Origin of the sequence: Streptomyces sp. enrichment culture, from assembly GCF_964272895.1 — a bacterium.
Lineage (GTDB): Bacteria > Actinomycetota > Actinomycetes > Streptomycetales > Streptomycetaceae > Streptomyces.
The window spans coordinates 2,947,357-3,005,027 of record NZ_OZ186832.1; the positions used below are offsets into that span (position 1 = coordinate 2,947,357).

The following is a 57,671-nucleotide window of genomic DNA, read 5'->3' on the forward strand; positions in this document are numbered from 1 at the left end:
AGTTCCACAGGGAGATCTTCGCGCCGCCGTAGCGGTCGGCGAGCCGGCCGCCGATGGGGCGGATCAGGGAGCCGAGCAGCGGGCCGATGAAGGTGACGTAGGCGGCCTGGAGCGGCGTACGGCCGAACTGCGTCTGGAGCACCAGCCCGAAGGCGAAGCTGTAGCCGATGAAGGAGCCGAAGGTGCCGATGTAGAGGAAGGCCATGATCCAGGTGTGGCCCTCGCGCACCGCGTCCTTCGCCGCGCCGGTGTCGTTCTTCATGGTCGCGAGGTTGTCCATGTACATCGCGGCGAGCACGGCGGCGATCACGATCAGCGGGATGTAGATCCCGAGCAGCACCCGCGGGCCGCCGCTCGCGCCGATCACGGCGAGGCCGATCAGCTGCATCACCGGCACGCCGATGTTGCCGCCGCCCGCGTTCAGGCCGAGCGCCCACCCCTTCTTCCTGAGCGGGAAGAAGGCGTTGATGTTGGTCATGGAGGAGGCGAAGTTGCCGCCGCCGACGCCGGTGAGCAGCGCGCAGATCAGGAACGTCGAGTACGAGGTCCCCGGCTCCATGACGATGAACGCGGCCACCGCCGGGACGAGCAGCAGGCTCGCCGAGACGATCGTCCAGTTCCGGCCGCCGAAGATCGCGACGGCGAAGGTGTAGGGGACACGGACGATCGCGCCGACGAGGGTCGCCATGGAGACGAGCAGGAACTTGTCGGCCGGTGTGAGCCCGTACTCCGGGCCCATGAACAGCACCATCACCGACCACAGCGTCCAGATCGAGAACCCGATGTGCTCGGACAGCACCGAGAACAGCAGGTTCCGCCGGGCGACCTTCTCGCCCGTCTCCTTCCAGAAGACCTCGTCCTCCGGGTCCCACCGCTCTATCCAGCGGCCGCCCCTGGCTGTGGCAGGGGGAGAGGGGGTGGTACCGGATGCTGACATGTACGCCTCCACGGGCTCCGGGGCTCAGATATCGCTGGGAGTGGCTGATCACGAAGGTAGGAAGCGCGCGTTTCCGGGCTGTGGCTGTGGGTGACCGGAAAGGAACTTTGCTCTCACCCGGCGCGGTGGGCGGATGAGAGGTCGCGGGTGGTGCGTCCCCGGACGGTCAGTGCGGGGGTGGCAGCCGGCAGGGGTTCCGCCGGGGGTGGGGGGCCTGGTGAGACGAGGGCCGGGCCGTGTGGGGGCCCTGCCGGGCGTACGGTCCGGTGGGCACGTAGGGGCCCTGCCGGGCGTACGGCCCGGACCTGATGCGCGCTTCGAGCGGTTCCACGGCCTCGGGCCCGAGCGGCGGCGGTGCGGCACCGTGCCGGCCGCCCTGCCGTACGTCCGCGTACACGTACCCGAACCGCCCGGCGACGTGGGCGAACCGGGCGGGCCTCTTCACGGCTGCCATGGCACTGCCGGCGGTGACCGGCTCTCCGCTCCCCGTCTCCCGCAGCGTCTTGCGGACGTGCCGCTTGTTCATCCACCCGCTCCTCGTCGGCCTCGCTGTTCACAGCAGCAATCCGGGAAGCCTTCGGCAGGGCACCCGACCCTGGAACCGGCCCCTCGGCCACCTCCCGGCCGGGGGACAGACAGAGTCTCGGGGACGCCTCTCGAAAGGGGCTGGAACGCACAGCGAGAACGACGAGGCCCGGCCACCGGGGCCGGGCCTCGTGCCAGCGGGTCAACGGGTCAACGGGTCAACGGGTCAACGGGTCAACGGGTCAACGGGTCAACGGGTCAACGGGTCAGACTGCCGCCCGGCGGCGCCGCCCGCGCCCGCCCGGACCCGCGCCCTCGGGAGCGGAGGTGCCGGGACCGGAGCCCCGAGAACCCCCGGACGACCGGGACTCCGCCTGCCGGGAGGCCCCGTTCGGCCACAGTCGCGGCCTGCGCTGGGCCGCCAGGTCCTCGATCCAGCCGACGGCGAGGATCGCGAGGCCGATGAGCGGCCAGACCAGGCAGAACATCCAGAGCATGTACGTGGCGTCCATCGCCGCGACCGCGCGTTCGCTCTCCATGAACGGAAGCTCGTAGATCGGGTCGAGGATCGGGACCGTGGCCATGATCAGCATGTTGTGCCACAGATAGATCGTCACCGCCCGGTTGTTGGAGAGGGTGACGAGCTTGTCCCACTTGGCGAGGCGGCCGGGGAGCTGCTGCCAGGACGGGGAGTACTGCAGGAGGATCACCACGAAACCGAAGGACCAGGTCGCCTGGGCCAGCGGGATGTCGTTGAGGTCCCAGCCGTCGGGGCCGAGGTGGCCGGAGGCCCACCACAGGCCGAAGGCCATCAGCAGACCGGAGACGGAGACGGCGATGTAGCGCGGGATCTGCTTGAGCAGGCCCTCCTGATGGGCGAAGCCCAGCACCCAGCAACCGCCGTAGACCGCGAAGTCGGTGACCGCGTTGCCGGTCTCGCCGGGGATCTTCACCAGACCGGTGCCCACGACCGCCGTCAGCGCCAGCGGCGCGAACAGCGTCGCCCACGGCAGCCGCCGGAACGCCCACAGCAGCAGCGGCGAGGCCACCACGAACCACAGGTAGGCGCGCAGGTACCACAGCGGCCCCGCGGCCTGCACCGCCCAGGTGTCCTCCAGCAGGCCCGACTGGGAGCCGATGTGCCAGGGGAACGGCGGCGCCCCGATCGGGACGATGTAGTTGACCAGCTCCAGGAGCGCCCAGGTGGGGCTGTCCTCGGTGTTCTTCGTCGGGTTCCAGCCGTTCGCGAACATGAGCACCAGCACCACCGCGCTGAACGCCCACAGCGGCGGCAGCAGCCGGCGCACCCGCCCCTTGATCACACCCCACGCGGGACGGCTCAGCGAACGTGCCATCAGCGAACCGGCCAGCGCGAACATCACGCCCATGGACGGGAACAGGACCGTCAGCCACGCCCAGCCGAACAGGTGGTACACGACCACCCGGACCAGGGCTATGGAGCGCAGCAGATCCAGATAGCGGTCACGGCCCGGCGCCCGCTTCGGCGCGGCGGCCGGCTCCGGTGCGGCAGGCTCCGGCGCGACGGGCTCCGGCACGGGGTCGCTGACCCGCTGCTGCGGGACGCCGTACGCGTCGTACGTCCCCGACGCGCCACCGCTCGCCCCGTACGTCCCCGACGCCCCGCCGTTCGCCCCGTACATCGCCTCATACGCGGACCCGTAGGACGGCGTGGGCTCCACGCCGCCCGTCGTCTGTCCCTGTGTCATCCCACCGGCCTCCGATCGTCACCAACGGCCGCGCGCTGGCGCGGTACCGGGCCGCCGGGTGCCTCCACGACACCCGTTCGGCGCAGTTTCTGCCAGCGCAGCCGGCCGCCGGTCAGGGCGGTGATCCAGGACTGGAGCAGTACGACGTACATGAGCTGGCGATAGAGAATCTGCTGGAGCGGGAGCGAGATCAGATGGGTCATCCGCTCCCGGTCCAGCCGGAAGGCGTAGGCCGCGCAGACGGCCTGGATCGCCAGGACGCCCAGCCACGCCAGGATCGTCTTCTGCGTCGGCCCGAAGACCAGGCCGTACAGCAGGAAGACGTCGATCAGCGGTGCCAGCAGCGGCGCCAGCACCATGAACAGCGACACCAGGGGCAGGCCCACCCGGCCGAAGCGGCCCGAGGGACCCCGCTCCACCAGCGCCTTGCGGTGCTTCCAGATGGCCTGCATGGTGCCGTAGGACCAGCGGTAGCGCTGGGACCACAGCTGCTGGACCGTCTCGGGGGCCTCGGTCCAGGCGCGGGCGTTCTCGGCGTAGACGACCCGCCAGCCGTCGCGGTGCAGCGCCATGGTGATGTCGGTGTCCTCGGCCAGCGTGTCGTCGCTCATGCCGCCGACCCGCTCCAGGGCGGAGCGGCGGAACGCGCCGACCGCGCCGGGGATGGTGGGCATGCAGCGCAGCACGTCGTACATGCGGCGGTCGAGGTTGAAGCCCATCACGTACTCGATGTGCTGCCAGGCGCCGATCAGCGAGTCCCGGTTGCCCACCTTCGCGTTGCCCGCGACCGCGCCGACGCGCGGGTCGCCGAAGGGCTGGACGAGTTCGCGGACCGTGGCCGGTTCGAAGACGGTGTCGCCGTCCATCATGACGACGATGTCGTACCGGGCGTTGGCCAGACCGCGGTTGAGCGCGGCGGGCTTGCCCGCGTTGAGCTGCCGGATCACCCGGACGTTCGGCAGCCCAAGTCCCTCCACGATCCGGGCGGTGCCGTCGGAGGAGCCGTCGTCGACGACGAGGACCTCGATGGGGTGCTCACTGGCCATCAGCGAACGGACGGTGTTCTCGATGCACTTGGCCTCGTTGTACGCCGGGACCAGCACCGACACCGGTTCGGTGACCGGCGGCCCCCAGCGGAAGCCGCGGCGGCGCACCCGGCGGGCGTGGATGCCGGAGAGCAGCAGCATCAGCAGGAACCGGCCGATGACCAGGGTGCCGATGACGGCGAGGCCGGCCATGAGCCCGGTGGTGATCTTCTCGGAAGCCTGGACGAGGAAGATCCACGCCTTGCCCTTCCACAGGTCCAGGCCGGTGACCTGTGAGTGGGCGCTGGGCGCGCCGAGGGCCTCGGTGAGGTTCTGGAACTTGTAGCCCTCGCTCTTGAGCTGCGGCAGGAACGTGTCCAGGGCGGCCACCGTCTGGCTGCGGTCGCCACCGGAGTCGTGCATCAGGACGATCGCGCCGGCGCCGTTCTTCGGGGTGGCGCGCCGGATGATCTCGTCGACGCCGGGCTTGCGCCAGTCCTCGCTGTCGGTGTTGTTGACGACGGTGATGTAGCCGCGCCGGCCGATGTACTCGGTCACCGGCCAGGACTTGTTGTCCATGGCGGCGGAGAAGGAGGAGTACGGCGGCCGGAACAGGGAGGTGCGGATGCCGGCGGCGCCGCTGATGGCGAGCTGGTTCTGCGACAGCTCCCAGTCGATGCGCTTCTTCGACTGGTACGACAGGTCGGGGTGGTTGAAGGTGTGCAGGCCGACCTCGTGGCCCTCGTCCACCATCCGCTCGACCAGGTCGGGATGGCGCGAGGTCATGGTGCCGGTGACGAAGAAGACGGCGTGCGCGTCGTGCTTCTTCAGCACGTCCAGGACCTTGGGCGTCCACTCCGGGTCGGGGCCGTCGTCGAAGGTGAGGACCAGCCGGTGGTCCGGGACGCCCAGGGTGACGGCCCGGCCGCCGCGGGTGTCGATGACCGGGCCGCCCTTCAGGACCCGCTCGGGCACCTGGTCGGAGGGGGCCGGGGGGCGGACGCGGTGGTCGGCCAGGATCTCGCTGTGCACATAGCCGCGCAGCATCAGCATCGCCATCAGGGCGACGAGGACGAGCGCGGGAAGCAGCAGGCGCATGGGCACACGGGGGCGCCGGGAGCCGCCTTGGGCCTTGGGCGGGGGCCCGTGGCGGCGTTTGCGGGATGCCATCAGAGGACGTACTCCGGGGACGGGGAGGGTTGAGCGGAGGAGGGCGCGGCGAGCGTGGACGGCTCGTCGCCGCCCGGCTCCCCGGCCACGGGGTCGGAGGCGTTCGGGCCGCTCGCGGACGTGCCGCTGCCTCCGCCGGCCCCGGTGCCTCCACCGGTGTCGGACGGCGGGTCGACCGGTGGCGGTTCCTCGCTCGACGTCGAGGGCTCGGGCTCCGGCTCGGTGGCCGGGTCCGTCGGCTCGGGGGCGGGCGGCGTCGGGTCGGGGGCGGGCGGCTGCGGGTCGCTCGTCCGGGTGGACGCCGGGTCGGGGGCCGCTCCGGCGTCGGTGTCGGCGCCGGGCTGCCGGGCGGCGGGCGCGGAGCCCTGGGTGCCGGGGGTGGCGCCGGGGGCCGCGGGCCCGGTGCCCTCGGGGGCGGTGGGGTCGGCGTCGGGTGCCGTGGAGGGGTCGGCGCCCGACGGCTCGCCCGCGTCGGTGGGCAGCGGCGGGGTGTCGACCTGGCCGGCGGGCTTGTCGCCCTTCTGGCCCGGTACGGGCAGCCAGGGGGCGTCGGAGCTGCCGGAGAAGAGGGTGGCGACGATGACGACCGCGTACACCGCGCAGGCGAGGGCCACGGCCATGCCCAGCCGGCGCCATCGGCGGCTGCGGCGCCCCGTCTCGTCGACGAACACCGGCCCGTCGGAGCCGTCCTGCCCGACGGCACCGCCGTGCGCCGGGCGCAGCGTCACATCGCCGAGCTGCACCGCGTCCATCTGGACCGTGACCTCGTGCGGATCGTGCTGCTGCTCGGAGGCGGCGGCCGCGGGGCCCTGTCCGAACTCACCGGGCTCGCCGGTCTCGCCGGCCTCCGCCCAGGGGTCGCGGGGGGCGAGGGGGGCGGACGGGAGGAGGGCGGTCGCCTCGGCGTCGGCCTGCGTGGGCGGGAGGAAGGCGGTCGCGTCGGCGTCGGCCTGCGTGGGCGGGAGGACGGCCGTCGCGTCGGCGTCGGCGGCGCGGAAGGCTCGCAGCACGGTCGTCGTCTCGGCGTCCGTGGGATACGCGGGCGGCGCGGGGGCGGCGTACGCGGCCGGCGCGACGTCGTCGTGAGGTGCCGGGGCGGCGTGGCGCCCGCGGGGGCGCTGGGGGGCCGGCGGGGGCTGGGGCGCGGGATGGTCCGACGGCACGGGAGCACCGGGGGCACCGGGCCTGCCGGGCCCCGGACCGGGCGTACCGAAGCCTCCAGGCCGCCCGAAGCCCGCCCCCGCCCCGGATATGCCCGCGCCCCCCGCTTCCCGGCGCGGCAGCGGGCGGGAGGCGGAGGTCTCCGGCGACCGGCGCGGCCGTACGGCCGGGGGCAGGACGGCGGTCCGGTCGGCGTCGGCTCCGGTGTCCGCCCCGCTGCCGGCCACGGCGGCGCGCCAGCCCGCGAGGGCGGTGTCGGGCAGCACCTGGGTCTCGGCGGCGGAGGGGGCGGAGGGAACCGGGGAGCCCAGGCCCGCAGAGGGAACGGCCGACGTCCCGGACGCGGCCTCGGGCCACTCCGGTTGGGCGTCTTCTCGCCAGTTGTTCACGCGCGCACATCCCCCCACGGGACAGTTCTGGGTGCGCGTACGACGCCGAGCACCCGTCGGCCGGAATCGAGCCCCCACCCGATCCGAGCGCCCCCTTTACCACACCGTGCTCAGGCCAAGAATGTAGCGCACGTGGAGGTTCCCCGGTTCCCGTGTGTCACTCCGTAACCGACATGATCTTCGCGTCGTTGGCTGGAATCCATCCGTCCTCCGGTCGCCGGAGCCACCCTTCCTCGGCCGCGACCTGGGCAGCCGCCTCCCGCAGCGCGTCCAGCGCCGGATGCACCAGCCCTTTTCGCCACACCAGTGAGATGGGCGACAGTGGGATCGGGTCGACCAGGGGGCGCCGCACCGAACCGGGCATGGCCGGAAAATCCACCACAGCGAGGACAGGGGTCCGCGTTTTCGCCATGATCCGCCCGAACTCCTCATTGCCGACGGCCATCGGATGGGGTGACGCGACCTCGATCCCGCGTCCCTCGAACAGGCGACGGGCCAGGTCCGTCCACTCCGGTGTCCGCGGGTTCCCGGCGCCCGCGTACACCTGCTCGCCGGCCAGTTCGGCCAGCGGCACGCGCGCGCGTGCGGCGAGCCGGTGGTCCTCGGGGAGCAGCACCGCCATGGGCTCATAGCGCACCGGCTGGTGCTCCAGCGCGGCCCGCAGTGCCGGGGCGAGCCCGGCGTAGCGGCCGAAGGAGGCGTCCAGCCGCCCGGCGACCACCTCGACCGCGGCGCCGGTCAGCCCGCTCTCGTAGCGGGCCATGAGCTCCTGGCCGGGGGCGAGCTCGCGGGCCCGCTCCAGCACCCGGCGCGGAGTGCCGAGCCCGGTGGAGTTGCAGTCGACCAGCAGCGGGCGCGGCTGCCCGAACGCGGCCACGAGGTCGTCCTGGGCCTGCAGGACCCGCCGCGCGTGCGGCAGCAGCCGCTCACCGTCGGCGGTCAGCGTCACCTGCCGGGTGGTGCGCAGGAACAGCTCCGCGCCCAGCTCCCGTTCCAGCCGCCGTACGTCCCTGCTGAGCGCCTGCTGGGCCACAAACAGCCGGGCCGCGGCCCGTGTGAAGTGCAGCTCCTCGGCGACGGCGACGAAACCGCGCAGGAGGCGGGGGTCGAGGTGGGACGGAGGCATCCCGCGAACCTACAACACAGGTGCGTGAATGGGTACGGGAAAGGTGTTGGACCTCTTGATCCACCGCACGCGACGCTCGTCGGCATGCCGGACACCCGCCAGGACACCACCCAGCCACCGCTCGCCCCACCGCCCGCCCCCACCGGCGACACCCGCACCGCCGCCGGTCCCGACCCCCGCCCGGGCGCCACCCGCCCTCGCCTGCCCCGCCCTCGCGGTTCCCGCTCCCCCGCTGCCCGCCCCCGCGCTCCCCGCACCCCCGGCCCCTACCGCCGCCTCCTCGCCCGCCCCGGCGCCCGCGGGTTCACCCTCGGCAATCTCATCGCCCGCCTGCCCATGGGCATGTTCGGTGTGAGCGCGGTGATGATGATCGCCGACGCGCGCGGCAGCTACGCCCTCGCCGGGGCCGTGACCGCGACCGGTCTCGGGGCGACCGCGCTGGTCGCCCCGTGGACCGCGCGGCTCGTCGACCGGCACGGCCAGGCGCGGGTCGCCCTGCCCGCGACGCTGCTCGCGGTGCTGGGCGGGCTGGCCCTGGTGCTGTGCGTGCGGTACGGCGCCCCCGACTGGACCCTGTTCGCCGCGTACGCCGCCACCGCGACCTGCCCCAACATCGGCGGCCTGGCCCGCGCCCGCTGGAACCACCTGCTCAAGGGCGATCCGCAGGCCCTGCACACGGCCAACTCCTTCGAGCAGGCGGCCGACGAGCTGTGCTTCATGCTGGGCCCGGTGCTCGCCGCGTTCCTGTGCGGGGCGCTCTTCCCGGAGGCGGGCACGCTCGTGGGCGGGGCGCTGCTGCTGACCGGCATGGTGGTGTTCACCGCGCAGCGCTCCACCGAGCCGCCGCCCTCGCCGTCGGCCGCGTCCGGCCCCTCCCCCCTGCGCTCCCCCGGACTGCCGCCGCTGCTGCTCGTCTGCCTCGCCATGGGCATGGTCTTCGGCGCCATGGAGGTCGTCACGATCGCGTTCGCCGACGCGCAGGGGCACCGGTCGGCGGCGGGTGTGGTGCTCGGGCTCCAGGCGGCCGGTTCCTGCGCGGCGGGCCTGCTGTACGGGGCGCTCAAGCCGGCCGGACCGGCCCTGCGCCGCTACCCCTGGTCCATCGCCGCGATGACGGTCCTGATGACCCTGCCGCTGCTCGCCGCCCAGCTGACCGGTTCCCTGCCGGTGCTCGCCGGTGCCCTGCTGCTGGCCGGGATGGCGACCGCCCCGACGATGATCACGGGCATGTCCCTCATCCAGGAGCGCACCCCCGAGGGCCGCCTCAACGAGGGCATGACCCTGGCGGTCACCGGCCTCCTCGCCGGCATCGCCGCGGGCAGCGCCCTGGGCGGCTGGACGGCCGAGCACCTGTCGGTCGCGGCCGGTTACGGCATCCCGGTCACCGCGGCGGCGCTGTCCCTGGCCCTCGCCCTGACCGTCCGCCGCTGACCCCCTTCCCGTCCGCCGCTGACCCTGGCACCGCCAGCCCGACCTCCTCCTGTCCGCCGCGACCCCCGGCACCGGCAGCCCGACCCCCTCCCCACCCCCCACCGCCCCCGGCCCCGCCGCCCCACCGGCCCCGCCGCCGGCCCCCGGCCTCCGGCCTCCGCCGACCCCAACTCCCTTTACCCCCCGCCCCATTGACGCCCCACCACCCACCCCCTACCTTCCCTTGTCGAAGCGCTTCGACGGGTACGGGCGGGCGAGGCGGGCGGCGGCCCCAGGGCGAGGTGGACCGATGGTCAGGATCACCGATGTGGCGCGGCACGCCGGCGTCTCCCCCAGCACGGTCTCCTACGCCCTCAGCGGCAAGCGCCCGATCTCCGCGGAGACCCGGCGGCGCGTGGAGGCGGCCGTGAGGGAACTGGGCTACCGCCCGTACGCCGGCGCACGGCTGCCCGTCGACGGCGCCGCCAAGGTGCTGGCGCTGGTGATGCCGCTGCGGGCGGGCGTCCAGCTGCCGGTGGTGATGCGCTTCGCCGGGTCGGTGGTGACCGCCGCCCGCCGGTACGACCACGACGTCCTGCTGCTCACTCGGGAGGAGGGCGACGAGAGCCTGCGCCGGGCGGCGGAGCGGGGCCAGGTCGACGGCCTGATCGTGATGGACGTACAGCTCGACGACCCCCGGCTGCCGCTGCTGCGCTGTCTGGACCGGCCCTCGGTGCTCATCGGGTTCCCCGCCGAGCGGGCCGGACTGACCTGTGTCGACCTGGACTTCGGGGCCGCCGCGGAGATCTGCGTGGACCATCTGGCGCGGCTCGGCCACCGGTCCGTGGCGCTGGTCGGCTCGCCGCCGGAGGTCTACACGCGGGGCACGGCGTACGCGCAGCGCGTGCTGCGGGGGTTCACCGCGGCCGCCGCCGGGGCCGGGATGTCCTCGCGGGTCCATCCGTGCGAGGCGGCGCCGGTCGCCGCCCGCCGGATCGCCGAGCAGCTGCTGCGCGAGCGGCCGGTGCCGACCGCCGTCGTGGTGCACAACGAGGCCGTACTGGATCCGCTGCTCGACGCGTTCGAGGGGCTGGGGCTGCGGGTGCCCGAGGATCTGTCGGTCGCCGCCATCTGCCCGGACGAGCTGGCCGAGTCGGCGCGGGTGCCCGTCACCTGCGTGGAGCTGCCGTACGCCGAGATCGGCACCCGAGCGGTGGAGCTGCTGGTCAGACGGCTCGCCGGGACGCCCGTACCGCAGGCCACCGCGCTGCGGCCACGGCTGACGGTACGGGCGAGCTCCCGGCGGGCCCCCTAGCCGCGGTCAGCAGCGCGCCGGTTTGCGCCAGGTGCACTCCAGCGCGCCGTCGCGGTCGGTGCCGGAGCGGACGGTCGCGGGTGCCGTGGCCCGTTCGGCGGTGGAGCGGGCGAGGGTGACGACGATGGCGTCCTCCAGCGGCTTCACCGTGGAGGCGAGGTAGTTGTTCAGCACGATGCTGAACACCAGCTCCCGGCCGTCCGCGGCGGTGACGTACCCGGACAGGGCGGACGCGCCGGTCAGCGAGCCGGTCTTGGCGCGGGCGTTGCCCGCGGCGGGCGTGTTGCACATCCGGGTGCGCAGGGTGCCGCCGGTGAACCGGTCCGGGTCGCAGGCGACGGGCAGGGAGCGGTGCCAGTCGGCGTACCAGGGCTCGGCGCGCACCCCGAGCAGCAGCCGGGCGAGCTGGTCGGCGGGGAAGTTGTCCATCCGGGACAGGCCCGAGCCGTCGACCTGCCGCAGCCGGGCGGTGTCGACGCCGACGCCCTTGAGGTAGCCGCGGATCGCGGCGAGCCCCGCGGACCAGGTGCCCTGCCCGGAGACCTCGTACCCCATGGCCTTGGTGAGGGCCTCGGCGTGCATGTTGTTGGACAGCTTCATGAACGGGACGAGCAGGTCCTTCAGCGGCATCGAGGCGTGGCTCGCCAGCGGGCGTGCGGTGGCGGGCGTCCGACGGCCCGGCCGGGTCGGGCCGGTGACCTGGACGCCGTGGGCGGCGAGCGCGTCGCGGAAGACGGCGGCGGCGTAGCCGGTGGGCTCCCACACGGTCACCCACTCCTTCGCGCCGGAGCCGCCGACGGGCGTGGTGCCGGTGACGGTGATGGTGTTGCCGCCGTGCTCGCGCTCGACGGTGAGGTCGTCGGGACCGCCCGCGGCCACCGTGGTGGCCGTCACCTTCACCTCGACGTAGTCCGTCGGGGGCGTGACGGTGACGACGGGTGCGTCGCCCGCCCGCGCTGCGGGCCGGACGGTGACGGTCACCGTGCCGGTGTCGTAGTCGGTGTCCGGGGCGAGGCTGAGGGCGCTGATCTGGGCGGAGTAGTACGAGGATTCGTCGTCGGCGGCCCAGGAGCGCCCGAGGCGCTGGTCGTCGAAGCGGGTGTCGTCGGCGACGAGCCGCCCCTGGACGCGGGTGACACCGGAGGCGGCGACGTCGGCGGCGAGGCGGTCGTAGTCGCTCGCCAGCAGGGTCGGGTCGCCGGTGCCGCGCAGATACAGGTCGCCGACGAGGGTGGAGCCGATGCGCTTGCCGCTCTCCAGCACCTCGGTGGTGAACCGGTGTCCGGGGCCGAGGATCCCCATGGCGGCCGCGGAGGTGGCGAGTTTGGTGTTGGAGGCGGGCATGAGGCGGGTGGTGGGCAGATGGCTGTAGAGGACGTCACCACTGGCCGCGTCCGCGACCACCACGCTCGCGATGCCGCCCTGCATGCGCGGATCGCCGAGGACGGTGTCGATGGCCTCGGGCAGGCCGCTGCGGTCGGCGTCCGCGCCGGCCGGTGCGCCGGGCCCGAGGACGGCGGCGGCGAGCACCAGCGTCACGGGCCAAGTCCACAGTCGCTTGGGAAGGTTGATGCCGGGTCTGCTCATGCCTCAGGAGCATCCCGGATCGCCGGGGCGGGCGACAGACCGCCTCACCCGGCGCTGCGGTAGGTGTCGTCCTTGCGCCACGGGCCGACGCCGAGCCTGCCGGTGGTCCCGAGGTCCAGTTCCGGTGTCACCATGACGGGGCGGTCGCCGGGGCGGGGGCGGACGCGGACGTAGGGCACGTCGACCGGTTCGCCGAACTCGGTGGTGTTGCGCCAGGCGAGCGTGGTCAGCGCGGCCTCGCCCGGCTGGAGGACGACGGGTGCCGGGGGGCCTTCGCCGCCGATGCCGGTGCTGATCTGCTCGGTGCCGTGCAGGATCCGTATCCCGTCGACGGGCCGACGGCCGTTGTCGAGGAGTTCGAGCTCCGGGTAGCCGTCGAGTTCGTACGGCCGTTTCGAGCAGTTGACGAGGTGCAGACCGACCACGCGCAGCCCCATGGCGGCGTCGCCCTGGTCCGCGTACACATGGAGCCCGGAGGCGGGGCAGGGGCCGGACGCGGAGGGTGCCTCGCCGGTGGGGACGCTGCGCACCTTGAGGATCTTCACATCGGACACCTGGGCGGCCTCGCCGAGAGAGACGGTGCTCCTGACGGTGCGTCCCGCGCCGACCGACTCGACGACGTGCTCGACGTTGTCGCCCATGCCTCCCGCGCCGGCGGCGTAGCCGAGGACGACGGTGTAGGTGGCCTCCTCGCCGCTGCGGTTGGTCACCTCGATGTCGGCCGTCACCCCGGGATCGCAGCCGTTGTCGGCGGCCCAGCTGTACACACCGGTGACCTTCACCCCGTCCTCGGGCGAGTCGTCGGCGGGCAGGGGCAGGGCCGACGGTGTGCCGGAGGGCGTGCCCGCGGGTGTCGGCCGCCCGTCGGAGGGAGCGCTGCCGTACTGCGGGAACTGCGAGGGGCAGAGCGCCTCGGCGTGGACACCGCCCTCGGCGCCGCGGCCCCGCGGCGGGGCATCGCCCGACGGGGACTGCCCGGAACCGCACGCGGCGAGCAGCAGGACGCCGGTGAGGACGGCGGGAACGGCACGGAGGCTGGTAGGCATCGGTCCACCCCACCAGGCACAGAAACCGCATGCCGTGACGGAAGCCACACCTCCGGTCACAGGGGTGTCACAGAAGCCGCCGTGACCGTACGACAAAGGCCCCGTCGCTCGGGAGCGACGGGGCCTTGCCCACATGGGGTAAGTGGAGATGGCGGGAATCGAACCCGCGTCCAACGGTGCGGAACCAGGGCTTCTCCGTGTGCAGTCTGGTACGAGTTTCTCAGCCCTCCGGATCACCCAGACAAGTCCGGAACGGGCTCAGTCACTGTTTGATTTCCCTCTTCACCCCGTGACCGGGATCAAGGTTTAGTTCCCTAGCTGATGCCAGGATCCGGGTCGGGAACAGCCCCGGGCTGACACTTCGCAGGTCGCTACTTAGGCAGCGAGGGCGAAGGAATCGCGCTTGGTGTTGGCGATTATTTGTTTCGGCCTGTGGTTTACGAGATCATGGCCGCTTCCTCGACACGCTTCCCCTGCTTCGACATCCGCTGTCGAAACCGATCATCCCCATGTTGATTTTTCAAACCGTGTGCCGCCGTGGGGCACGGGTGCCATCGTACGGGAACAACGCGCACCGATGCCAGCGTATTCCCGTCGGCGGCCGGAGCCGGTCACCCGCCCCGCTGCCGGCGCTTGGCCGCCGCGATCGCCCGGTCCGCCTCCCGGCGGTCCTGCTGCTCGCGCAGCGTCTGGCGCTTGTCGTACTCCTTCTTGCCTCGGGCGAGAGCGATCTCGGCCTTGGCGCGGCCGTCCTTGAAGTACACGGCGAGCGGCACGATCGTGTGACCCGTCTCCCCGGCCTTGACCTCCAGCTTGTCGATCTCCTCGCGGTGCAGCAGCAGCTTGCGCTTGCGGCGCGCGGAGTGGTTGGTCCAGCTGCCCTGGCTGTACTCGGGGATGTGGGCGTTGAACAGCCACGCCTCGCCCCGGTCCACCTGGACGAAGCCGTCCACCAGCGAGGCGCGGCCCTGGCGCAGCGACTTGACCTCGGTGCCGGTCAGCACGAGCCCGGCCTCGTAGGTGTCGATGATCGCGTAGTCGTGCCGGGCCTTCTTGTTCTGGGCGACGATCTTGCGCTTGCCGCCCTTCTCGCCGTCCTTGGCCTTGGCGGCCGTCCCGCCCTTCTTCGGCTGGGACTCCTTGGGTACGTACATTCCCTTGCTCATAGTGCCGTCCATTTTCGCACTACACAGGGGTCCGGCGGGAAGCCGTTTTACTGCTTCCCCAGCCCGCTGAGCACCGTCTCGGCCTGTCTGAGGGCGCCCCGGTCGGCCTCCAGGTCCGGGGTGATGCCGCGGCCGTCGACACCGCGGCCCGCCGGAGTGCGGTAGTGGCCGACCGTCAGCTCGGCGACGGAGCCGTCCGGCAGCCGGCTCGGCATCTGCACCGAGCCCTTGCCGAAGGTGCGCTCGCCCACCACGACCGCCCGGCCCCGGTCCTGCAGCGCCCCGGTGACCAGTTCGGCCGCGCTCATGGTGCCGCCGTCGACCAGTGTGACCAGGGGTGTGCGGGTGTCGCCGCCCGGCTTCGCGTGCAGGGCGCGCTGCTCGCCGTCCACGTCGTAGGTGGCGACCAGGCCGCCGTCGAGGAAGGCGGAGGCGGCGGTGACGGCCTCGGTCACCAGTCCGCCCGAGTTGCCGCGCAGATCGAGGATGATCCCGGCGCCGGAGGGCACCCGCCGCACCGCGCCGCGCACCCGCTCGCCGGAGCCCCTGGTGAAGGCGGCCACCTTGATCACGGTCGCCCCGCCGGGCAGCCCCCGCACGGTCACCGGCTCGGTGGACAGGCTCGCCCGGCGCAGGGTGAGCGTCCACGCGCGCGTGCCGCGCTCCAGTCCGAGGCGGACGGTCGTACCGGCGGCCGCGTCGGTGGCGTCGCCGCGCAGCAAGGACACGACCTCGGTGACCGGGCGCCCGTCGACCCGCCGGCCGTCGACGCTGCGCAGCCGGTCGCCCGCCCGGATCCCGGCGTCGGCGGCCGGCGACCCGGAGCGCACCCGGGCGATCTCGATCCGCCCGTCCCGCTCCCGCCGGGCCCACAGCCCGACGCCGGTGTACCGGCCGTCGAGCGCCTCGGCGAACTCCTCGTACTCGCCCTCGGAGTACACGGCCGCCCAGCGGTCCCCGCTGCGGCTGACCGCCCGCTCGGCGGCCTCCGCCGGCGACTTGCCGTCCGCCATCGCCTCGGCCGCGGCCCGGGCCACGTCGTGCCGGCTCACGGACGTGGCGGCCGTACGGTTCGGTCCGGGCGCCTGTCCGCGCGGGGAGGAGCCGGGCAGCGCGCCGGTCGCGGCTCCCGCCGCCAGCACGGTGGCGAACACCAATGTCAGGGTGGCCCCGCGGCCGATGCGGCGGGGCTGACAGAACAGGTCACGACCTGACATGGCGGTGAGTCTAGGACAACGGCACGGGCCGTACGGTCGGTTGACCGTACGGCCCTCGGGGCGTGCGTCACACCTTCAGGTACTTGCGCAACGCGAAGAAAGCGGCAAGCGCGGGCATCACCAGGCTGGTGGCGAGGATGAGCGGCAGTTTGGCCACCACGGCGTCCCAGCCGATGAAGTCGATCAGCTTCAACTGGTCGGCCAGGGCGAGGCCGTGGTCGATGAGGAAGTACCGCGCGATCAGCAGGAAACCGCACGCGAGCGTGCCGCCGATGAGCCCGGCGACCGCCGCCTCCATGATGAACGGCGCCTGGATGTAGAAACCGGAGGCGCCGACCAGCCGCATGATGCCGGTCTCCCGGCGTCGGCTGAACGCCGAGACGCGCACGGTGTTGACGATCAGCATCAGCGCGACGACCAGCATCAGCGCCATCACCGCGCGGGCGGCCCAGTTCATGCCCTCCAGCAGCTTGAACAGGTTGTCCAGGGTCTCCCGCTGGTCCTGCACCGACTGCACGCCGTCCCGGCCGTTGAAGGCGGTCGCGATGACCTCGTACTTCTCCGGGTTCTTCAGCTTGATGCGGAACGACTCCTGCAGCTGGTCCGGCGTCAGCGAACCGGCCAGCGGGGTCTCGCCGAACTGCTCCTTGTAGTGCTTGTACGCCTCGTCCTGCGACTCGTACGCCACCGTGTCGACGACCGACATGTCCTCCAGGTCGGCCTTGATCTTCTGCTTCTGCTCCTCGGTGACCGCACCCTTCTCGCAGTTGGGGTCGTACTCGGCGTCACTCTTGTTGCAGAGGTAGATCGTGACGTTGACCTTGTCGTACCAGTAGCCCTTCATGGTGTTGACCTGGTCGCTCATCAGCAGCGAACCGCCGAACAGGGCCAGGGACAGGGCGACGGAGACGACGACGGCGAAGGTCATCGTGAGATTGCGACGGAGACCGACACCGATCTCCGACAGTACGAACTGGGCGCGCATGGCGTGTGGTTGAGCCTTTCCGTGGAGCCGGTCGTCGTCAGTGCTGGTAGCCGTAGACGCCGCGTGCCTGGTCGCGCACGAGGCGGCCCTTCTCCAGCTCGATGACGCGCTTGCGCATCTGGTCCACGATGTTCTGGTCGTGCGTCGCCATCACCACGGTGGTGCCGGTCCGGTTGATCCGGTCGAGCAGCTTCATGATGCCGACGGAGGTCTGCGGGTCGAGGTTGCCGGTGGGCTCGTCCGCGATCAGCAGCTTGGGCCGGTTCACGAACGCCCGGGCGATGGCCACGCGCTGCTGCTCACCGCCGGACAGCTCGCCCGGCATGCGGTCCTCCTTGCCGCCCAGGCCCACGAGTTCCAGCACCTGCGGCACCGACTTGCGGATCTCGCCGCGGGACTTGCCGATGACCTCCTGCGCGAAGGCGACGTTCTCCGCCACCGTCTTGTTCGGCAGCAGCCGGAAGTCCTGGAACACCGTCCCCAGCTGGCGGCGCATGTGCGGCACCTTCCAGTTGGACAGGCGCGCGAGGTCCTTGCCCAGTACGTGCACCTGCCCGTGGCTGGCCCGCTCCTCGCGCAGGATCAGCCGCAGGAACGTGGACTTGCCGGAGCCGGATGACCCCACGAGAAAGACGAACTCGCCCTTCTCCACTTCCAGGGACACGTCCCTGAGTGCGGGATGGCTCTGCTTGGGGTAGACCTTGGAGACGTTGTCGAATCGGATCACGGATGCACCACGGGTCGCCGGGGGTAGATGTGCGTGACCATACGCGAACCGGGAGCGCAAGCGCAGGCTCCGGCGAGGGTTGCGTACCGGATGTGCGTTTTTGTACCGACTCAGGAACCGCTCGAGCCGTTTCCCCGGGAACCTGGCACAGTAGAGAGAGGGGAACGTTCTCGCACCCGGGACCGTTGAACCCCCGGAGGGACCCGGCACAAGGAGGGCGAGCACATGACGTACGACCGGCTGGTGTGCGCGAACTGTGCCGCCCCCGTGGCGGAGGGCCGCTGCCCGGTGTGCCGGGCGAACAGGGAGCGGCTGCAGCAGGAGAACTTCTTCGCGGGCCTCAACCCGATGGCACTGGTCGCGCTGCTGGCCGTCCTGGTCGCCGCCGTGGCACTGCTCGTCTGACGCGGCGGCCGTGACAGCGCTCGTCCGAGACGCGCAAGCCGTGACCTGACCGTACGCGACCGAGACGCGGAAGGGCCCGGAGCCGACGCTCCGGGCCCTTTCGACTACCGTCGGTCACCGTCAGGCGACCGCACCGCCCCGTCCGCCGACGAGTCGCGGCAGGAAGCGGAAGCCGATGCCACCGGCGATCATCGTGGCGGCGCCGATCAGCAGGAACGCGGTCTGCGGGGCACCCGTCTCGGCGAGCTCCTCGCCGCCGCCCTGGGCGGTGGTGTCGGAGCCGGTGCCCGTACCCGTACCCGTGCCGGAGCCCGTGTCGTCCGAGCCCGTGTCGGTCAGGGACGAGGAGCCCTCGCCCTGGGCGGAGTCGCCGGAGCCGCCGTCCGGGTCGGTGTTGTCGCCGGAGCCACCGTTGCCCGAGTTGCCGTTGCCGGAGTTGCCATTGCCGTGGCCGTTGCCGTTGCCGTTGCCCGGGTTGTCGGTCGGGGCCGGGTCCTCGGAGGGCGGCTCCTCGGACGGCTCCGGCTCCTCCGGCGGCTCGCTCGGCTCGATGGTCGGCTCCGGCGGGAGCTCCGGCAGGCCCGTGGGCGGGGCGGGCGGGGTCGTCGGGTCGGTCGGCAGACCCGTGTTGCCCGGGTCGGGGTCCGGGTCCGGGGCGGGCGACTCGTCGGCACACAGGATGCCGAGGACGCAGTCGTCGGACTCGGCGGCGGATGCGGCTCCCGCGGCGGTCAGCGAGGCACCGGCGGCGATCACGGCGCCGGCCGCTATGCGCGCGACACGGATCCGCGTCTTGTTGGTCATCAGGTTGCTACCCCCAGTAGCTGATCGTCGATGAGGCGGCGCTCGGGGCCGTGATCAACGGAGGTAGTCGAGACTGAGCGAAGCCCCCGGTTCACATGCGCCCCAGAAATACGCATGCCACACTTCACCCTTCCCATTTTTCAAAGCAACGTCAAGGCCGTTGCGGGCGCGATGCCCGACTCCGGTGCGCAATGCCGGATATCACCCCTGTGAGCGTCCTGCGAAACCCGGACAAACGCCAACCGCCCCCGTCTCCGGGGGCGGTTGGCGGGCCGACCATCATGTCGACAAAGTAATTCCTCTACTTCTCCTGTTGCTTGCGCCAGCGAATACCGGCCTCCAGGAAGCCGTCGATCTCGCCGTTGAACACGGCCTCGGGGTTGCCGACCTCGTACTCGGTGCGCAGGTCCTTGACCATCTGGTACGGGTGCAGGACGTACGAACGCATCTGGTTGCCCCAGGAGTTGCCGCCGTCGCCCTTGAGCGCGTCCATCTTGGCCTGCTCCTCCTGGCGGCGGCGCTCAAGGAGCTTGGCCTGCAGGACGTTCATGGCGGTGGCCTTGTTCTGGATCTGCGACCGCTCGTTCTGGCAGGAGACCACGATGCCGGTCGGGATGTGCGTGATGCGCACCGCGGAGTCGGTGGTGTTCACGCCCTGGCCGCCGGGGCCGGAGGACCGGTAGACGTCGATGCGCAGCTCGGACTCGTCGATCTCGACATGGTCGGACTGCTCGACGACGGGGAGCACCTCGACGCCCGCGAAGGAGGTCTGGCGGCGGCCCTGGTTGTCGAAGGGCGAGATGCGCACCAGGCGGTGGGTGCCCTGCTCGACGGAGAGGGTGCCGTAGGCGTAGGGCGCCTGCACGGAGAAGGTGGTCGACTTGATGCCGGCCTCTTCCGCGTACGAGGTCTCGATCAGCTCGGTCTTGTAGCCGCGCTGCTCGGCCCAGCGCAGGTACATCCGCTGGAGCTTCTCGGCGAAGTCGGCGGCGTCGACGCCACCCGCCTCGGCGCGGATGTTCACCAGCGCCTCGCGGGAGTCGTACTCGCCCGACAGGAGGGTCCGCACCTCCATCTCGTCCAGCGCCTTCTTGACGGCGACGAGCTCGGACTCGGCCTCGGCACGGGTGTCCGGGTCGTCCTCCTCCTCGGCCATCTCGAACAGCACGGCGAGATCGTCGATCCGCGAGCGCAGGGCCTCGGCCTTCCTCACCTCCGCCTGGAGGTGGGACAGCTTGCTGGTGATCTTCTGCGCCTCGTCCGGGTTGTCCCACAGGGACGGCGCGGCCGCCTGCTCCTCGAGCACGGCGATGTCTGCCCTCAGCTTGTCGAGGTCCAGGACGGCCTCGATCGACTCCATGGTCGAGGAGAGGGACTTCAGCTCTTCGGATACATCGACGACTGCCACGCTCCCAGCGTAACGGCTCCGCCAGGCGGCGCGGTCCGGCGAGCGCCGTTCATGACCTCGGGCGGTCAGGGGGACGCCGGGGACGACGAGGAGCCGCGGTCGTCGGGGGTGCCCCCCTCCTCGTCACCGGAGGTGGCCGCCCACGTCCCCACCCCCACGGCCGTGACCAGCGTCAGCGCCACCGCGCCCAGGGTCAGCCGGCGCCGGCGCGCGGAGGCGCGGTTGCGGGCCGAGCCGGGGCGGGGCGCACCGGCGGCCCGAGGCGCCCGTGCCGTGCCGCGCGCACCCCCGGCCAGCTCGTCGGGCGCCGGCACCCTCATCGACGTATGCGTGTCGCGGTTGGAGTCGGGCCGGGCGCCGGGGACCAGGGAGACGGCGCCGCGGCGCTCCCGGGGCCGGTCGGCGGCCGGGTCGGAGGGCGCGCTGTCGGTCGCCGCCTCCTCCGCCTCGGTGTCGGGCTCGTCGACGTCCAGCGGGGGCATCCCGGCCAGCGTCGGCAGCTGCTCGCGCAGCCGGGCGGCCAGCTCGGAGGCGCGCAGCCGGGAGGCGGGCGCCTTGGCCAGGCACTGCACGATCAGCTGCCACAGCTCGTCCGGGATGCCCGGGAGCGGGACGACCGTCTCCGTCACATGGCGGCGCAGCACCGCACCGGGGTGGCCTCCGCCGAAGGGAGTGAAGCCGGCCAGCAGCTCGTAGAGGACGGTCGCGAGGGCGTAGATGTCGACCGCCGCGCGCGGGGGCAGCCCCTCGACGATCTCCGGAGCGAGGTAGTCCGGCGTGCCGATGATCTTCGTGGCCCGGCTGCGCTTGGGCGAGTCGATCAGCTTGGCGACACCGAAGTCGGTCAGCAGGGCCGGGTGCGCGCCACCGGGCCCGAGCGGGCCCTGCATGTCGAGGAGCACGTTCTCCGGCTTGACGTCCCGGTGCACGACCCCGGCCGCGTGGGCGGCCGCGAGCCCCTCGGCGACGTCCGCGACGATGGCGACGGCCGCCTCGGGGGCGAGCCGCCGCTCGCGGTCCAGCCGGGTCCGCAGATCGGTGCCGCGGACCAGGTCCATGACCAGCGCGAGGTCGTTGCCGTCGACGACGAGGTCGCGGACGGAGACGACATGCGGGTGCTCCAGGCCGAGCAGGGCCGTGCGCTCCTGCACGAAGCGCCCGACGAGCTCCTGGTCCGACGCGAGATCCTCGCGCAGCAGCTTGATGGCGACGGGCCCCTCGGGACCCTCGCCCAGCCACACCGTCCCGGCGCTGCCCCGCCCCAGGATCTGGTTCGCGGTGTACCGGCTGCCGATCTTCCGTGCCAAGACTGCTCCTACAGACGCGTGTTGTCGCTAAAACTACGCGTCCGAAGAGCCGACCTTCACCGCCGAGGCGGAAATCACCCGCTGGGTGTCGACAAATCCACGAAGTCGTGGAGCAGGGGCCGCCTCCGGGGAGCCGACATGACCGCCTCCGGGGAGCCGACATGGCCGCCCCTACTGGGGCGAATTGCCGCCCAGTTCCCCGATCCAGCCCGTCACCGTGCCGAACCAGTCGCTGAGCTGCTCCCAGTAGCCCTTCCCGGTGCCGATCCACTCCTGCAGCGGGCTCAGCTCCCAGATCAGCCAGCCCGCGACGAACAGGACGACGATCATGACGAGGCAGCCCTTCAGACAGCCCAGTCCGGGGATGCGCGTCCGGTTGGCGCTGCGCTGGCGCGGCTGCCGGGGCTCGCGCACCGGCCGCTGGGGCTGCTGAGGCTGCTGGGGCTGGGGCGCGGGAGGCTGCGGGGCGTACCGCTGCGGCGGCTGGGGCTGCTGCGGCTGCGGCGTCTGGTAGCGCTGCTGCTGCGGATGGCCGTACGCGGGCGGGGGACCCTGCTGCGGGTGCGGTTGGCGCGGGTGCGGCTGCTGCGGCTGCTGCGGCTGCTGCGGCCGGGCCACCTGGCGCTGGGGGCGGCGGCGCAGCGGGTCCTGGCTGGGGTCGAGGTACTGGACCTGCGTCTGCTCGTTGCGGTCGCGGGCCGCGCGCAGCTGGTTCTGCCAGGGGTGCGGCTCCTCGGGCCCGCCGGGCTGGTTCTGCGGCACCGGCGGCATGACCGCGGTCGGGTCGGCGGCACCGTGGTTGCCGCCGGTGTTCGGCAGGACGGCCGTGGGGTCGGCGGCGCCGGCCGGGCCGCCGGTGTGCGGCATCACGCTGGTGGCGGCGTTCGGGTCGTACGCGCCCTGTCCGCTGTGCGGCAGCACCTGGGTGGGGTCGGCGGCGCCCGGTACGCCCGGTACGGCGGTGGGGGCCGGGTCGGGGGCGAGCAGCGCGCCGACGTTCTCGGCGGCGGCGATCTGCGCGGAGTTCGCGTGCACCCCGACGCCCTCGGCGACGACCCGCAGACCGCGCGCGAGGTTCTCGGCGCTGGGGCGTTCGTCGGGGTTCTTGCGCAGGCAGCGCTCGATGACCGTCCACAGCGGCTCGGGGACGGTGGAGGGGCGGCGCGGCTCGGCGCTCAGGTGCTGGTGCAGGACCTCCAGGGCGGAGCTGCCGGAGAACGGCGGACGGCCGGTGACCAGCTCGTACAGGAGGATGCCGGCGCCGTAGATGTCGACGGCCGAGGTCTGCGGGCGGCCCTCCGCGGACTCCGGGGCCACGTACGCGGGCGTGCCGACGAACTCGTGGGTGCGGGTCAGGCCCGGGGAGTCGGCGAGGCGGGCGATGCCGAAGTCGGTCAGCATCGGGTGCATCTCGCCGCCGGTCTGCTTCAGCAGGACGTTGGCCGGCTTCAGGTCGCGGTGGACCACGCCGTCGGCGTGGCTGGCGGCGAGGGCGTCGGCGATCTGCGCGGTGAGCAGGGACGCGGCGACAGGGGTGAGGGGGCCGTTCTCGCGCAGGTAGCGGTGCAGGTCGGGGCCGTCGACGAGGTCCATGACCAGGGCCAGCAGCTCGCCCTCGACGACCAGGTCGCGGACCCGGACGATGTTGGGGTGGGTGAGCCGGAGCAGGACGGAGCGCTCGCGCAGGAAGCGCATCACGATGTCCGCGTCGCCGGCGAGCTCTTCCTTGAGCACCTTGATCGCGACGGTCTCGCCGGGCTGGCCGGGCACGGCGGCCTCGGCCCCGGCCGTCTCTCGCTGGCGGGCTCGCCAGACGGTCCCCGTGGCGCCGCGGCCGAGCGGCTCCTCGAGGAAGTACTTGCTGCCGACTGGCCGCACGTCACGCGCTCCCTGCTGCTTGCCTGAACAGTGTCCCGATGTTCCGACCCACTGTAGTGCCGGGCGGATCGAAGCAAAGGTTCGAAGGAAAGACGTCCCTCCCGTTCCTTTTGGTTGCCCGAGCCGGGCGTGACCGATCTCTACTGATCGTCGGCATGACCGGGATCAGGCACTTTTACGGGCAGAGCCGACCAATCAAGATCACTTCTTCCCGGGCGGCGGGCGGACTGTCGGTGGCAGGTGCGAGGATGCGTGCAGTACTGGCCGACGTGCTCGTGTGGTGGTGGGGGGAGTCCGCGCCGCGCGCGCAGAAGGGACCGCTGACGGCGATGCAGATCCGGCTGACCGTCGTAGACCCGCTGGGCCCCGCCGCGGACGGGCGCGGCCGGGCCGCGAGCCGGGACGTGCTGGTCACGGCCCCCGCGGGCACGGCCCTGGCGTCGGTGGCCTCGGCGCTCGCCACGGCGGTGACCGGGGACGCCGCCGAGCGGCCCGAGCGCGGCGGTGCCCCCGTGCTCTACGCCGGTGAGGAGCGCCTGGACGCGCAGCGCTGCACCCTGGGCGAGCCGCCGCTGGTGGACGGCGCCGTGCTGTCCGTGGGCGCCCCGGCCGGACCCGAACCGCATCCCGAGGTGGACGACGCCCCGGCCCAGCTGCACGTGGTGGCGGGCCCGGACGCGGGCGGCGTCCATCTGCTGCACGGCGGCCAGGTGCGCATCGGCCGCTCCGCCGACGCCGACGTGCCCCTCGACGACCCGGACGTGTCCCGGCTGCACTGCGCGGTCACGCTGGCCGCCGACGGCCGCGTCTCGGTCGCCGACCTCGGCTCCACCAACGGCACGGTGCTCGACGGCACCCCCGTGGACGGCCGCCCGGTGCGGTTCGCGCCGGGCGCGCTGCTGCGGATCGGCGAGTCCGCGCTGCGGCTGTCCGCCCCGGCCTGCGGCCCCATGCCCCGCCTCGCGACGGCACCCGACGGCGAGGGCCACATCCGGGTCACCCCCGGCGCCCCCGCCGCGGAGCACTCCGCGCCCCAGGAGCACACGCGCGCCCAGCCACCGGTGGTCCCCGGCCAGGCGGGGGCGCCCCTGATCGAACGCCGCCCGCTGTCCGACTCCGACACCCACGCGGGCCGCACCGGAGCGGGCCGCCCGGGCGATAGCGGTACGGGAGCGGGGGGCGGGGGCGAGACGGGCAGGGGCTCCTACGGCTCCCCGAGCTCCTCCGCCCCGACGGGTTCCGGCGGCTCCGCGAGCTCCCCCGGCTCGACGGGTTCCTACGGCTCCCCGAGCTCCCCCGGCTCGACGGGTTCCGGCGGCTCCACGAGCTCCCCCGGCTCCCCCGAGCCCGGCACCCGAGAGGCGCAGGACCCCGACGGCGGCGCCCGGCGCGGGGCCGGTGGCCGGCGGCGCGGGGGGCTGTCCGCGTGGGCGCGGCGCCTCGCCGGGGGGCGGGGCGAGCCCGAGACACGGCCCGAGGCCATGGCGTACGACGTCCCGGGCGCCGACGTCCCCGCGCGGCCCTCGGCGAGCGCGCCCGTCCCGCCCGACACCTGGCCCGACCCGGCCGCGCTGCTGCTGACCGCGCTGGGCCCCGGTCCCCGGCTGTGGGAGCGCGGTCCGGGGCACCCGGAGGCGCTCACCGTCCGGCTCGGCACCGCCGACCGCACCGCACCGGACGGCTCCGGCCTGCTGCCCGCCGTGCCGGTCACCGCCGATCTGCGGGAGGCGGGCTCGCTGGGCCTGGCCGGACCGCGCCCGCGCCTGGCCGGACTGGCCCGCGCGGTGCTGGCCCAGCTGTCCGCGCTGCACTCCCCCGACACCCTCGACATCGTGCTGATCAGCACCGACCGCGCCCGGCCCGTCGAGGAACGCACCGCCGAGTGGTCGTGGCTCGGCTGGCTGCCGCATCTGCGGCCCGGCCACGGCCAGGACTGCCGTCTGCTGCTCGCCTACGACCGCGAACAGGCCGCCGCCCGCGCCGAGGAACTTCTGCGCCGCCTGGAGGACCACCTCGCCGAGCGCCGCCGCACGCCCCGTCCGGCGCCCGGCACGTCCCGCGCCGCCATACCGGCCGGGGCGAGCGTGGGCACGGGCCCGGCCCGCGTCGCGGGCACGGACGCGCCCCAGGCCCCCGTGCCCGGCCCCTCCGGCACCCACCCGGTGCCGGGCAGCGGAGCCCCGAGTGCCGCGCCGGCCCCGCTCGGGACCGGCACCGGCGCCCCCACCCCCGCCGCGGACGCCCCCCTGAGGAACGGCACCGCCTCCGCGCACCCCACCCCCCGCCGCCCCTCCTGGGCCCGCGACGACGCCGGTTCGGACCGGGGGACCGGCTTTTCCGGCCCGTACACCGTGGTCGTGGTGGACGGCGACCCCGGCGGCGCCGGGCTGCGCGAGGCGGTGGCGCGGCTCGCGGCGGAGGGGCCGCGGGCCGGCATCCATGTGCTGTGCCTGGCGGAGACCCCGGCGGCCTCCCCGCTGTCGCCGGTGACGGAGACGTACGACGCGGCGTGCGCGGTGGCGCCGACGTTCCCCGAGTGCGGGGCCGTCGCCCTGCTCAGCGGTGACGTGGCCGGCGCCCTGCGGCTGCTGCGCGTGGCTCCCGCCGGCCCCCGCCGCGCCCCCGTGGGCCACGGCACCGTCGGCACGGTGGACGCCGTGTCCGCCGCGTGGGCCGAGCGGTTCGCGCGGGCCCTGGCGCCGCTGCGCACCGACGGCTCCGGCGAGCGGCACCCGCGGGTGTCCGCCCCGCTCCCGCAGGCCGCGCGGCTGCTGGACGAGCTCGGGCTGGCCCGGGCCACCCCGGCGTCGCTGATGGCCCGCTGGGCCGACGCCGCCGACGACACCTCGACGCCCGGCGGCCGCGCCTCGGCGGTGCTCGGCGCCGGTCCGCGCGGCCCGGTCGTGGTGGACCTGGTGGCCGACGGACCGCATCTGCTGGTGGAGGGCCCGCCGGGCAGCGGCCGCACCGAGCTGCTGCGCGCGGTGGTCGCGTCGCTGGCGGCGGCCGAGCGCCCCGACCGCCTGGGCATCGTCCTCATGGACGGCCGCGACAGCGTGGGCGTGGGCAGCGGCCACGGCGACGGGCTGCACGTGTGCACGGACGTCCCGCACGTCACCACGCATCTCCTGGCCAACGACCCGGTCCGGATGCGGGAGTTCGCGCAGTCCCTGAGCGCCGAGCTGAAGCGCCGCGCCGAGCTCCTCGGACGCGAGGACTTCGCCGCCTGGCACACCCGGCAGCAGCTCTCCGGCCGGCTGGTCGCCCAGCGCACCGCACCGGGCACGGCGGCCCCCCGCGCGCACACGCCGGGAGCCGCGGCCCCCCACGGACCCACCCCCGGCGCACCGGGCACCGGCGCCGCCGACCTCGACGCCCCGCCCAGCTCCACCCTGCGGCTGCGCCCCGGCGCGGCCCGCCGGCAGGCGGAGGCGGCCCCGCCGCTGCCCCGCCTGGTGGTGGTCGTGGACGACCTGGACGCCCTGGTCTCCCCGGCGCTGGGCTCCCCCGGCCGGCCCGCCGCCGGATCCGTGATGCGGGCGCTGGAGGCGGTGGCCCGCGAGGGCGGGCGGCTCGGCGTGCACCTGGTGGCCGCGTCCGCCCCGGACGGCCGTACGGCCGAGACGGAACCGGCCCGCCGGGCCGCCCTGCGGGTCACCCTGGACGCACCGGCGCCGGGACCGGACGAACCGGCGCCCGGCCGGGGCCGGCTGACCGGCGCCGACGGGCGGGCCACGGCGTTCCAGGGCGGGCGCGTCACGGGCCGTATCCCCCGGACGGCCACCCTGCGCCCCACCGTCGTCCCGCTGGACTGGCAGCGCATGGGCGATCCGCCGACCCGCCGCCCGGTCCGCGAGCTCGGCAACGGCCCCACCGACCTCGCCCTGCTCGCCAGCGCCCTGGAGCGGGCCGCCCGCGAGGTGGCGGCGGCCCAGCTGCCGTCCCTGCTCTGACGCCGGGGGCGCACAGCGAGTCACGACGCGGTCACGATCACCCGCTTGACACGCCATGCGCACTTGCCGACCTCCCGCGCCGGGCGTAGACCAGAGCCCACGGACAGCGTTCGAACGTTCGACGAGGAACGAAGAACGGGGCAGTGATGCGCAGCACGAGCAACACGATCCGGACACGCAGGACCGTCAGGGCCGCCACGGCCCTGCTCGCGGGGACGCTCGCGTTCTCGCTCACCTCCTGCGGTGACGACGGCGACGACAGCAGCACCGAGGGCGGCAGCCAGGCGACGCAGACCGCCTCCACGGTGACCCTTCCGAAACTGGACGGTGAGAGCCTGGAGGTCGCCGCCGTCTGGACCGGCCCTGAGCAGGCCAACTTCAAGAAGGTCCTGGAGGAGTTCGAGAAACGCACCGGCGCGAAGGTGACCTTCGTGCCCGCGCAGGACCCGATCATCAACTTCCTCGGCTCCAAGATCGCGGGCGGTGCGCCGCCGGACATCGCGATGCTCCCCCAGGTCGGCGCCATCAAGCAGGCCGTCGACAAGGGCTGGGCCAAACCGGTCGGGCCGAAGGTCCAGGAGCAGCTGACGAAGAACTTCTCGCAGGGCTGGCAGGACCTCGGCAAGGTCGGCGGCAAGCAGTACGGCGTCTACTACAAGGCCGCCAACAAGTCCCTCATCTGGTACAACGCGCCGGTCTTCGAGAACGCGGGCGCCAAGGAGCCCAAGACCTGGGACGAGCTGCTGACGACCGCGCAGACGGTCTACGACTCCGGTGTGACCCCGTTCTCCATCGGCGGCGCCGACGGCTGGACGCTCACCGACTGGTTCGAGAACGTCTATCTCTCGCAGGCGGGCCCGGAGAAGTACGACCAGCTCGCGCGGCACGAGATCAAGTGGACGGACCCGTCCGTGAAGGACGCCCTGACCACGCTCGCGGAGATCTGGGGCAAGAAGGACTATGTCGCGGGCGGCGCGGCCGGCGCGCTGCAGACCGAGTTCCCGGCCTCCGTCACCCAGACCTTCACCGGCGGCGACCAGCCGAAGGCAGCCATGGTCTACGAGGGCGACTTCGTCCAGGTCAACATCGCGGAGACGGACGCCAAGGTCGGCGAGGACGCCAAGGTCTTCCCGTTCCCGGCGGTCGGCGACACCGCGCCGGTGGTCTCCGGCGGCGACGCCGCGGTGATCCTGCAGGACTCCGAGGCGGCGCAGGCGCTGGCCACCTGGCTGGCCTCGCCGGACGCGGCGAGCATCCAGGCGGGGCTCGGCGGCTACCTGTCGCCGAACAAGAACGTCGACCCGTCGGCGTACCCCAACGCGGTGCAGCAGGAGATGGCGAAGGCACTGATCGCGGCCGGAGACGACTTCCGCTTCGACATGTCCGACCAGGCGCCGCAGGCGTTCGGCGGCACGCCCGGCAAGGGCGAGTGGAAGATCCTGCAGGACTTCCTGAAGAACCCGAAGGACATCGCGGGGACCCAGGCGAAGCTGGAGTCGGAGGCGGCCAAGGCGTACGGGAGCTGATCCGGCGATGGCCACGGCACCGGCGGCAGGGGCTCCCAAGGCCCCTGCCGCTCCCCGTAAACGCCGAAGCGTGACCGGCACGCGCAAGTCCGTGGCAGTGCTCTTCCTGCTGCCCGCCCTCGTGCTGCTCGGCGCGCTCGTGGTCTACCCGATCGGGTACTCGCTGTTCCGCAGCTTCTACGACCAGTCCGGCGACTCCTTCGCCGGATTCGACAACTACGAGGCCCTGTTCACGGACGACGGCATCCGCACCGCCCTGAAGAACAACGTCATCTGGGTGGTGTTCGCGCCGACGGTGGCCACCGCGCTCGGTCTGATCTTCGCGGTGCTGACCGAACGGGTGCGCTGGGGCACGGCGTTCAAGCTGGTCGTCTTCATGCCGATGGCGATCTCCATGCTGGCGGCGGGCATCATCTTCCGGCTGGTGTACGACCAGGACCCGGACAAGGGCGTGGCGAACGCGGTGTGGGTGGGGGTGCACGACACCTTCGCCGAGGCGTCGGCGTTCCCGAAGGCGCATCCGGGCCGTGAGTCGCCGCTGGAGCCCGCGGGCGGCGGGGCGTTCATCACCAAGGAGCCGGTGCGCGCGGGCGAGCCGGTCGTCCTGCCGCTGGTGGGCGTGGCGCCCGACCAGATGCCCGACGGCGCGGAGCGGGCCGCCGAGCCGAAGGCCGAGCCGGGCAAGGTGACCGGCACGACCTGGCAGGACTTCACCCGCGGCAAGGGCGTCGGCACCCTCGGCGCGCCCGACGCCTCCGAGCTGGGCTATCCGGGGATGCGGATCGAGGCGGTCAAGGACGGCAAGGTGGTGGCCTCCACGAAGGCCGCCGACGACGGCTCGTTCACGCTGCCCGAGGAGGCGGACGGCGCCCAGCTGCGGCTGCCCGCCGGCAACTTCAAGGAGGCGTACAACGGTCTGGACTGGCTCGGCCCGGCGCTGGTCACCCCGGCGATCATCGGCGCGTACATCTGGATGTGGGCGGGCTTCGCGATGGTGCTGATCGCGGCCGGGCTCGCGGGCATCCCGCGCGATCTGCTGGAGGCGGCGCGGGTGGACGGTGCGACCGAGTGGCAGGTGTTCCGGCGGGTCACGGTGCCACTGCTCGCGCCGGTCCTCGCGGTCGTCACCGTCACCCTGATGATCAATGTGCTGAAGGTGTTCGACCTGGTCTTCATCATCGCCCCCGGCTCCTCCCAGGACGATGCGAACGTGCTCGCCCTGGAGCTGTACCGCAAGGGCTTCTCCGAGGACCAGCCGGGCATCGCCAGCGCCATCGCGGTGTTCCTGCTGCTGCTGGTGATCCCGGTGATGTGGTTCAACGTGCGCAGGCTCCGGCGGGAGGTCAGGCGATGACGGAGAAGTCACTGGGTGAGAAGTCCCTGGGCGCGAGGATCGTCGGCTGGGTCAACGGCGGTCTGGTCCGTGTGTTCCTGATCGTCGTCGGCGTCTTCTGGCTGGTGCCGACGATCGGTCTGCTGCTGTCCTCCCTGCGCAGGCCGGAGGACATGAACGAGAGCGGCTGGTGGACGGTGTTCACCGAGCCCGCGCAGCTCACCGTGGAGAGCTACGAGAAGCTGCTCGACAACAGCGACATCACCGACTCGATCGTCAACACCGTGCTGATCACGGTGCCGGCGACGGTCCTGGTGGTCGTCGTCGCCGCCCTCGCGGGCTACGCGTTCGCGTGGATGGAGTTCCCGGGCCGCGACTGGTGGTTCCTGGCGGTGGTCGGGCTGCTGGTGGTGCCGGTGCAGGTGGCGCTGATCCCGATCGCCGAACTCTTCGGCACCATCGGGCTGTTCGGCTCCATCCTCGGTGTGGTGCTGTTCCACGTCGGGTTCGGTCTGCCGTTCGCGGTGTTCCTGCTGCGGAACTTCTTCGCGGAGATCCCGCGCGAGCTGCTGGAGGCGGCGCGGCTGGACGGCGCCGGTGAACTGCGGCTGTTCGTGCGGGTGGTGATGCCGCTGGCCGCCCCGGCGATCGCGAGCCTCGCCATCTTCCAGTTCCTGTGGGTGTGGAACGACATGCTGGTGGCGCTGGTGTTCACCGACGCGGGCAGCCAGCCCATCACGGTCGCGCTGCAGACGCAGGTACGGCAGTTCGGCAACAACATCGACGTGCTGGCGCCCGGCGCGTTCATCTCGATGGTGATCCCGCTGGCGGTGTTCTTCGCCTTCCAGCGGCAGTTCGTGTCCGGCGTGATGGCGGGCGCGGTCAAGTAGCCGTCGAGGGCGCCTGGTTGGGCGGGTCTTCCGGGGCCCGCCCTCAGGCGTTCCCCCGTATGCCGTAGAGCACGTAACCAAGTCGCGGGATCGGCCGTTCCCGGGCAGAACGCCCGCGCCGACCCATGGATGTCCCGTGCCCCGGTTCAGTGTCATCGTCCCCGCGTACCAGGTTCAGGCGTATCTGCACGCGTGCCTGGAATCGGTACTGTCCCAGTCGTACGCCGATCTCGAACTGATCGCCGTCGACGACTGCTCGCCGGACGCCTGCGGGGAGATCGTCGAGGAGTTCGCCGCCCGCGATCCGCGGGTGCGCGCGGTGCGGCTGCCGGAGCGCCGGGGTCCCGGCGGGGCGCGCAACGCGGGGCTGGAGCGGGCGCGGGGCGACTATCTGGTGTTCCTGGACGGCGGTGACACCCTCACCCCGCACGCCCTGCGGGCCGTCGCCGACCGGCTGAAGGAGACCGGTGATCCGGATGTGCTGGTGCACGGCCACGCGCGCGTGGACCGCACCGGCGAGCGCCTGCCGGCCGGGCCGGCCGGGCAGCTGACCGAGCGCGGCCCGGCACCGTTCCGGCTGGAGGACCGGCCGGGGCTGCTGCGGGTGGGGACGGCGGCCTGGGACAAGGTCTGCCGACGGGAGTTCGTCGAGCGCGAAGCCCTGACCTTCCCGCCCGGCCGCCACGCCGACCTGCCCTGGACGTATCCGCTGCTCCTGGCGGCCGACTCCCTCACCACGCTGGACCGGGTGTGCGTACTGCACCGGGTGACGGGGGACACCGACGATTCCCCCGGGCAGGGCGAAGGGCCCGTCGACGCCTTTGGGAAGAGCGGATTCGAGCGGAGCGGGGCGGGCGCGGGGCAGGGCGGGACGGAAGCCGCCGGTCTCGGGCAGGGGGCGGGGCAGGGCGGGGCGGAAGTCGCCGGCCTCGGGCATGGGGCGGGGCAGGGCGGGGCGGAAGTCGCCGGCCTCGGGCAGGGGGCGGGGGACTTCGACGTCTTCGCGCAGTACGACAGGGTCTTCGCGTTCCTCGACGAGCGGCCCGGGCTCGCCCAGTGGCGGCCGGTGCTGTTCCGCCGGTCGATCGACCATCTGGCGACGGAGTTCACCCGCCCCGGCCGCCTCCCGCGCGCCGCCCGCGCCGAGTTCTGGCGGCGGGCCCGCGCCCACCACCTCCGTCACCGCACCCCCGGCGCCGCCGCGGGCCCGCGCGCCCGGCTGCGGCACACCCTGGTCCGCCTGGGCCTGCACCGCACCCACCGCGCCCTGCTCCTGACCCGCCGCCCCGCCCGGCGCGCCGCACGCCTCGCGGCCCGCCTCGGCCGGGCGCTCACCGCGGCCGGCCTGCGGCTGCACTACGCCGTCCAGCGCCGCCTGCCGCTGCGCGCGGACCGGGCGGTGTTCGCGGCGCACGGGGGCCGAGGCCACGGCTGCAACCCGGGCGCGCTGGAGGAGGCGATGCGCGAACTCGCCCCGCACATCCGCACCGCCTGGATCGCGCACCCCGAGCACCACCACACGATCCCGCCGGGCACCCGCCGCCTGACCCCGGGCTCGGCCGCGTACTGGACGGCGCTCGCCCGCGCGAAGTACCTGGTGACCAACGACGACTTCCAGCCCCGGCCGGTCAAACGCCGCGGCCAGGTGCTCGTCCAGACCCGGTCCGGCACCCCGCTCAAGCACATGGGCCTGGACCTGCGCGAACGCCCGGCCGCCGCCCGGGACACGGACGTCACCGAGCTGCTGCGCACGGTCGACACCTGGGACTACGTCCTGTCCGCCAACCGCCACGCCACCCTGACCTGGGAGCGCGTGTACCCCGGCCGCTACACCACGCTGGAGTACGGCCAGCCGCGCAACGACGTCTTCCTGCGGGCGACCCCGGCGGACGTGACCCGGCTGCGCGAGTCGCTCGGGATCCCGGAGGGCTCGGTCGCGATCCTGTACGCGCCCACGCACCGCGACTACCGCCGCTCCCAGGCCCGCTTCCTCGACCTCGACCGCGTCCTGCGCCGCCTCGGCCCGCGGTTCGTGGTCCTCGCCCGCGCCCACCACCTGCAGCCCGGCCCGCTCGGCGAGGGCAGCCGCGTCATCGACGTCGGCGCCCACCCGAGCGTGGAGAAGCTCTGCCTCGCCTCGGACGCGCTGGTGACGGACTACTCGTCGCTGATGTTCGACTACGCCTGCCTCGACCGGCCGATCGTGCTCCACCTCCCCGACCACGAGGCGTACGAGGCCGCCCGCGGCACCTACGTCGACCTGCGCTCCTTCCCTCCGGGCGCGGTGGCGCGCGGCGAGGACGAGCTCATCGACATCTTCGCCACCGGCCACTGGCGCGGCTCGCGGTCGGCGCAGCTGCGGGCGGCGTTCCGTGAGCGCTTCTGCCCGTACGACGACGGGCGCGCCGCCGAGCGGGTCGTACGCCATGTCGTGCTGGGCGAGCCGGACACGCCGCCCGCGCTGCCGCCGCAGGACCGCCGTCCCGTGCCGTCGGCGGCCGCGGCGTCGGACTGCTCACCGCTGGCCAGCGTGCCGCATCCGTCCGGCCCGTGGGCCGTGACCGAGAGCCGCTGAGCGCTGTGGCTGTGCGGGAGCCGCGCAGTTCGTCGCGGCCGACTCCGTCCCGGCCGTCGACCTGGCGGCCGTCGGGGCGGCCGGGTGGGCGCCGGCCCGTGTGAGGCGACCCGTGTGAAGCGCCCGGTGTGAGCGGGGCTTACTCGATGACGAGGTCGACGGGGATGTTGCCGCGGGTGGCGTTGGAGTACGGGCACACCTGGTGGGCGGTCTCGACCAGCTTGCGGCCGGTCGCCTCGTCCAGGGTGTCGGGCAGCTCGACGCGCAGGGTCACCGCCAGGCCGAAGCCCTCGCCCTGCTTGCCGATGCTGACCTCGGCGGTCACCGCGGCCTCGCTCACGTCGACCTTGGCCTGCCGGCCGACGAGGCCCAGGGCGCTGCCGAAGCAGGCGGCGTAACCGGCGGCGAAGAGCTGCTCCGGGTTGGTGCCCTCACCGTTGCCGCCGAGCTGCACCGGCATGGCGAGCGCGAGGTCGATCTTGCCGTCGTTGGAGACGGTACGGCCCTCACGGCCGTGGGTGGCGGTGGCGACAGCGGTGTACAGCGCGTCCATGGATGAACCATCCCTCTCGGAGAAGTCGCGGTCCGGCGGCCCGGCCGGCCGCCCTCACGGCCACAAGTAGAGCACACAATTAAGTTGTGCACAACTAAATGGCTCGCAAGTACTACCCTGGAGGCATGACCCCGACACCGGCCGCCGCCCAGGAGGACTGGCTCCGCCTGGACCGCCAGATCTGCTTCTCCCTGCACGCCGCCTCGCGCGCCTTCAACGGCGTCTACCGCGTGATCCTCAAGGACCTCGGCCTGACCTACCCCCAGTACCTGGTGATGCTGGTGCTCTGGGAGCGGGGCGAGCAGCCGGTCAAGAAGCTCGGCGAACACCTGCGCCTCGACTCCGGCACGCTGTCGCCGCTGCTCAAGCGGCTGGAGGCCGCCGGCCTCGTACACCGCGAGCGCAGCGCCCGCGACGAGCGCTCCGTGGAGGTCCGGCTGACGCGGGCCGGCGAGGCCCTGCGCGAGCGGGCGGTCGCCGTACCCCGCCGGATCGTCGAGGCGACCGGCTGCGACCTCGACGAGATCCGCGAGCTGCGGGAGCGGCTCGACCGCCTGACGAGCGCCCTGGACACGGCCGCCGCCGCACACGAACCGCGCACGCCGCGCCACGAAGAGTGACGTTCGGGCCCGTTCGGCGCCCTCGTCCTGGTTGACTGTTCGGCCGGGGGAAGCACCACGGGCCAACTGAACGAGGGGACGGCCGTCCATGACCTGGCTGATCACCGGCGGCGCCGGCTACATCGGGGCGCACGTCGTGCGTGCGCTGCGGGCTGCGGGCGAGGGGGCGGTCGTGTACGACGACCTCTCCACCGGCATCGCCGAGCGCCTGCCCGACGACGTGCCGCTGGTGGTGGGCTCGACGCTGGACGGGCGGCGGCTGCGCGAGGTGCTGACGCGGCACACGGTGGCCGGGGTCGTGCATCTCGCCGCGAAGAAGCAGGTCGGGGAGTCGATCGACCGGCCGCTGCTGTACTACCGGGAGAACGTCGAGGGCCTGCGGGTGCTGCTGGAGGCGGTCACCGAGGCGCGGGTGCCGCACTTCGTCTTCTCCTCCTCTGCGGCGGTGTACGGCATGCCGGGGACGGAGCTGGTGACGGAGGAGACGCCGTGTGCGCCGATGTCTCCCTACGGTGAGACGAAGCTGGCCGGGGAGTGGCTGGTGCGGGCCACGGGGCGGGCGACCGGGCTGTCCACGGCCTGCCTGCGCTACTTCAACGTGGCCGGGGCGGCGCGTCCCGAGCTCGCGGACGTGGGGGTGTCGAACCTGATCCCGATGGTCTTCGAGAAGCTCACGGAGAACGCCCCGCCGCGTATCTTCGGCGACGACTACCCCACGCCCGACGGCACCTGCGTCCGCGACTACATCCACGTCGTCGACCTGGCCGACGCGCATGTGGCTGCCGCCCGTGCCCTCACCGCGTCGCCGGGGCGTGACCTCACCCTCAACGTCGGGCGCGGTGAAGGCGTCTCCGTCCGCGAGATGATCGACCACATCAACGCCGTCACGGGTTATGCCCGGCCGCCCCTCACCACCCCGCGCCGGCCCGGCGACCCCGCGCGCGTCGTCGCCTCCGCGGACCGCATCGCCGCGGAACTTGGGTGGAAGGCTCGGCATGACGTCCAGGACATGATCACGTCGGCCTGGGAGGGGTGGGTCCGCCTTCATCCGGAGGCGGCGCGGGTGTAGGGGGCGAGGGGTGTCCCCTTCGGGTGCGGGCCGGTGGGTGGATGCCTGCGGCGGCCTGCTCGCGTCCGGTGGGGGTTGCTGTAGCGCTGCCGGTGGGTTGTGGGTCGGGGCCGCGCCGGGGGGTGTCCGTCCTCGGTCCGGCGGTTCTGTCGGGACCTAGGGTGACTGGAGATGGACGCCGGCCGCTGCGGGCGGACACCCCCCGGCACGTCCCCTTCCCGCCGTCGGCGGCTGACCGACGCCCATCGGCTGTGGCAGCTTCTCGCCGTCGGCGGCCGACCGACGCCCACCGGCTGTGACAGCTTCTCGCCGTCCGCGGCTGACCGACGCCCACCGGCTGTGACAGCTTCTCGCCGTCCGCGGCTGACCGGGCCCATCGGCTGTGGAGCTTCTCGCCGTCCGCGGCTTCCCGGCCCGTGCTGCGTGGCGCTTTCTCGCCGTCGGCGACTGACCGCAGCCCCACGGCCCCCTAGGGCCTTCTCGCCGTCGGCGGCTTTCCGGGCCCACGGCGCGTGGGGCTTGTCGTCGCGGGCCGTGCGGCCGGTGCTTGCTGGCGCCGGGCAGGTGTACGTCCCTGAGGGGCGCGGGGAACTGCGCGACCGGCCACGTACCACCCGCACCCGCGTACGGCGGAAACCCCCGGACGGGACGGCGCAGGGCCCCCTCAGAGCGCCTTGAGCGCCCCCGCGGTCGCCTTGGCCAGGGACGGCAGGTAGCCCTTGGGCAGCTTGGGGCTGCGGATGACGACGGAGCGCCAGTAGAGGGGGCCGGAGATGAGGTCGAGGGCGAGTTCGTCGTCGACGCCCATACGGATCTCCCCGCGCTGCTCGGCCGCGGCGACGATCTTGCTGGCGACGCCCTCCTGCCCTTCGCGCAGCGCCTTCTGCATCAGCTCGGCGATCTCGGGGTTGCGGGCCGCCTCGGCCTGGAGGTCGGGGATGATCTGGGAGACGACGGGGTGCCGTAGGGCACGCGCGGTGACCTCGTAGAGCAGCCGGAGGTCGCCCTCGAGGGTGCCCGTGTCCGGCGCCGGAAGGCCCTGCACCGCGATCGCCGAGACGACGTCCAGGACCAGGTGCAGCTTGGAGCGCCAGCGGCGGTAGACCGCCGTCTTGCCGACGCCCGCCCGGCGGGCGATGCCCTCGATGGACATCCGCGCGTAGCCCACAGCCGCCAGTTCCTCGAAGACGGCCGCCCGGATCGCCTCGGTCACGTCCTCCCGCAGGACGGCGGCACCTGCGGGTGACCGGCGGGGCGGGCGCGGCTGGGATCCGGCGGGGTTGGTCATGCGGACAGCATAGGGCGTTACGACGATACGGTTGCGTCCCGACGCTCGATCGGCCTACGCTCGCGTTGCGACGATACGGTCCCGTCCCGACGTAAGAGCGCGGCAGGACCCGTGCCGCCACCCCTCCCCCCGAGCGAAAGCAGCGGATGTGAGCCAGGTCCTCCAAGCCCCGCCTCCCACGGCGCAGGCCCCGGCCGACGACGGCGACCTCGCGGCGCTCGCCGCGCGCCACGGGCTGACGGTCAGCGGCGCCCGCGCCTCCCTGCCCCAGTACGTCCGGCAGCTGTGGGCCCGCCGCCACTTCATCGCGGCGTTCTCCACGGCGAAGCTCACCGCGCAGTACAGCCAGGCGAAGCTGGGCCAGCTGTGGCAGGTGATGACGCCGCTGCTGAACGCGGCCGTGTACTACCTGATCTTCGGCGTGCTGATGCAGACGAAGGACGGGGTGCCGGACTTCGTGCCGTTCCTGGTGACGGGCGTGTTCGTGTGGACGTTCACGCAGAGCTCGCTGCTCGCGGGCACGCGGGCGATCTCCGGCAACCTCGGTCTGGTGCGGGCGCTGCACTTCCCGCGGGCCGCGCTGCCGATCTCGTTCTGTCTGCAGCAGTTGCAGCAGTTGCTGTTCTCCATGGCGGCGCTGGTGGTGATCCTGCTGGCGTTCGGCGTGCCGCCGGCCGCCTCGTGGGTGCTGGCGGTCCCGGCGCTGGTGCTGCAGTTCACCTTCAACGCGGGTCTGTCGATGATCCTGGCGCGGCTGGGCGCGAAGACGCCCGACCTGTCGCAGCTGATGCCGTTCCTGCTGCGGACGTGGATGTACGCGTCCGGCGTGATGTTCAGCATCGACCACATCCTGGACAAGCACACCGACCTGCCGTCCTGGGTGGGCACCGCGCTCCAGGTCAACCCGGCCGCCGTGTACATCGACCTGATGCGCTTCGCCCTGATCGACAGCTTCCAGGGCAGCCAGCTCCCGCCCCATGTGTGGGCGCTCGCGACCGGCTGGGCGCTGGTCGCCGGAGTCGGCGGTTTCATCTACTTCTGGAAGGCTGAGGAGACCTACGGCCGTGGCTGAGCACAACGAAGAGAAGGTCCCCACGGTCATCGCCGACCGCGTGGACATCGTCTACCGCGTCAACGGCACCGGCGCGGGACGCGGTTCGGCCACCGCCGCCCTCAACCGCATGCTGCGCCGCAAGCAGACCGAGAAGGCGGCGGGCGTCCGCAAGGTGCACGCGGTCAAGAGCGTGTCCTTCGTGGCGTACAAGGGCGAGGCGATCGGGCTCATCGGCACCAACGGCTCCGGCAAGTCGACCCTGTTGAAGGCCGTCGCCGGACTGCTGCCCGTGGAGAACGGCTGTATCTACACCAACGGCCAGCCCTCCCTCCTCGGCGTCAACGCGGCCCTGATGAACGACCTCACCGGCGAGCGCAACGTCCACCTCGGCGGCCTCGCCATGGGCATGTCCCGCGAGCAGATCAAGGAGCGCTACCAGGAGATCGTCGACTTCTCCGGCATCAACGAGAAGGGCGACTTCATCACCCTGCCGATGCGCACGTACTCCTCCGGCATGGCCGCCCGGCTGCGGTTCTCCATCGCCGCCGCCAAGGACCATGACGTGCTGCTCATCGACGAGGCCCTCGCCACCGGCGACCGCTCCTTCCAGAAGCGCTCCGAGGCCCGCATCCGCGAGCTGCGGCAGCACGCGGGCACGGTGTTCCTGGTCAGCCACAACAACAAGTCCATCCGCGACACCTGCGAGCGCGTGCTGTGGCTGGAGCGCGGCCAGCTGCGCATGGACGGGCCGACGGAGGAGGTCATGAAGGAGTACGAGAAGTTCACCGCCGACCCCGCGCCCAGGCCGAAGCCGAAGACCGTGCCGAAGCCGGCGGCGCCCGCGGCACCGGCGGCCGCGTCCGCCCAAGCCTGAGAGAGCCGGCCGGCTCGCAAGCACAAGGCGCCCCGGACCCATCAGGTCCGGGGCGCCTTGTTCATACGGCCGTCACGAGTGCGTGCGCAGCAGCGTCCTCATCGTGCGCATCGCCACCGACAGGTTGGCGAGGTCGAAGGCGTCCGAGCTCTTGATCTCCTCCAGCGTGGTGCGGGCGCGGCCCAGGATCGCCTGGTTCTTGCGCTCCCACAGCTGGAACCGCTGCTCCGGCGTGGAGGAGCCGTTGCCCACCGCGAGCACGTCGGCGGTGAGGGCGGCGTGGGCGGCGTACAGGTCCTCGCGGATCGCGGCGCGGGCCATGGACTGCCAGCGGTCGGCGCGCGGCAGCTCGATGATGCGGTCCATGAGCTGGGTGATGCTGAGCCGGTCGGCGAGGTCGTAGTAGACCTCGGCGACGTCCAGCGGCTCCTTGCCCATGCGGTCGGCCACCGAGACGATGTCCAGCGCCGGGAACGCGGAGGAGAACCCGGCCACGCGCGTGGCCAGTTCGTCCGGCACCCCGGCCGCGGTCAGCTCGTCGTAGATCTGCTGCCACCACTCCAGGTCCACGCCCTTGAGCAGCTTCGGCAGCTGCTGCCAGACCTGCTCCACGCGGTCGGCGAAGAAGTCGACCGTCTCGGCGAGCTCCAGCGGCTGCGGCCGGTTGTTGAGCAGCCAGCGCGTGCCGCGTTCGACGAGGCGGCGCGAGTGCAGCCGGATGCGGGTCTGCACCGCGGCGTCGACCTGGTTGTCGAGCGACTCCACACCGTCCCACACCTCCGCCGAGCGGAAGATCGTCCGCGCGACGGTCTGCGCCCGCACGATCTCCTCCAGCGAGGCGCCGGTCTCCTCCCGCATGCGGTGCAGATACGTCGTACCGCCGGTGTTGACCGTGTCGTTGACCAGGACGGTCGTGGTGATCTCGCGGCGCAGCGGGTGGCTGTCGATGTGCTCGCCGAACTTCTCGCGCAGCGCGCTCGGGAAGTAGGTGTGCAGCAGACCCCGGAGGTAGGGGTCGTCGGGCAGCGAGGTGGCCAGCAGGTCCTCGGCGACCGTGATCTTCGTGTACGCCAGCAGGACGGCCGTCTCCGGGCCGGTCAGGCCCTGGCCCGTGCTCAGGCGCTCGCGGATCTGGCGGTCGGTGGGCAGGAACTCCAGCGCGCGGTCGAGGTGGCCCTCGCGCACCAGGTGGCGCATGAAGCGCTGCTGGGCGTGGAGCATGTCCTTGGACTGGGCGAGGGCGTTGGCGATCGCCGTGTTCTGCGCGTAGTTGTTGCGCAGCACCAGACGGCCGACCTCGTCGGTCATCTCGGCGAGCAGCTTGTTGCGCTGCTTGACGGTCATGTCGCCCTCGGTGACCAGGCCGTTGAGCAGGATCTTGATGTTCACCTCGTGGTCGGAGGTGTCCACGCCCGCGCTGTTGTCGATGGCGTCGGTGTTGATCCGCCCGCCGTGCAGCGCGAACTCGATCCGGCCCAGCTGGGTCAGGCCCAGGTTGCCGCCCTCGCCGACGACCTTGACGCGCAGGTCGCTGCCGTCGACGCGGATGGCGTCGTTGGCCTTGTCGCCGACGTCGGCGTTCGACTCCTGCGAGGACTTGACGTACGTACCGATGCCGCCGTTCCACAGCAGGTCGACCGGCGCGGTCAGGATGGCCCGCATCAGGTCGGCCGGGGTCATCTTGGTGACCTTGTCCTCGATGCCGAGGGCCTCGCGGATGTGGCTGTTGAGCTGGATCGCCTTGGCGGTACGCGGGAAGATCCCGCCGCCCGCGGAGAGCAGCTCGGTGTTGTAGTCGGCCCAGCTGGAGCGCGGCAGCTCGAACAGGCGGCGGCGCTCGGCGTACGAGGTCGCCGCGTCCGGGTTCGGGTCGATGAAGATGTGCCGGTGGTCGAAGGCGGCGACCAGGCGGATGTGCTCGGAGAGCAGCATGCCGTTGCCGAACACGTCACCGGACATGTCACCGATGCCGACGACCGTGAAGTCCTCGGACTGGGTGTCCACGCCCAGCTCGCGGAAGTGCCGCTTGACGGACTCCCAGGCGCCGCGGGCGGTGATGCCCATGCCCTTGTGGTCGTAGCCGGCCGAGCCGCCGGAGGCGAAGGCGTCGCCGAGCCAGAAGTTGTACTCGGCGGCGACCCCGTTGGCGATGTCGGAGAAGGTCGCGGTGCCCTTGTCGGCGGCGACGACGAGGTAGGTGTCGTCCTCGTCGTGGCGCACCACGTCGGCCGGGGGCACGACCTCGCCGGCGACCATGTTGTCGGTGATGTCGAGCAGCGCCGAGATGAACGTCTTGTAGCTGGCGATGCCCTCGGCCATCCACGCGTCGCGGTCCACGGCCGGGTCGGGGAGCTGCTTGGCGACGAAGCCGCCCTTGGCGCCGACCGGCACGATGACGGTGTTCTTCACCATCTGCGCCTTGACCAGGCCGAGGATCTCGGTACGGAAGTCCTCGCGCCGGTCGGACCAGCGCAGACCGCCTCGGGCGACCTTGCCGAAGCGCAGGTGCACGCCCTCGACGCGCGGGGAGTACACCCAGATCTCGAACGCCGGGCGCGGTGCCGGCAGGTCCGGGATGGCCTGCGGGTCGAACTTCATGGAGACGTAGTCGTGCGGCTGACCGCCCGCGGCCTCCTGGAAGAAGTTGGTGCGCAGCGTCGCCTTGATGACGGTGAGGAAGGAGCGCAGGATGCGGTCCTCGTCCAGCGAGGCGACCTGGTCGAGCGCGGCGTCCAGCTCCTCCAGCAGCGCGTCCACCAGCTCGTGCCCGGCGCGCTGGCGGTCGGGCGACATCCGCGCCTCGAACAGCGACACCAGCAGCCGGGTGGTGTGGACGTTGTTGCGGAGGGTGTCCTCCATGTAGTCCTGGCTGAAGGTGGAGCCGGCCTGGCGCAGGTACTTGGCGTACGCGCGCAGCACCATCGCCTGCCGCCAGGTCAGACCGGCGCGCAGCACGAGGGAGTTGAAGCCGTCGTTCTCCGCCTTGCCGGTCCAGGTGGCGGCGAACGCCTCCTGGAACCGCTCGCGGGCGTCGTCGGCGAGGTAGTCGGTGCTGCCCTGCGCCTTGGGGACGCGCAGGCCGAAGTCGTAGATCCAGGCGACGCTGCGGTCGGCGCAGCGCAGCTCGTAGGGCCGCTCGTCGATCACCTCGACGCCGAGCCGGTTCAGGACCGGCAGGACGGCGGACAGGGAGATGGCGTCACCGGTGCGGTAGATCTTGAAGCGGCGCTCGTCGGGGGCGGCGCCCACCGGCTCGTACAGGCTGAGCGCGAAGTTCTGCTGCTCGTTCAGCCGCTCCAGGTGGACCAGGTCGGACACCGCCGCGCGCGGGCTGTGGTCGGCCTTGTAGCCCTCGGGGAAGGCGCCCGAGTAGCGGCGCAGCAGTTCCGCGGCGCGCTCCTCGCCCAGTTCGGCGTTGAGGGCGTCGGCGAAGCCGTCGGCCCAGGAGCGGGCGGCCTCGACCAGGCGGGCCTCGATGCGCTCCTTGTCGCTGTCGGACAGCTGCGGCAGCTCGGTGCCCGGCGGGACGCGGACGACGAAGTGCAGCCGGGAGAGCACCGACTCGGTGTTCCAGGCGGTGAAGTCGACGCTGACGCCGCCGAGCTCCTCCTTGAGGATGTCGATGATCCTGAGGCGCACGCCGGTGGTGTAGCGGTCGCGCGGGAGGTAGACCAGCGCGGAGTAGTAGCGGCCGTACTCGTCCTGGCGCAGGTACAGGCGCAGCCGGCGCCGCTCCTGGAGGTACAGCACCGAGGTGGCGATCGCCTGGAGCTCCGGGACGGGCGTCTGGAACAGCTCGTCGCGCGGGTAGGTCTCCAGGATCTGCAGCAGGTCGCGGCCGTCGTGGCTGTGCGGCGAGAAGCCGGCGCCCTGGAGGACCTCGTCGACCTTGCGGCGGATGACCGGCACGCGCAGCACCGACTCGGTGTACGCGGCCGAGGAGAACAGGCCGAGGAAGCGGCGCTCGCCGACGACCTCGCCGTTCTCGTCGAACTTCTTCACGCCCACGTAGTCCAGGTACGACGGGCGGTGCACGGTCGCGCGGCTGTTGGCCTTGGTCAGCACCAGCAGCTTGTGCTCGCGCGCCTTGGCGCGGGCGTCGGCGGGCAGCCGCTCGAAGGACGGGCTGACCGGGTGCTGGTCGTCGCCCGCGTGGTGCGGGTCGGCGCGCAGGATGCCGAGGCCGGTGCCGGGGACGGCGGCGAGGGAGTCGTCGTCGCGCAGCTGGTACTCGCGGTAGCCGAGGAAGGTGAAGTGGTCGTCGGCCAGCCAGCGCAGCAGCTCGCGGGCCTCCTCGATCTCCTGGCGGCGCAGGTCGTCGGCGACCGGCTCCTCGGGGAGGTGGTCGGCGATGCGCAGGGCCGCGTCGCGCATCTTCTCCCAGTCCTCGACGGCCTCGCGGACGTCGGACAGGACGCGCAGCAGGTCGGCGGTGATCTGCTTGAGGTCGGAGCGGTCGGTCTCGCGGTCGATCTCGACGTGGATCCACGACTCGACGTGCGCGTCGTGCGGCAGGTCGCCGGTGGGCGGCGTGGCCAGGCACTCGATGAGCTTGCCGGTCACATCGCGGCGGACGACCATCTGCGGGTGGATGACGACGTGGATGCCGCGGCCCTGGCGGGTCAGCTCGTTGGTGACGGAGTCCACGAGGAAGGGCATGTCGTCGGTGACGACCTCGACGACGGAGTGGCTGCACGTCCAGCCGTTCTCCTCGACCGTCGGGGTGTGCACGCGCACGTTGGCCGTGCCCTGCGGGCGGTTCTCGGCCAGTCGGTAGTGCGAGTAGGCGGCTCCGAAGACATCGACCGGGTCGCGGTCGGTGAGGTCCTCCGGGGCGGTGTGCAGGTAGTAGCGCTGGAGGAACGCGAGCACGGCGGCCCGGTCCGGGGTGCCGTGTTCGGTCGTCCCAGTCGGTAGGTACCCCCCGACCGGGCTGTTCTCAGCTACCCGGGCGGCCCTCTCGAGCAGCTCGGCCTTGGCTTCGTCCAGCTTGGTCTGCATTGTCCTCTGGCTCCTGTCGCGCGCCGTTGCGTGACGTTGAAGGATGTACGGTCTCTCCCCCGCCGGCCCGGCGCCGGGACGCGGGGTGTCCGGTCGTGGTCGACGCTATGCCGTGGAGGGAGAAGCGCGGTCGGCTGCCGGTCGAATCCGACGTCCCCGAGACGCGGTACGCCGTGGTCGGCGCCGCCTGGATCCGGGGTGTGCTCGGCGTCCTGGGGGCCGGCATGGCCCCGACCCGTCCGCGAAGATCAGCGACCGCCGCCCGGTCACGGATGTCCTCCGTGCTCTCCGGGCGCAGGGCAGGGGCATCGGTGCCCCCGCGAGATATCGCGCTGATCACGCCACCAAGGCTATCGCTCCTTACGGGGGGCACGTCATGAGCCGTATGTGTACAAAACTGGGGGGCGAACTTTGACGTTCTGCACAGGGACGAGGCGGCGAGAAGGGGGTGCGGGCCCCGGACGGCGGTCCCGGCCGTCGAACAGGTGGCCGGAAATCGAGGGCGAGCGGTCGACGGGCGCACGGGGGGCGCGCACTCTGAAAACGACTGCGCCTCTTGGCAGGGCGGCGCCGGAGAGGCAGGTTGCCCAGGGGCGGGGCGGCACGCCGAGGAGGCGCTGCCCGCACCCGCCACGGTCCTGAGGGGAGCGTACGGCCATGACAGCGAAGATCCTGATCATCACCGGGGACGCGGCGGAGTCCCTGGAGGTGCTCTACCCCTACCAGCGCCTGCGCGAAGAGGGCTACGAGGTCCATATCGCCGCGCCCACCCGCAAGAGGCTGCGGTTCGTCGTCCACGACTTCGAGGACGGCTTCGACACCTACACCGAGAAGCCCGGCTACACCTGGCCCGCCGACCTCGCCTTCGCCGAGGTCGAGCCCGGCGAGTACGCCGCCGTCGTCATCCCCGGCGGACGCGCTCCCGAGTACCTGCGCAACGACCCCGAGCTGCGCAAGATCCTCAAGTCCTTCTTCGACGCGGACAAACCCGTCGCCCAGATCTGCCACGGCCCCCTCCTCACCGCCGCCGTCGACGGCCTCCGCGGCCGCCGCGTCACCGCCTATCCCGCCCTTGAGATCGACATGCAGTCCGCCGGCGCGACCTTCCAGGACAGCGAGGCGGTCGTCGACGGCCTGCTCGTCTCGTCCCGCGCCTGGCCGGACCATCCGGCGTGGATGCGGGAGTTCCTGCGGGTGCTGAGGCAGAAGGCCCCGGCTACGTAGCGACGCACGCGGCCGCTCCTGCGGGCAGTCGTGCCGCAGGGGCGGCACGGGTGGGCACAGGGCGGCACGAGTGGGGGCAGGGGCACCCCGCTGGCACGAGTGGGCGCAGGGGCATCCCGCCGGCGCGGGCGAGCGGCACCCCCCGGCCCGGCGACTACGCCGCCAGCCGCTCGGCCTCCGCGACCGCCTCCGCCAGCGTGTCCACCACAGGCACCCCGACCGTCTCCAGACTGGCCCGGCTGTGCGACCCCCCGGTGTACAGCACGGCCCGCGCCCCCACATGCAACGCGGCCACCGCGTCATCCGCGGCGTCCCCGATGACCACGGTCCGCCCGGCCTCGATCGTCGGCAGCGACCGCAGATGCCGCACCATGTGCTCGGCCTTGCTGCCCCCGGACGGCCCGGTCCGCCCGTCCACGCGTATGAAGTGCTGCTCGATCCCGAACCCCCGCACCAGCGGCACGAGCTCCTCATGCCCGTACATGCTCAGAATCGACTGGCTGCGCCCCGCCGACCGCCAGTCCACCAGCAGCTCCGTCACGCCCTCGGTGAGCCCGCACCGCACCCGGTGCTCGGCGTAGTACCGATGGAAGGTGTCGTCCATGACCTGCCACTCGGCGTCCGTCGGCATCCGCCCCATCAACCGCTCGTAGAACTTCGGCACCGGCACGCAGTACAGCGCGCGATACCGCTCCAGCGTGATCGGCTCCAGCCCCAGCTCGGCGAACGCCGCGTTCGTCGCCCCGATGATGGCGTCGTTGTCGTGGAACAGCGTGCCGTTCCAGTCCCACACGATGTGCGCCCCGTTGTGCATCCCCATGTCCAAGAACGTACCCGCCGCCACTGACAATGAGGAGACCCGCAGGTCAGCCGCGTTCGCCCACCAGGTTCGGGATCTCCTGCGTGGCGTACCACAGCAGCTCGTGGTCCTCGGCCCCGTCCACCACGAACTGCGCGTCGTCGTCCCCGCCGTCCGCCGCGGCCAGCGCCTCGACCGCCGCCGTGACGTCCTCCTCCGCGTCGTCGGCGTCGACGTGCACCGAGGCCGCCTTGGCCAGCGGCACCGTCCGCTCGACCCGCACCTCGCCCAGCGCCGCCGGGTCCGGCCCCCGCCCGGGCTCCGCCGAGGCCGAGCCGTCGGGCACGTCCACGGCCACCACGACCCGCCGCCGCACGGCACCGGGGTCCGCCGCGAGCAGCCGCAGCGAGGCCAGCGCGGCACGGCTCAGCGCGGCGTACTCCAGCTCCTCGATGTCGTCGGAGAGGTACCACTCGCGCAGCGCCGGGGTGACGGCGTAGGCGACGAACGGCCCGGTCCCTAGCTCGCCCGTCTTGTACGCCTCGGCGAGACCGGACAGGGTCAGGGGGACGTAGACGCGCATTGGCCGCCGCTTTCGTGTCGGAGAACTGGCGAAGCCCGAAGGGTCTTCAGGATACGGTCCGGCGTCCCCTTTCGAGTTCCCACCCAAGGCCCCGCGGGCGTCCACCCCGCGCCGGAGATTCACCCGGCCCACCCCGCCCGCCACGGGCCGCGTACCACCTCATTCCCCCTGATAGGTGAACAGTACGTGGCCCTCACACCCATTCCCGCCCGCCTTGCCCCCGCCACGCATCACCCCGTACAAGATCCCCACCGCGAAGTTACTGCTCGGTATCTCCGAGCTCGTCGAACGGGGACTTCATGGACGTCATCACCACCACGGTCGGCCTGCGTGTCATGGACAAGGTCATGACCAGGACCCCGCACCGCCCCAGCACCGCTCCCCCTCTCCCCCGCGCCCAGGCCCGCCCCGGCACCCGGCCTCCCACCCGCCGCGACCCCCGCCGCCCCGGCGGCCCCTCCCCCCGAGCCGGCGGCACCACCGGCACCCGCCCGCCGGGCACCCCCGGCGCCACCACCCGCACGGCAGCGCCGGCCACCGCTCCCCCGACGGGAGCACGGACCCCGGCCCTCCCCCGCGGCACGGCACCCCACAGCCCCGCCACCGCCCCCGGCAGGCCGACCACGAGCCGCCCGGCCGCACACTCCGCCCGAGGCGCCTGTGCCGGCCCGCCCCCGGCCCCCCTGAGCCCCGCCCGGACCCTCCCGCCCCACCCCGCCCCGAACGACCTCCCCGCCCCCGCCGACCGCCCCGCCACCGTCCCCGCCCAGACCCCTCGCCGCCCGGTCCCGCAGCCCCGCCCCACCGACCTCTTCGCCGACCGCCTCCTGCAGGTCCTCAGCGGCCGGCGCCCCGTCCACTGGATGCTGCGCCACACCGCCGGCCAGGCGTACGACGAGCTGGCCCGCCTCGCCGAACGCGGCCCCCTGCGCACCCGAGGCGCCCGCCCCGTCGTCCGCGACATCGGCTACTACGTCCCCCGCGACGGCGCCGTCGAGGCATTCGCCCGCATCGCCGCGGGCGACCGCCTGCGCGCCATGGCCTTCCGCCTGGAACTCGGCCGCGACCGCCGCTGGCGCTGCACCGCCGTCGAACTCGGCCACCCCATGGGCCGCCCCCACCCGGCGTGACGCACGCCGAAGGGCCGGCCCCCCCATCCGGGGTGACCGGCCCTTCACGCCACTACAGCGCTACGACAACGCGCCCGACGTCACTTCTTACGGCGACGACCGCCGGCGCCGCGCGCCTGCTTGCGCCGCTCCGCGCGCGTGAGGCCGTCGGCCTCGGAGCGCACCGGCTCGCCGTCCTCGGTGAAGTCGCCCTCGATGGTGCCGCCCTCGCCGTCCACGGTCGGCGCGGAGAAGTGGAGGTTGCGCCGCTGCGGCGCGTCCAGCCCCTTCGCGCGGATCTCGGGACGCGACCCGGCCTGCGCCGGAACGGAGTCCTGCTTCTCCAGGTCGGCCACCGGCTTGGCGTCCTCGACGGGGACCTCCTCGACCTGCTGCTCGACCTGGACCTCCAGGTTGAACAGGTAGCCGACGGACTCCTCCTTGATGCCGTCCATCATCGCGGTGAACATGTCGAAGCCCTCGCGCTGGTACTCGACCAGCGGGTCCTTCTGCGCCATCGCGCGCAGGCCGATGCCCTCCTGGAGGTAGTCCATCTCGTAGAGGTGCTCGCGCCACTTGCGGTCCAGGACGGACAGCACGACCCGGCGCTCCAGCTCACGCATGATCTCGGAGCCGAGCTGCGCCTCACGCGCCGCGTACTGCTCGTGGATGTCGTCCTTGATGGACTCGGCGATGAACTCGGCGGTGAGCCCGGCCCGGTCGCCGGCCGCGTCCTCCAGCTCCTCGACGGTGACCTTCACCGGGTAGAGCTGCTTGAACGCGCCCCACAGCCGGTCCAGGTCCCAGTCCTCGGCGAAGCCCTCGGCGGTCTCGGCCGCGATGTAGGCGTCGATGGTGTCGTCCATGAAGTGCTTGATCTGCTCGTGCAGATCCTCGCCCTCCAGGACGCGGCGCCGCTCGCCGTAGATGACCTCGCGCTGGCGGTTGAGGACCTCGTCGTACTTCAGGACGTTCTTACGGGTCTCGAAGTTCTGCTGCTCGACCTGCGACTGCGCGGACGCGATCGCGCGCGTGACCATCTTGTTCTCGATCGGCACGTCGTCCGGCACGTTGGCCATGGACATCACGCGCTCGACCATCTGCGCCTTGAACAGCCGCATCAGGTCGTCGCCCAGCGACAGGTAGAAGCGGGACTCGCCCGGGTCGCCCTGACGGCCGGAACGACCGCGCAGCTGGTTGTCGATACGACGGGACTCGTGCCGCTCGGTGCCGAGCACGTACAGGCCGCCGAGCCGCTCGACCTCTTCCTTCTCGGCCTTGACGGCCTCCTCGGCCCTCTTGAGCGCCTCGGGCAGGGCGTGCGCCCACTCCTCGATGTGCTCCTCGGGGTCGAGGCCGCGCTGGCGCAGCTCCGCCTCGGCGAGGTCCTCGGGGTTGCCGCCGAGCTTGATGTCGGTACCGCGGCCGGCCATGTTGGTGGCGACGGTGACGGCGCCCTTGCGGCCGGCCTGGGCGACGATCGTCGCCTCACGGTCGTGCTGCTTGGCGTTGAGCACCTCGTGCTGGATGCCGCGCTTGCTCAGCTGCTGCGAGAGGTACTCGGACTTCTCGACCGAGGTGGTGCCGACGAGGATCGGCTGGCCCTTGGCGTGCTTCTCGGCGATGTCGTCGACGACCGCCTCGAACTTGGCGACCTCGGTGCGGTAGATCAGGTCGGACTGGTCCTTGCGGATCATCGGCCGGTTGGTCGGGATCGGGACCACGCCGAGCTTGTAGATCTGGTGGAACTCGGCGGCCTCGGTCATGGCCGTACCGGTCATGCCGGAGAGCTTGTTGTAGAGGCGGAAGAAGTTCTGCAGGGTGATCGTGGCGAGCGTCTGGTTCTCGTCCTTGATCGGCACCCCTTCCTTCGCCTCGATCGCCTGGTGCATGCCCTCGTTGTAGCGGCGGCCGGCGAGGATACGGCCGGTGTGCTCGTCGACGATCATGACTTCGCCGTCGATGACGACGTAGTCCTTGTCCTTCTTGAAGAGCTCCTTGGCCTTGATGGCGTTGTTCAGGTAGCCGACCAGCGGGGTGTTCACCGACTCGTAGAGGTTGTCGATGCCCAGCCAGTCCTCGACCTTGGAGACGCCGGACTCGTGGATGGCGACCGTGCGCTTCTTCTCGTCGACGTCGTAGTCGCCGGTCTCCTCGATGCCCTTCAGCGGCTGGCCGGCCTCGCCGCGCTTGAGGCGGGTGACCAGCTTGGCGAAGTCGCCGTACCACTTGGTGGCCTGGTCGGCCGGACCGGAGATGATCAGCGGCGTACGGGCCTCGTCGATGAGGATGGAGTCGACCTCGTCGACGATGGCGAAGTTGTGCCCGCGCTGGACGAGTTCGTCCTTCGACCAGGCCATGTTGTCGCGCAGGTAGTCGAAGCCGAACTCGTTGTTCGTGCCGTAGGTGATGTCGCACGCGTACTGCTCGCGGCGCTGCGCCGGCGTCATGTTCGCCAGGATGCAGCCCACGTTCAGGCCGAGGAACTTGTGGACGCGGCCCATCATCTCGGAGTCGCGCTCGGCCAGGTAGTCGTTGACCGTGATGAGGTGCACGCCGTCGCCGGACAGGGCGTTCAGGTAGGCGGGCAGGGTGCCGACCAGGGTCTTGCCCTCACCGGTCTTCATCTCGGCGACATAGCCGAGGTGGAGGGCGGCGCCACCCATCAGCTGCACGTCGTAGTGCCGCTGGCCGAGGACGCGCTTGGCGGCCTCGCGGACGGTGGCGAACGCCTCGGGCAGCAGGTCGTCGAGGCTCTCGCCGTCGGCGTAGCGCTGCCTGTACTCATCGGTGAGGGCCCGCAGCTCGGCGTCGGAGAGGTCGACAAAGTCCTCTTCGATGGAGTTGACCTGGTCCGCGATGCGGTGCAGCTTGCGCAGGATCTTGCCTTCGCCTGCACGCATGATCTTCGAGAGGACGGACACGGGGGCTGGTCTCCTTGCCGGTCGGGCCTGGGACGGTCGGTTCGATTTGACTTACTGAGCAACGGCCATCGTATGCGAGGACCCGGCTGGGCCGGGAGGCCTGTCGGCCGATGGCTGTTTCACCCGGAACAACGCACGGGGCATTCGGATAGTGCCGCACGGATCCGAGGAATTGCGCGATAGGTGATCGCGCGCTCACTCAGAGAGAAAACCGATGGCCCGCGCGGGGCGTCCCGAGCAGAATCGGCCGATGGAACCCGTCGAGCTCACCACCGAACGTCTGCTGCTGCGCACGGTCGGCCCGCCGGACGCCGAAGCGGTCCACGCCGCCGCCCAGGACGCCGACCTGCAGCGCTGGATCTCCCAGTTCCCCTCGCCGTACCTGCGCGAGCACGCCGAGAGCTTCACCGGGCGGACGGTGCCCGACGGCTGGGCGAACGATTCGATGTACACCTTCGGCGTGTTCCTGCCCGAGGGGGACCTGGTGGGGATGCTCGGCATCGGCATGCGCGCGCTGGGCGTGGGCGAGGTCGGCTTCTGGGCCGCCAAGGAGCACCGCGGCCGCGGCTACATCACCGAGGCCACCCTGGCCGCCGCCCGCTGGGCCTTCACCGCGCTGGCCGTGGACCGGCTGGAGTGGCGGGCCGAGGTCGGCAACCTGGCCTCGCGCGCGGTGGCCGAACGCGTCGGCTTCGTCCTGGAGGGAACCCTGCGCTCCGCCCTCAACAACAGGGGCGTACGCCGTGACTGCTGGGTCGGCTCGCTGCTGCCCTCGGACCTCGGCCTGCCCTCGGCGGCGCCCTACCTGCCGGCCCCCGCACAGCCGTAGCCGCAGGTCGGGGCCCGTTGTCAGTGGCAGGGCCTATCGTGCGACCCATGACGACCCCGCGCCCGATCGCAGAGCTGTCCGCAGCCGAGGCCCGCCGCCTGGCCCTGCGCGCCCAGGGTTTCCTCGGCGCCCCCGACCGCAGAGCGGGCGTCCGCGGGGTGCTGCGGCACCTCGGCGCGGTCCAGCTGGACACCATCTCCGTCCTGGCCCGCTCCCACGAGCTCATCCCGTACGCCCGCCTCGGCGCCGTCGGCCGCGGAACCGTCGAGCGGGCCTACTGGACGGACACCCACGCGTTCGAGTACTGGTCGCACGCGGCCTGCATCCTGCCCATCGAGGAGTGGCCGCACTTCGCGTTCCGCCGCCGCGCCTACCGCGACCGCCCGCACTGGAACCACGAACTGCCCGACGGTGTGTACGACCAGGTCATCAAGCAGTTGCGGGCCGAAGGTCCCCTGACCGCCACCGAGTTGGGCGGCGCCAAGCGCACCAGCGAGTGGTGGGACTGGTCGGGCACCAAGGTCGCCGTCGAGCGCGCGCTGATGTACGGCGAGGTGGTCTGCGTCGAGCGCCGTGGCTGGAAGCGGGTCTACGACCTCGCCGAGCGCGCGGTCCCCGAGGCGCTGCTGCACGACGACCTGGACGACACCGAGTGCCTGCGCCGCCTGGTGCGCCTGGCGGGCGAGGCCCTGGGCGTGGGCACCCGCGCGGACATCGCCGACTACCACCGCCTCAAGGGCGAGCAGGTGGACGCGGTGATCGCCGACTCGGGGCTGGTGCCGGTGACGGTGGAGGGCTGGGGGAAGCCGGCCTGGGCGGACCCGGCGGCACTGGCCACGCCTGCGCGCGGGCGGCACCGTACGACGCTGCTGTCGCCCTTCGACTCACTGATCTGGGAACGCGCCCGCACCGAGCGCATCTTCGGCTTCACCCACCGCCTGGAGGCATACGTCCCCAAGCCCAAGCGGGTCTACGGCTACTTCGCGATGCCGGTGCTGGCCGGCGGCCGTCTGGTGGGCCGCGTGGACCCGGCCCGCGAGGGCCGCACCCTGGTCGCCCGGCAGGTCACCCTGGAGGACCCGAGGGCGGTCGCCTCGGTGGCCCAGGCGCTGGTCGAGGCGGCGAGCTGGGTGGACTGCACGGACGTACGGGTGGAGCGGGTGGACGCTCCCGAGCTGCGCGAAGCCCTCACCGCGGAGCTCGCCCGGCTGCTCGGCTGATCCGCGCCCCGCAGGGCCGTGGCCGGGGCCGGCGTCAGCGGATCTCCAGGATCTTCTCCCGCATCGCGTACACGACGGCCTCCATCCTGGAGTGCAGCTGAAGCTTCTCCAGGATGTTGCGCACATGGTTCTTCACGGTGTTCTCGGAGATGAACAGCTCCTTGGCGATATCCCGGTTGTTCATCCCCGTGGCGACGAGTTTCAGGACCTCCAGTTCACGGTCGGTGAGCCGGGGTGCCGGCACCAGCCGTCGCTCGTCCGTGCGCTGGATCATCGACTTGAACTCGGTGAGCAGTTTGGACGCCATGGACGGGCTGATCTGCGACTGGCCGTCGGCGACCGCGCGAATGGCGGTGGCCACCTCGTCGGTGGAGATCTCCTTGAGCAGATATCCGGTCGCGCCCGCCTTGATGGCCTCGTAGAGGTCGGCTTCCTCGTCACTGATCGTCAGCATGATGATCTTGGCGCTGGGTGCCACCTCCTTGATGGAGGTACACGCCTCGATCCCGCCCCTCTTGGGCATCCGTACGTCCATCAGGACGATGTCGGGCAGCAGGTCCGCGGCCTTGTCGACCGCCTCGGCGCCGTCACCGGCCTCCCCGACGACCTGGATGTCCTCCTCGGCGGCCAGCACGATCTCCAGGCCGCGACGGAAGAGGGCGTGGTCGTCCACGACCAGGACCCGGATCGGCTCGTCGCGCGCCGTGCCCTGGTCCGGGCCCATGCCGACGACGCCGTCACCGGCCTCACCGTCGTGCATCGGTCCGAAGCTGTCCGCCATCGTTCCTCCCCCTGAAGGCTGTGGCCTGTGGTCCCGTGCCATCGCCAACCCAAGGCAACGGCCCACCGGTTGAGCCGTTGCGGCCATGATTTCATGCCTGGACGACAGCGGGGTGACAGAGCGGTGCGCATGGGGTCGCACGCCGATGCCCCTGGGGGCGCACACGCGCTCCAGGGGCACCGGATCAGCTGCCGTCCGGGTGGGTCAGCCGCCGAACGTGCCGCCCGCGTCGGGCGATGGCGGCTGCGTGACCATGGTGTCCGTGCTGAGGTGGATCACGCCGTAGTCGTAGGCGTGCCTCCGGTAGACGACGCTGGGCTCCTTGGTCTCGGAGTCGACGAACAGGTAGAAGTCGTGACCGACCAGCTCCATCTCGTAGAGGGCCTGGTCGAGGGTCATGGGTGAGGCGACGTGGGTCTTCTCGCGGACGACGAGGGGCCCCTCGCCCTTTACTTCGAGCGAACCGATCTTCTTGGTCGGCACTCCGTCCGACTCCTCCGTCGGTACGGCGTGGCCGTTGCCGTTGAGCGTCGCCGCGCCCGGGACGTGGTCGGGGACCTCGGCCGCCGTCGCCCGGCGGACACCCCGGCGCGTGTGACGCTTGTCGTGCTGCCTGCGCAGCCGCGCATCCAGCTTCTCGGCAGCGAGGTCGAGTGCCGCGTACGGATCGCTGGCCGCTGCCTCTGCCCTGATCACCGGACCGCGGGAGCGGAGCGTGATCTCCACTCGGTCGCAACGGTCGGCCTGTCGGGGGTTGGGCTCCTTGGACACCTCGACGTCGAGGCTGATCACCTTGCCATCGAGCTTCTGGATCTTGTCCAGCTTCAGCTTCTCGGCCACGTGCTTGCGGAACCGCTCGGGCACCTCGGTCTTGCGGCCCTTGACGACGATGTCCACGCAGAACTCCGTTCCCGGATCGCTCCGCTCTCAGTGGCGGAGCATCTCCCTTGTGCACCAGGTTCCGGCCAGATCCGGAACCGCGGACTCGGTGACTTCCACCTCCTCCTCCCCCATGGGCAAGATCCCCACCCCGCCGGCTCGGGTGATTGCGGAAAACCCGCAGCACGGCATTCGGATTTACAAGGGTTGGCCTGCGGCTTTCCCTCACAACCGAACATATCTCGCCCGGACGGATGTCGTCACCCTCTACAGCGGCGTACCTCCGTTCAGGTGAATTGGCGCTCTCATTACCTGCAACGATGCAAGTTCGCAGTCAGTTCCGGTTTATTTCGAAAGAATCAGGCGGTGCCGCGACCACCGCCGCACAGACCAAGGCTCCGGGCGTGTCCGCCCTTGCCATTCCCGGTACGACACGGGGTCCACCCTTGCTCCCTTCCGTCGCTCCGGCGTTCTGTTCCCCTGTCCTTTCCCGGCTCGCCCCCGCGTACACAGCCGTCACCACATCGCGGGACCCGCCGTCCCCGGCCCCCACCGACTCGGCCAGGGCCTCGCGCACCGCGCGCGCCGCCTCCGCCAGCGACGCGCCGGTCGTCATCACGTCGTCGACCAGCACCACCGCACCGCCCCGCAGCAGTCCCGCCCCACCGCGCACCACGCCCAGCGCACCGGCGAGATTCTCCTGCCGCCGACGGGAGTTGAGCCCCGCCTGGTCCACCACCGGCCGCCGCTGCCGCAGCACGGACAGCACCCGGGCCGCCGTACCGGCCCGCCGCAGCGCGTCCGCCGCGGCCCACGCGATCCGCCGCCCCGGATCATGCCCCCGCGCCCGCACGGCCCCACGCCCCGACGGCACCGGCACGAGCAGCACCGGCCCGCCACGAGCGCCCGCCGGGGCCTCCCGGAGCCCGGCCCGCACGGCGCCGCTCAGCGCGGCCCCCAGCGGCCGTACGAGGGACAGCGCGCCGCGCTCCTTGTGGGCCAGCAGCAGGGCCCGTACCTCGTCCTCGTACCGCGCGGCGGCATGCACCGCGGGCAGTCCCGGTGGCTCCGGCACCGGACGCACCCGGCCCGCTGCGGCACCGCTGAGGACGGCACGGCACTCGGGGCAGAGCACCGTACGCGGCCTGCCGCAGCCTCCGCACTCCGCCGGCAGCACCAGATCGGTGAGGTCCCGCCACCACCCCCGCATGCCACCCACTGTGCCAACGCCCGCGCGCCCCGACCACCCCTGTGGAAAACCCCCTGTGGAAAACCGTCACCGCCTGCCGCACGTCCCCGAACGGCCCACAGGCCCGAAGCGCACCCCCAGCAGCCCCGCAGCCCCCACCTCACCCCGGATAGACCGGAGCCGACCCCTCCGTGACGACCTTCTGCCACTGCTCGCCCGTCGGCATCCGCACGATCCCGTCCTCCGAGTGGGCCACCAGCGGCGCCCCGCCGTCCTCGGTCCCGGCGATCTCCTCCACGCCCGTCAGCGCGGCGGGCACCGGCGCCTCCGGTGTGGAGCCGTCGACCTGGACGTACTGCATCTGCTGCACGCCCCCCTGCTCGGTGCCCACCACCACCAGCCGGCTCTCACCGACCCAGGACATGGCGGTCACCTCCTCCAACACGGGCGTGGCCGACCGCAGTTCCAGCACCGACACCCGCGCCCGCTCATCCGGGTCCGCGGGCTTGTCGCCCCGTTCGATGCGGCCGACGAGCAGCGACTGCCGCCCGTCCTTCTCGACCACCAGGGCGATACGCACCCCGTCCCCGGCCACCCGCACGGAGTCGATCCGGCCGTCGAGCCCGGGCGTCTCCACCTCCAGCGGAGTGCCCTTGGCGTCGTCGAACATCAGCAGTCGGGGCCGTCTGAGGTCCCGGTCGGCCACCCACAGGTTCCCCGCCGGGTCCCAGCTGGGCGCGGTCAGCCGGTCGGTCTCGGTGCGGCCCTGGCTGACCAGCAGCGGCTGCCCGAGCGTCCCGTCCGAGGCCAACTGCCCGACGTACAGGCGCCGGCCGTCCAGGCTCACCCCGGCCGCCCTGTCCTCGCGCCGTGACACCGCCGCCGACCGGAGCTCCTTCAGGCCCTCGCCGAACTGCCCCGGCACCGCCAGTGCCTTCTTGTCCTCGCTGCGCGCCGGCATCCGCACCAGCCGGTGCCTGCCGTCCAGGAAGTACAGATACCCCGGCCGCTCCGTCGCCCCGCGCGCGGCGACCGTGTCGGCGACGTCCTCGTCGAGCAGGCACAGCTGCCGGCCGCCCGCCCTCAGCTCCACCTGGTCCACCGCGGAGGTCAGGTTCTGCAGCGTGAACAGCAGCTGCGTCGCCATCTCCCGGCACTTGGCCGGCCCGACCCGCGCGGCACTGTCGTTCAGCGGAACGGTCAGGATGTTCTGCTCGTCCGGCGCCAGCGTCTCCACGCCGTCCTTCAGCTTCACCCCCGTGGGGAAGCTCGTCCTGACGACCTGGTCGAGCCAGACGGTGGGCCCCTCCAGCACCGAACGCACCATCTGCGTCATGGGATCCACGCGCTCGCGCACATACACCGGGTCGGCCACGGCCATCGGCCGCGACGGCGACCCCGCGATCCCGTTGGAGGCGAAGTAGTACTTGTTGGCGGACATGTAGTTGCGCTGGAAGTCCGACTGGCCGATCACCACACCCTGCGGCGGCCTGGTGATGCGCCACTGCCCGTTCTTCTTGTTGCGCTCCAGCTGGATCTGCTGGCGATAGCCGCCCTCGGCCGGCCGGTAGGACCGCTGCGCGTCGAGCGCGCCGACCTGCGTGCCGCTCAGCGTCACGGAGTACGAGGACGCGTTGTCCCGGTTCTGCGCGGCGTCGACGTCCGTCTTCATGCCGTTGGCGAGGACGGTGGTGGAGCCCTCCGGATCCCAGCTCTTCGCCGCCTCCGGGGTCAGATACAGCTTCGCCGTCTCGAAGTGCGGGTCGTCGCTGGTCAGCGCCTCAAGGAAGCCGTCGACGATGTCCTGCGGGGCGGCGCCGTCGCCGGGCGGCACGGCGAACACCCGCACCTGCGAGTCCTGCCGCGGCGTGTAGTCCACCCCGCGCAGCTCCCCGTCGTCCGGCATCGACGCGCACCCGGACAGCAGTACGACACCACAGGCGGCGTACGCCACCGCGCGCCGCGGCGTCCGCCGGGCGCCCCCCTCGCGGTCAGCCCCCACGCGATGCCTCCCCTTGCTCGTCCGGCCCTGCCTCCGGCCCCTGCTGCCCCTCCTGCCCGGAGGACGGCTCGTGCTGTCGAG

At 72.4% G+C, this 57,671-nt stretch carries 43 protein-coding genes and 1 other RNA gene (2 of these 44 only partly in view); 16 read left to right on the top strand and 28 right to left on the bottom strand.

Features of this window, described 5'->3' with window-relative positions:
- From ACSU6M_RS13370 to ACSU6M_RS13395, 6 genes are all read right to left on the bottom strand, one after another.
- Positions 1–937, bottom strand: partial view of a nitrate/nitrite transporter gene (locus ACSU6M_RS13370; RefSeq protein WP_437069844.1) — the 5' portion only. The gene continues 452 nt to the left of window position 1, outside the view; the window shows 937 of its 1,389 coding nt (coding positions 1–937); it begins with the start codon at positions 935–937; the stop codon falls past the left edge of the window.
- Positions 938–1,103: 166 nt separating this feature from the next.
- Positions 1,104–1,463, bottom strand: a complete 360-nt coding sequence (locus ACSU6M_RS13375; RefSeq protein ID WP_437069845.1) for a hypothetical protein — start codon at positions 1,461–1,463, stop codon at positions 1,104–1,106.
- Between the two features lie 265 nt (positions 1,464–1,728).
- On the bottom strand, positions 1,729–3,189 hold the full coding sequence (locus ACSU6M_RS13380) for an acyltransferase family protein (protein WP_437069847.1): 1,461 nt from the start codon (positions 3,187–3,189) through the stop codon (positions 1,729–1,731).
- Positions 3,186–5,384 (bottom strand): glycosyltransferase, encoded by a 2,199-nt coding sequence (locus ACSU6M_RS13385; RefSeq protein ID WP_437069848.1) that lies wholly within the window; start codon positions 5,382–5,384, stop codon positions 3,186–3,188. Before ACSU6M_RS13385 ends, ACSU6M_RS13380 begins: the two co-directional genes overlap by 4 nt.
- Positions 5,384–6,934, bottom strand: a complete 1,551-nt coding sequence (locus tag ACSU6M_RS13390) for a hypothetical protein (protein WP_437069850.1) — start codon at positions 6,932–6,934, stop codon at positions 5,384–5,386. The genes ACSU6M_RS13385 and ACSU6M_RS13390 overlap by 1 nt, the downstream gene beginning before the upstream one ends.
- Before the next feature lie 157 nt (positions 6,935–7,091).
- Entirely contained in the window at positions 7,092–8,060 is a 969-nt protein-coding gene (locus ACSU6M_RS13395; protein ID WP_437069852.1) for a LysR family transcriptional regulator, read from the bottom strand.
- Positions 8,061–8,144: 84 nt separating this feature from the next.
- On the opposite strand from ACSU6M_RS13395, the gene ACSU6M_RS13400 reads away from it, so the two are divergent.
- Both ACSU6M_RS13400 and ACSU6M_RS13405 read left to right on the top strand, forming a co-directional pair.
- A complete protein-coding gene (locus ACSU6M_RS13400; protein ID WP_437069853.1) occupies positions 8,145–9,491 on the top strand; it encodes an MFS transporter in 1,347 nt (448 codons plus the stop codon).
- 289 nt (positions 9,492–9,780) lie between these two features.
- Positions 9,781–10,785 carry a LacI family DNA-binding transcriptional regulator gene (locus tag ACSU6M_RS13405; RefSeq protein WP_437069855.1) on the top strand — a complete coding sequence of 335 codons (1,005 nt, stop codon included), beginning with the start codon at positions 9,781–9,783 and terminating at the stop codon, positions 10,783–10,785.
- 6 nt (positions 10,786–10,791) lie between these two features.
- On the opposite strand, the gene dacB is transcribed toward ACSU6M_RS13405, so the two are convergent.
- The 7 genes from dacB to ftsE all read right to left on the bottom strand — a co-directional run bounded on the left by dacB (position 10,792) and on the right by ftsE (position 17,513).
- The gene (gene dacB, locus ACSU6M_RS13410; RefSeq protein WP_437069857.1) at positions 10,792–12,372 is read right to left on the bottom strand and encodes a D-alanyl-D-alanine carboxypeptidase/D-alanyl-D-alanine endopeptidase; all 1,581 of its coding nucleotides are present in this window, start codon (positions 12,370–12,372) and stop codon (positions 10,792–10,794) included.
- Between the two features lie 44 nt (positions 12,373–12,416).
- On the bottom strand, positions 12,417–13,418 hold the full coding sequence (locus ACSU6M_RS13415) for a DUF4232 domain-containing protein (RefSeq protein WP_437069858.1): 1,002 nt from the start codon (positions 13,416–13,418) through the stop codon (positions 12,417–12,419).
- A 140-nt stretch (positions 13,419–13,558) separates the two neighbouring features.
- Positions 13,559–13,927: a transfer-messenger RNA gene (gene ssrA / locus ACSU6M_RS13420) on the bottom strand.
- A 102-nt stretch (positions 13,928–14,029) separates the two neighbouring features.
- The gene (gene smpB, locus ACSU6M_RS13425; RefSeq protein ID WP_437075120.1) at positions 14,030–14,572 is read right to left on the bottom strand and encodes an SsrA-binding protein SmpB; all 543 of its coding nucleotides are present in this window, start codon (positions 14,570–14,572) and stop codon (positions 14,030–14,032) included.
- Between the two features lie 59 nt (positions 14,573–14,631).
- Positions 14,632–15,801, bottom strand: coding sequence for a S41 family peptidase (locus ACSU6M_RS13430; RefSeq protein WP_437069860.1), 1,170 nt, complete (start codon positions 15,799–15,801; stop codon positions 14,632–14,634).
- Between the two features lie 67 nt (positions 15,802–15,868).
- Complete coding sequence (gene ftsX / locus ACSU6M_RS13435) at positions 15,869–16,786, bottom strand: permease-like cell division protein FtsX (RefSeq protein WP_437069862.1); 918 nt, start codon at positions 16,784–16,786, stop codon at positions 15,869–15,871.
- Positions 16,787–16,823: 37 nt separating this feature from the next.
- Positions 16,824–17,513: a cell division ATP-binding protein FtsE gene (ftsE, locus tag ACSU6M_RS13440; protein WP_437069864.1), complete on the bottom strand. Its 690-nt coding sequence runs from the start codon at positions 17,511–17,513 to the stop codon at positions 16,824–16,826.
- A 225-nt stretch (positions 17,514–17,738) separates the two neighbouring features.
- On the opposite strand from ftsE, the gene ACSU6M_RS13445 reads away from it, so the two are divergent.
- Positions 17,739–17,918 (top strand): hypothetical protein, encoded by a 180-nt coding sequence (locus tag ACSU6M_RS13445; protein ID WP_437069866.1) that lies wholly within the window; start codon positions 17,739–17,741, stop codon positions 17,916–17,918.
- Between the two features lie 120 nt (positions 17,919–18,038).
- Here ACSU6M_RS13445 and ACSU6M_RS13450 read toward each other — a convergent pair whose 3' ends face one another.
- From ACSU6M_RS13450 to ACSU6M_RS13465, 4 genes are all read right to left on the bottom strand, one after another.
- The gene (locus tag ACSU6M_RS13450; protein WP_437069867.1) at positions 18,039–18,722 is read right to left on the bottom strand and encodes a hypothetical protein; all 684 of its coding nucleotides are present in this window, start codon (positions 18,720–18,722) and stop codon (positions 18,039–18,041) included.
- A 301-nt stretch (positions 18,723–19,023) separates the two neighbouring features.
- Positions 19,024–20,130 carry a peptide chain release factor 2 gene (gene prfB / locus ACSU6M_RS13455; protein ID WP_437069869.1) on the bottom strand — a complete coding sequence of 369 codons (1,107 nt, stop codon included), beginning with the start codon at positions 20,128–20,130 and terminating at the stop codon, positions 19,024–19,026.
- A gap of 65 nt (positions 20,131–20,195) precedes the next feature.
- A complete protein-coding gene (locus ACSU6M_RS13460) occupies positions 20,196–21,437 on the bottom strand; it encodes a serine/threonine-protein kinase (RefSeq protein WP_437069870.1) in 1,242 nt (413 codons plus the stop codon).
- Between the two features lie 171 nt (positions 21,438–21,608).
- Positions 21,609–23,315, bottom strand: coding sequence for a serine/threonine-protein kinase (locus ACSU6M_RS13465; RefSeq protein WP_437069871.1), 1,707 nt, complete (start codon positions 23,313–23,315; stop codon positions 21,609–21,611).
- Positions 23,316–23,644: 329 nt separating this feature from the next.
- Here ACSU6M_RS13465 and ACSU6M_RS13470 point away from each other — a divergent pair, with 329 nt between their 5' ends.
- The 5 genes from ACSU6M_RS13470 to ACSU6M_RS13490 all read left to right on the top strand — a co-directional run bounded on the left by ACSU6M_RS13470 (position 23,645) and on the right by ACSU6M_RS13490 (position 33,592).
- A complete protein-coding gene (locus ACSU6M_RS13470) occupies positions 23,645–27,268 on the top strand; it encodes an FHA domain-containing protein (protein WP_437075122.1) in 3,624 nt (1,207 codons plus the stop codon).
- Positions 27,269–27,414: 146 nt separating this feature from the next.
- The gene (locus tag ACSU6M_RS13475) at positions 27,415–28,794 is read left to right on the top strand and encodes an ABC transporter substrate-binding protein (RefSeq protein ID WP_437069872.1); all 1,380 of its coding nucleotides are present in this window, start codon (positions 27,415–27,417) and stop codon (positions 28,792–28,794) included.
- 7 nt (positions 28,795–28,801) lie between these two features.
- Complete coding sequence (locus ACSU6M_RS13480) at positions 28,802–30,148, top strand: carbohydrate ABC transporter permease (protein ID WP_437069873.1); 1,347 nt, start codon at positions 28,802–28,804, stop codon at positions 30,146–30,148.
- Positions 30,145–31,017 carry a carbohydrate ABC transporter permease gene (locus tag ACSU6M_RS13485; protein WP_437069874.1) on the top strand — a complete coding sequence of 291 codons (873 nt, stop codon included), beginning with the start codon at positions 30,145–30,147 and terminating at the stop codon, positions 31,015–31,017. The genes ACSU6M_RS13480 and ACSU6M_RS13485 overlap by 4 nt, the downstream gene beginning before the upstream one ends.
- 136 nt (positions 31,018–31,153) lie before the next feature.
- Positions 31,154–33,592: a bifunctional glycosyltransferase/CDP-glycerol:glycerophosphate glycerophosphotransferase gene (locus ACSU6M_RS13490; RefSeq protein WP_437069875.1), complete on the top strand. Its 2,439-nt coding sequence runs from the start codon at positions 31,154–31,156 to the stop codon at positions 33,590–33,592.
- Between the two features lie 139 nt (positions 33,593–33,731).
- On the opposite strand, the gene ACSU6M_RS13495 is transcribed toward ACSU6M_RS13490, so the two are convergent.
- Positions 33,732–34,145 (bottom strand): organic hydroperoxide resistance protein, encoded by a 414-nt coding sequence (locus ACSU6M_RS13495; protein WP_437069876.1) that lies wholly within the window; start codon positions 34,143–34,145, stop codon positions 33,732–33,734.
- 125 nt (positions 34,146–34,270) lie between these two features.
- Here ACSU6M_RS13495 and ACSU6M_RS13500 point away from each other — a divergent pair, with 125 nt between their 5' ends.
- Positions 34,271–34,765 (top strand): MarR family winged helix-turn-helix transcriptional regulator, encoded by a 495-nt coding sequence (locus ACSU6M_RS13500; RefSeq protein WP_437069877.1) that lies wholly within the window; start codon positions 34,271–34,273, stop codon positions 34,763–34,765.
- Positions 34,766–34,853: 88 nt separating this feature from the next.
- Positions 34,854–35,834, top strand: coding sequence for a UDP-glucose 4-epimerase GalE (galE, locus tag ACSU6M_RS13505; RefSeq protein WP_437069878.1), 981 nt, complete (start codon positions 34,854–34,856; stop codon positions 35,832–35,834).
- 664 nt (positions 35,835–36,498) lie between these two features.
- Here galE and ACSU6M_RS13510 read toward each other — a convergent pair.
- On the bottom strand, positions 36,499–37,122 hold the full coding sequence (locus ACSU6M_RS13510; RefSeq protein WP_437069879.1) for a TetR/AcrR family transcriptional regulator: 624 nt from the start codon (positions 37,120–37,122) through the stop codon (positions 36,499–36,501).
- 148 nt (positions 37,123–37,270) lie between these two features.
- Between ACSU6M_RS13510 and ACSU6M_RS13515 the strand changes: the two genes are divergently transcribed.
- Positions 37,271–38,194 (top strand): ABC transporter permease, encoded by a 924-nt coding sequence (locus ACSU6M_RS13515; RefSeq protein WP_437069880.1) that lies wholly within the window; start codon positions 37,271–37,273, stop codon positions 38,192–38,194.
- A complete protein-coding gene (locus ACSU6M_RS13520; RefSeq protein WP_437069881.1) occupies positions 38,187–39,050 on the top strand; it encodes an ABC transporter ATP-binding protein in 864 nt (287 codons plus the stop codon). Before ACSU6M_RS13515 ends, ACSU6M_RS13520 begins: the two co-directional genes overlap by 8 nt.
- Before the next feature lie 72 nt (positions 39,051–39,122).
- On the opposite strand, the gene ACSU6M_RS13525 is transcribed toward ACSU6M_RS13520, so the two are convergent.
- Complete coding sequence (locus ACSU6M_RS13525; protein ID WP_437069882.1) at positions 39,123–44,051, bottom strand: NAD-glutamate dehydrogenase; 4,929 nt, start codon at positions 44,049–44,051, stop codon at positions 39,123–39,125.
- A 657-nt stretch (positions 44,052–44,708) separates the two neighbouring features.
- Between ACSU6M_RS13525 and ACSU6M_RS13530 the strand changes: the two genes are divergently transcribed.
- Positions 44,709–45,275 carry a DJ-1/PfpI family protein gene (locus ACSU6M_RS13530; protein WP_437069883.1) on the top strand — a complete coding sequence of 189 codons (567 nt, stop codon included), beginning with the start codon at positions 44,709–44,711 and terminating at the stop codon, positions 45,273–45,275.
- A gap of 154 nt (positions 45,276–45,429) precedes the next feature.
- On the opposite strand, the gene ACSU6M_RS13535 is transcribed toward ACSU6M_RS13530, so the two are convergent.
- A complete protein-coding gene (locus tag ACSU6M_RS13535; RefSeq protein ID WP_437069884.1) occupies positions 45,430–46,095 on the bottom strand; it encodes an HAD family hydrolase in 666 nt (221 codons plus the stop codon).
- Positions 46,096–46,141: 46 nt separating this feature from the next.
- Complete coding sequence (locus ACSU6M_RS13540) at positions 46,142–46,657, bottom strand: DUF6912 family protein (protein ID WP_437069885.1); 516 nt, start codon at positions 46,655–46,657, stop codon at positions 46,142–46,144.
- Positions 46,658–46,992: 335 nt separating this feature from the next.
- Between ACSU6M_RS13540 and ACSU6M_RS13545 the strand changes: the two genes are divergently transcribed.
- Positions 46,993–47,787, top strand: a complete 795-nt coding sequence (locus ACSU6M_RS13545) for an Rv3235 family protein (RefSeq protein ID WP_437075123.1) — start codon at positions 46,993–46,995, stop codon at positions 47,785–47,787.
- Between the two features lie 80 nt (positions 47,788–47,867).
- On the opposite strand, the gene secA is transcribed toward ACSU6M_RS13545, so the two are convergent.
- Positions 47,868–50,690, bottom strand: coding sequence for a preprotein translocase subunit SecA (gene secA / locus ACSU6M_RS13550; protein ID WP_437069886.1), 2,823 nt, complete (start codon positions 50,688–50,690; stop codon positions 47,868–47,870).
- Positions 50,691–50,940: 250 nt separating this feature from the next.
- Between secA and ACSU6M_RS13555 the strand changes: the two genes are divergently transcribed.
- Positions 50,941–51,519 (top strand): GNAT family N-acetyltransferase, encoded by a 579-nt coding sequence (locus ACSU6M_RS13555; protein ID WP_437069887.1) that lies wholly within the window; start codon positions 50,941–50,943, stop codon positions 51,517–51,519.
- Positions 51,520–51,566: 47 nt separating this feature from the next.
- Entirely contained in the window at positions 51,567–52,739 is a 1,173-nt protein-coding gene (locus tag ACSU6M_RS13560; protein ID WP_437069888.1) for a winged helix-turn-helix domain-containing protein, read from the top strand.
- 34 nt (positions 52,740–52,773) lie between these two features.
- On the opposite strand, the gene ACSU6M_RS13565 is transcribed toward ACSU6M_RS13560, so the two are convergent.
- The 5 genes from ACSU6M_RS13565 to mtrB all read right to left on the bottom strand — a co-directional run.
- Positions 52,774–53,520, bottom strand: coding sequence for a response regulator (locus ACSU6M_RS13565; protein ID WP_437069889.1), 747 nt, complete (start codon positions 53,518–53,520; stop codon positions 52,774–52,776).
- A gap of 204 nt (positions 53,521–53,724) precedes the next feature.
- A complete protein-coding gene (gene hpf / locus ACSU6M_RS13570; protein WP_437069890.1) occupies positions 53,725–54,417 on the bottom strand; it encodes a ribosome hibernation-promoting factor, HPF/YfiA family in 693 nt (230 codons plus the stop codon).
- A gap of 316 nt (positions 54,418–54,733) precedes the next feature.
- Positions 54,734–55,609 carry a ComF family protein gene (locus ACSU6M_RS13575; RefSeq protein WP_437069891.1) on the bottom strand — a complete coding sequence of 292 codons (876 nt, stop codon included), beginning with the start codon at positions 55,607–55,609 and terminating at the stop codon, positions 54,734–54,736.
- A gap of 139 nt (positions 55,610–55,748) precedes the next feature.
- Positions 55,749–57,590, bottom strand: coding sequence for an LpqB family beta-propeller domain-containing protein (locus tag ACSU6M_RS13580; RefSeq protein WP_437069892.1), 1,842 nt, complete (start codon positions 57,588–57,590; stop codon positions 55,749–55,751).
- Positions 57,580–57,671, bottom strand: the 3' end of a protein-coding gene (mtrB, locus tag ACSU6M_RS13585; RefSeq protein WP_437069893.1) for an MtrAB system histidine kinase MtrB. The gene runs 1,942 nt beyond the window's last position; only the last 92 of its 2,034 coding nucleotides appear in the window; its start codon lies beyond the right edge, outside the window; the stop codon is at positions 57,580–57,582. The genes ACSU6M_RS13580 and mtrB overlap by 11 nt, the downstream gene beginning before the upstream one ends.

Coding starts and splice junctions, on each gene's coding strand:
- ACSU6M_RS13475 (WP_437069872.1), top strand. CDS start 27,415: ATGCGCAGCACGAGCAACACGATCCGGACACGCAGGACCGTCAGGGCC.
- ACSU6M_RS13385 (WP_437069848.1), bottom strand. CDS start 5,384: ATGGCATCCCGCAAACGCCGCCACGGGCCCCCGCCCAAGGCCCAAGGC.
- ACSU6M_RS13535 (WP_437069884.1), bottom strand. CDS start 46,095: ATGGGGATGCACAACGGGGCGCACATCGTGTGGGACTGGAACGGCACG.
- ACSU6M_RS13560 (WP_437069888.1), top strand. CDS start 51,567: ATGACGACCCCGCGCCCGATCGCAGAGCTGTCCGCAGCCGAGGCCCGC.
- ACSU6M_RS13495 (WP_437069876.1), bottom strand. CDS start 34,145: ATGGACGCGCTGTACACCGCTGTCGCCACCGCCACCCACGGCCGTGAG.
- ACSU6M_RS13450 (WP_437069867.1), bottom strand. CDS start 18,722: ATGACCAACAAGACGCGGATCCGTGTCGCGCGCATAGCGGCCGGCGCC.
- ACSU6M_RS13540 (WP_437069885.1), bottom strand. CDS start 46,657: ATGCGCGTCTACGTCCCCCTGACCCTGTCCGGTCTCGCCGAGGCGTAC.
- ACSU6M_RS13565 (WP_437069889.1), bottom strand. CDS start 53,520: ATGGCGGACAGCTTCGGACCGATGCACGACGGTGAGGCCGGTGACGGC.
- ftsX (WP_437069862.1), bottom strand. CDS start 16,786: ATGCGCGCCCAGTTCGTACTGTCGGAGATCGGTGTCGGTCTCCGTCGC.
- ACSU6M_RS13415 (WP_437069858.1), bottom strand. CDS start 13,418: ATGCCTACCAGCCTCCGTGCCGTTCCCGCCGTCCTCACCGGCGTCCTG.
- ACSU6M_RS13405 (WP_437069855.1), top strand. CDS start 9,781: ATGGTCAGGATCACCGATGTGGCGCGGCACGCCGGCGTCTCCCCCAGC.
- ACSU6M_RS13510 (WP_437069879.1), bottom strand. CDS start 37,122: ATGACCAACCCCGCCGGATCCCAGCCGCGCCCGCCCCGCCGGTCACCC.
- ACSU6M_RS13485 (WP_437069874.1), top strand. CDS start 30,145: ATGACGGAGAAGTCACTGGGTGAGAAGTCCCTGGGCGCGAGGATCGTC.
- smpB (WP_437075120.1), bottom strand. CDS start 14,572: ATGTACGTACCCAAGGAGTCCCAGCCGAAGAAGGGCGGGACGGCCGCC.
- ACSU6M_RS13430 (WP_437069860.1), bottom strand. CDS start 15,801: ATGTCAGGTCGTGACCTGTTCTGTCAGCCCCGCCGCATCGGCCGCGGG.
- ACSU6M_RS13545 (WP_437075123.1), top strand. CDS start 46,993: ATGGACAAGGTCATGACCAGGACCCCGCACCGCCCCAGCACCGCTCCC.
- ACSU6M_RS13470 (WP_437075122.1), top strand. CDS start 23,645: ATGCAGATCCGGCTGACCGTCGTAGACCCGCTGGGCCCCGCCGCGGAC.
- dacB (WP_437069857.1), bottom strand. CDS start 12,372: ATGAGCAGACCCGGCATCAACCTTCCCAAGCGACTGTGGACTTGGCCC.
- ACSU6M_RS13445 (WP_437069866.1), top strand. CDS start 17,739: ATGACGTACGACCGGCTGGTGTGCGCGAACTGTGCCGCCCCCGTGGCG.
- galE (WP_437069878.1), top strand. CDS start 34,854: ATGACCTGGCTGATCACCGGCGGCGCCGGCTACATCGGGGCGCACGTC.
- ACSU6M_RS13395 (WP_437069852.1), bottom strand. CDS start 8,060: ATGCCTCCGTCCCACCTCGACCCCCGCCTCCTGCGCGGTTTCGTCGCC.
- ACSU6M_RS13500 (WP_437069877.1), top strand. CDS start 34,271: ATGACCCCGACACCGGCCGCCGCCCAGGAGGACTGGCTCCGCCTGGAC.
- ACSU6M_RS13400 (WP_437069853.1), top strand. CDS start 8,145: ATGCCGGACACCCGCCAGGACACCACCCAGCCACCGCTCGCCCCACCG.
- ACSU6M_RS13380 (WP_437069847.1), bottom strand. CDS start 3,189: ATGACACAGGGACAGACGACGGGCGGCGTGGAGCCCACGCCGTCCTAC.
- ACSU6M_RS13530 (WP_437069883.1), top strand. CDS start 44,709: ATGACAGCGAAGATCCTGATCATCACCGGGGACGCGGCGGAGTCCCTG.
- ACSU6M_RS13555 (WP_437069887.1), top strand. CDS start 50,941: ATGGAACCCGTCGAGCTCACCACCGAACGTCTGCTGCTGCGCACGGTC.
- ACSU6M_RS13525 (WP_437069882.1), bottom strand. CDS start 44,051: ATGCAGACCAAGCTGGACGAAGCCAAGGCCGAGCTGCTCGAGAGGGCC.
- ACSU6M_RS13480 (WP_437069873.1), top strand. CDS start 28,802: ATGGCCACGGCACCGGCGGCAGGGGCTCCCAAGGCCCCTGCCGCTCCC.
- ACSU6M_RS13375 (WP_437069845.1), bottom strand. CDS start 1,463: ATGAACAAGCGGCACGTCCGCAAGACGCTGCGGGAGACGGGGAGCGGA.
- ACSU6M_RS13575 (WP_437069891.1), bottom strand. CDS start 55,609: ATGCGGGGGTGGTGGCGGGACCTCACCGATCTGGTGCTGCCGGCGGAG.